This is a genomic window from Acidisoma sp. L85 (assembly GCF_009765865.1).
GTDB lineage: Bacteria > Pseudomonadota > Alphaproteobacteria > Acetobacterales > Acetobacteraceae > Acidisoma.
This window is the reverse complement of record NZ_LMUQ01000026.1, coordinates 1-56,035: the sequence shown is the minus strand read 5'-3', so window position 1 is coordinate 56,035 and position 56,035 is coordinate 1. Positions and strand designations below refer to the sequence as shown.

At 64.8% G+C, this 56,035-nt stretch carries 53 protein-coding genes (1 of these 53 cut by a window edge); 17 read left to right on the top strand and 36 right to left on the bottom strand.

What is annotated here, in order from left to right; all coding sequences use genetic code 11:
- A protein-coding gene (locus GSQ83_RS06160; protein ID WP_256367217.1) for an acyltransferase crosses the window boundary here: on the top strand, window positions 1-169 show its end. 848 nt of this gene lie to the left of the window's left edge; only the last 169 of its 1,017 coding nucleotides appear in the window; its start codon lies beyond the left edge, outside the window; it ends in the stop codon at window positions 167-169.
- On the opposite strand, the gene GSQ83_RS06155 is transcribed toward GSQ83_RS06160, so the two are convergent.
- Genes GSQ83_RS06155 through GSQ83_RS06145 form a run of 3 tightly spaced genes read right to left on the bottom strand, consistent with a single transcriptional unit; the run spans window position 129 to window position 4,724 of the window.
- Complete coding sequence (locus GSQ83_RS06155; RefSeq protein WP_158802014.1) at window positions 129-1,463, bottom strand: hypothetical protein; 1,335 nt, start codon at window positions 1,461-1,463, stop codon at window positions 129-131. The genes GSQ83_RS06160 and GSQ83_RS06155 overlap by 41 nt on opposite strands.
- 43 nt (window positions 1,464-1,506) lie before the next feature.
- Entirely contained in the window at window positions 1,507-2,499 is a 993-nt protein-coding gene (gene galE / locus GSQ83_RS06150) for a UDP-glucose 4-epimerase GalE (RefSeq protein WP_158802013.1), read from the bottom strand.
- A gap of 50 nt (window positions 2,500-2,549) precedes the next feature.
- Complete coding sequence (locus tag GSQ83_RS06145; protein WP_158802012.1) at window positions 2,550-4,724, bottom strand: hypothetical protein; 2,175 nt, start codon at window positions 4,722-4,724, stop codon at window positions 2,550-2,552.
- A gap of 84 nt (window positions 4,725-4,808) precedes the next feature.
- On the opposite strand from GSQ83_RS06145, the gene GSQ83_RS06140 reads away from it, so the two are divergent.
- The 3 genes from GSQ83_RS06140 (at window position 4,809) to GSQ83_RS06130 (ending at window position 7,244) form a co-directional block, all read left to right on the top strand.
- The gene (locus GSQ83_RS06140; protein WP_158802011.1) at window positions 4,809-5,387 is read left to right on the top strand and encodes a polysaccharide biosynthesis/export family protein; all 579 of its coding nucleotides are present in this window, start codon (window positions 4,809-4,811) and stop codon (window positions 5,385-5,387) included.
- Window positions 5,388-5,627: 240 nt separating this feature from the next.
- Window positions 5,628-6,413 (top strand): TIM barrel protein, encoded by a 786-nt coding sequence (locus tag GSQ83_RS06135; RefSeq protein ID WP_158802010.1) that lies wholly within the window; start codon window positions 5,628-5,630, stop codon window positions 6,411-6,413.
- Between the two features lie 3 nt (window positions 6,414-6,416).
- The gene (locus tag GSQ83_RS06130) at window positions 6,417-7,244 is read left to right on the top strand and encodes a penicillin-insensitive murein endopeptidase (RefSeq protein WP_158802009.1); all 828 of its coding nucleotides are present in this window, start codon (window positions 6,417-6,419) and stop codon (window positions 7,242-7,244) included.
- 86 nt (window positions 7,245-7,330) lie between these two features.
- Here the strand turns inward: GSQ83_RS06130 and rpmG are convergent, their stop codons facing one another.
- The 4 genes from rpmG to GSQ83_RS06110 form a co-directional block, all read right to left on the bottom strand.
- On the bottom strand, window positions 7,331-7,498 hold the full coding sequence (gene rpmG / locus GSQ83_RS06125) for a 50S ribosomal protein L33 (protein WP_158802008.1): 168 nt from the start codon (window positions 7,496-7,498) through the stop codon (window positions 7,331-7,333).
- Between the two features lie 176 nt (window positions 7,499-7,674).
- The gene (locus tag GSQ83_RS06120; RefSeq protein WP_158802007.1) at window positions 7,675-9,462 is read right to left on the bottom strand and encodes a chloride channel protein; all 1,788 of its coding nucleotides are present in this window, start codon (window positions 9,460-9,462) and stop codon (window positions 7,675-7,677) included.
- 203 nt (window positions 9,463-9,665) lie between these two features.
- A complete protein-coding gene (locus GSQ83_RS06115) occupies window positions 9,666-9,836 on the bottom strand; it encodes a DUF1328 family protein (protein WP_158802384.1) in 171 nt (56 codons plus the stop codon).
- Between the two features lie 44 nt (window positions 9,837-9,880).
- Window positions 9,881-11,224, bottom strand: a complete 1,344-nt coding sequence (locus GSQ83_RS06110) for an ABC transporter substrate-binding protein (protein ID WP_158802006.1) — start codon at window positions 11,222-11,224, stop codon at window positions 9,881-9,883.
- Between the two features lie 89 nt (window positions 11,225-11,313).
- On the opposite strand from GSQ83_RS06110, the gene GSQ83_RS06105 reads away from it, so the two are divergent.
- Both GSQ83_RS06105 and GSQ83_RS06100 read left to right on the top strand, forming a co-directional pair.
- The gene (locus GSQ83_RS06105) at window positions 11,314-12,315 is read left to right on the top strand and encodes an NAD(P)H-quinone oxidoreductase (RefSeq protein WP_158802005.1); all 1,002 of its coding nucleotides are present in this window, start codon (window positions 11,314-11,316) and stop codon (window positions 12,313-12,315) included.
- 54 nt (window positions 12,316-12,369) lie between these two features.
- Window positions 12,370-13,155, top strand: a complete 786-nt coding sequence (locus GSQ83_RS06100; RefSeq protein ID WP_158802004.1) for an alpha/beta fold hydrolase — start codon at window positions 12,370-12,372, stop codon at window positions 13,153-13,155.
- Here the strand turns inward: GSQ83_RS06100 and GSQ83_RS06095 are convergent.
- Both GSQ83_RS06095 and GSQ83_RS06090 read right to left on the bottom strand, forming a co-directional pair.
- A complete protein-coding gene (locus GSQ83_RS06095; RefSeq protein WP_158802003.1) occupies window positions 13,152-14,252 on the bottom strand; it encodes a murein transglycosylase A in 1,101 nt (366 codons plus the stop codon). The two genes, GSQ83_RS06100 and GSQ83_RS06095, sit on opposite strands and share 4 nt — an antisense overlap.
- A 115-nt stretch (window positions 14,253-14,367) precedes the next feature.
- Window positions 14,368-15,057, bottom strand: a complete 690-nt coding sequence (locus tag GSQ83_RS06090) for a Tim44/TimA family putative adaptor protein (RefSeq protein ID WP_158802002.1) — start codon at window positions 15,055-15,057, stop codon at window positions 14,368-14,370.
- Window positions 15,058-15,230: 173 nt separating this feature from the next.
- On the opposite strand from GSQ83_RS06090, the gene GSQ83_RS06085 reads away from it, so the two are divergent.
- The 5 genes from GSQ83_RS06085 to dnaQ all read left to right on the top strand — a co-directional run bounded on the left by GSQ83_RS06085 (window position 15,231) and on the right by dnaQ (window position 18,531).
- A complete protein-coding gene (locus GSQ83_RS06085; protein WP_158802383.1) occupies window positions 15,231-15,773 on the top strand; it encodes a histidine phosphatase family protein in 543 nt (180 codons plus the stop codon).
- Window positions 15,774-15,847: 74 nt separating this feature from the next.
- Window positions 15,848-16,363, top strand: coding sequence for a protein-export chaperone SecB (gene secB, locus GSQ83_RS06080; RefSeq protein WP_158802001.1), 516 nt, complete (start codon window positions 15,848-15,850; stop codon window positions 16,361-16,363).
- 40 nt (window positions 16,364-16,403) lie between these two features.
- Window positions 16,404-17,258, top strand: coding sequence for a shikimate dehydrogenase (locus tag GSQ83_RS06075; RefSeq protein WP_158802000.1), 855 nt, complete (start codon window positions 16,404-16,406; stop codon window positions 17,256-17,258).
- Window positions 17,255-17,842, top strand: a complete 588-nt coding sequence (coaE, locus tag GSQ83_RS06070) for a dephospho-CoA kinase (RefSeq protein WP_158801999.1) — start codon at window positions 17,255-17,257, stop codon at window positions 17,840-17,842. Before GSQ83_RS06075 ends, coaE begins: the two co-directional genes overlap by 4 nt.
- Complete coding sequence (dnaQ, locus tag GSQ83_RS06065) at window positions 17,839-18,531, top strand: DNA polymerase III subunit epsilon (RefSeq protein ID WP_158801998.1); 693 nt, start codon at window positions 17,839-17,841, stop codon at window positions 18,529-18,531. Before coaE ends, dnaQ begins: the two co-directional genes overlap by 4 nt.
- Window positions 18,532-19,039: 508 nt before the next feature.
- Here the strand turns inward: dnaQ and GSQ83_RS06060 are convergent.
- The 6 genes from GSQ83_RS06060 to ccmE form a co-directional block, all read right to left on the bottom strand.
- The gene (locus tag GSQ83_RS06060; RefSeq protein WP_174246633.1) at window positions 19,040-19,198 is read right to left on the bottom strand and encodes a DUF1674 domain-containing protein; all 159 of its coding nucleotides are present in this window, start codon (window positions 19,196-19,198) and stop codon (window positions 19,040-19,042) included.
- Between the two features lie 83 nt (window positions 19,199-19,281).
- The gene (gene ccmI / locus GSQ83_RS06055) at window positions 19,282-19,914 is read right to left on the bottom strand and encodes a c-type cytochrome biogenesis protein CcmI (protein WP_158801996.1); all 633 of its coding nucleotides are present in this window, start codon (window positions 19,912-19,914) and stop codon (window positions 19,282-19,284) included.
- Window positions 19,911-20,381 (bottom strand): cytochrome c-type biogenesis protein, encoded by a 471-nt coding sequence (locus GSQ83_RS06050; RefSeq protein WP_158801995.1) that lies wholly within the window; start codon window positions 20,379-20,381, stop codon window positions 19,911-19,913. Before GSQ83_RS06050 ends, ccmI begins: the two co-directional genes overlap by 4 nt.
- On the bottom strand, window positions 20,382-20,942 hold the full coding sequence (locus GSQ83_RS06045; protein ID WP_158801994.1) for a DsbE family thiol:disulfide interchange protein: 561 nt from the start codon (window positions 20,940-20,942) through the stop codon (window positions 20,382-20,384).
- Complete coding sequence (locus GSQ83_RS06040) at window positions 20,939-22,921, bottom strand: heme lyase CcmF/NrfE family subunit (protein WP_158801993.1); 1,983 nt, start codon at window positions 22,919-22,921, stop codon at window positions 20,939-20,941. The genes GSQ83_RS06045 and GSQ83_RS06040 overlap by 4 nt, the downstream gene beginning before the upstream one ends.
- A 78-nt stretch (window positions 22,922-22,999) precedes the next feature.
- Window positions 23,000-23,506 carry a cytochrome c maturation protein CcmE gene (gene ccmE / locus GSQ83_RS06035; protein ID WP_158801992.1) on the bottom strand — a complete coding sequence of 169 codons (507 nt, stop codon included), beginning with the start codon at window positions 23,504-23,506 and terminating at the stop codon, window positions 23,000-23,002.
- A gap of 355 nt (window positions 23,507-23,861) precedes the next feature.
- Between ccmE and GSQ83_RS06030 the strand changes: the two genes are divergently transcribed.
- Window positions 23,862-24,212, top strand: coding sequence for a hypothetical protein (locus GSQ83_RS06030; RefSeq protein WP_158801991.1), 351 nt, complete (start codon window positions 23,862-23,864; stop codon window positions 24,210-24,212).
- 62 nt (window positions 24,213-24,274) lie between these two features.
- Here GSQ83_RS06030 and ccmD read toward each other — a convergent pair whose 3' ends face one another.
- Complete coding sequence (ccmD, locus tag GSQ83_RS06025; RefSeq protein WP_158801990.1) at window positions 24,275-24,424, bottom strand: heme exporter protein CcmD; 150 nt, start codon at window positions 24,422-24,424, stop codon at window positions 24,275-24,277.
- Window positions 24,421-25,209, bottom strand: coding sequence for a heme ABC transporter permease (locus tag GSQ83_RS06020; RefSeq protein ID WP_254065521.1), 789 nt, complete (start codon window positions 25,207-25,209; stop codon window positions 24,421-24,423). The genes ccmD and GSQ83_RS06020 overlap by 4 nt, the downstream gene beginning before the upstream one ends.
- A gap of 719 nt (window positions 25,210-25,928) precedes the next feature.
- On the opposite strand from GSQ83_RS06020, the gene GSQ83_RS06015 reads away from it, so the two are divergent.
- Together GSQ83_RS06015 and GSQ83_RS06010 are read left to right on the top strand one after the other, a co-directional pair.
- Window positions 25,929-26,222, top strand: coding sequence for a YciI family protein (locus tag GSQ83_RS06015; protein WP_158801988.1), 294 nt, complete (start codon window positions 25,929-25,931; stop codon window positions 26,220-26,222).
- Window positions 26,223-26,233: 11 nt separating this feature from the next.
- Complete coding sequence (locus tag GSQ83_RS06010) at window positions 26,234-26,653, top strand: EVE domain-containing protein (protein ID WP_158801987.1); 420 nt, start codon at window positions 26,234-26,236, stop codon at window positions 26,651-26,653.
- A 1,173-nt stretch (window positions 26,654-27,826) separates the two neighbouring features.
- Here the strand turns inward: GSQ83_RS06010 and GSQ83_RS06005 are convergent.
- The 19 genes from GSQ83_RS06005 to tpiA all read right to left on the bottom strand — a co-directional run bounded on the left by GSQ83_RS06005 (window position 27,827) and on the right by tpiA (window position 51,376).
- On the bottom strand, window positions 27,827-29,074 hold the full coding sequence (locus GSQ83_RS06005; protein ID WP_371417980.1) for an autotransporter strand-loop-strand O-heptosyltransferase: 1,248 nt from the start codon (window positions 29,072-29,074) through the stop codon (window positions 27,827-27,829).
- Window positions 29,075-29,293: 219 nt separating this feature from the next.
- On the bottom strand, window positions 29,294-30,544 hold the full coding sequence (locus GSQ83_RS06000) for an autotransporter strand-loop-strand O-heptosyltransferase (protein ID WP_158801985.1): 1,251 nt from the start codon (window positions 30,542-30,544) through the stop codon (window positions 29,294-29,296).
- Between the two features lie 149 nt (window positions 30,545-30,693).
- A complete protein-coding gene (locus tag GSQ83_RS05995) occupies window positions 30,694-31,647 on the bottom strand; it encodes a YihY/virulence factor BrkB family protein (RefSeq protein WP_158801984.1) in 954 nt (317 codons plus the stop codon).
- 74 nt (window positions 31,648-31,721) lie between these two features.
- A complete protein-coding gene (locus GSQ83_RS05990) occupies window positions 31,722-33,587 on the bottom strand; it encodes an SRPBCC family protein (RefSeq protein WP_158801983.1) in 1,866 nt (621 codons plus the stop codon).
- 98 nt (window positions 33,588-33,685) lie between these two features.
- Complete coding sequence (locus GSQ83_RS05985) at window positions 33,686-35,272, bottom strand: APC family permease (RefSeq protein ID WP_158801982.1); 1,587 nt, start codon at window positions 35,270-35,272, stop codon at window positions 33,686-33,688.
- 133 nt (window positions 35,273-35,405) lie between these two features.
- Entirely contained in the window at window positions 35,406-39,059 is a 3,654-nt protein-coding gene (locus GSQ83_RS05980; RefSeq protein WP_158801981.1) for a hypothetical protein, read from the bottom strand.
- A 204-nt stretch (window positions 39,060-39,263) separates the two neighbouring features.
- Window positions 39,264-40,082, bottom strand: a complete 819-nt coding sequence (kdsA, locus tag GSQ83_RS05975; protein WP_158801980.1) for a 3-deoxy-8-phosphooctulonate synthase — start codon at window positions 40,080-40,082, stop codon at window positions 39,264-39,266.
- A complete protein-coding gene (locus tag GSQ83_RS05970; RefSeq protein WP_158801979.1) occupies window positions 40,082-41,713 on the bottom strand; it encodes a CTP synthase in 1,632 nt (543 codons plus the stop codon). The genes kdsA and GSQ83_RS05970 overlap by 1 nt, the downstream gene beginning before the upstream one ends.
- Window positions 41,714-41,783: 70 nt before the next feature.
- Window positions 41,784-42,164 (bottom strand): preprotein translocase subunit SecG, encoded by a 381-nt coding sequence (secG, locus tag GSQ83_RS05965; protein ID WP_158801978.1) that lies wholly within the window; start codon window positions 42,162-42,164, stop codon window positions 41,784-41,786.
- Between the two features lie 538 nt (window positions 42,165-42,702).
- Window positions 42,703-43,116 carry an RNA polymerase-binding protein DksA gene (dksA, locus tag GSQ83_RS05960; protein ID WP_158802382.1) on the bottom strand — a complete coding sequence of 138 codons (414 nt, stop codon included), beginning with the start codon at window positions 43,114-43,116 and terminating at the stop codon, window positions 42,703-42,705.
- A gap of 176 nt (window positions 43,117-43,292) precedes the next feature.
- Window positions 43,293-44,243, bottom strand: coding sequence for a carbohydrate kinase (locus GSQ83_RS05955; protein WP_158801977.1), 951 nt, complete (start codon window positions 44,241-44,243; stop codon window positions 43,293-43,295).
- 111 nt (window positions 44,244-44,354) lie between these two features.
- Window positions 44,355-45,275, bottom strand: a complete 921-nt coding sequence (locus GSQ83_RS05950) for a glycosyltransferase family A protein (protein WP_158801976.1) — start codon at window positions 45,273-45,275, stop codon at window positions 44,355-44,357.
- 118 nt (window positions 45,276-45,393) lie between these two features.
- Complete coding sequence (gene grxD / locus GSQ83_RS05945) at window positions 45,394-45,753, bottom strand: Grx4 family monothiol glutaredoxin (RefSeq protein WP_158801975.1); 360 nt, start codon at window positions 45,751-45,753, stop codon at window positions 45,394-45,396.
- A gap of 13 nt (window positions 45,754-45,766) precedes the next feature.
- Window positions 45,767-46,000, bottom strand: a complete 234-nt coding sequence (locus GSQ83_RS05940) for a BolA family protein (protein ID WP_158801974.1) — start codon at window positions 45,998-46,000, stop codon at window positions 45,767-45,769.
- Window positions 46,001-46,015: 15 nt separating this feature from the next.
- The gene (gene purL, locus GSQ83_RS05935) at window positions 46,016-48,205 is read right to left on the bottom strand and encodes a phosphoribosylformylglycinamidine synthase subunit PurL (protein WP_158801973.1); all 2,190 of its coding nucleotides are present in this window, start codon (window positions 48,203-48,205) and stop codon (window positions 46,016-46,018) included.
- Window positions 48,202-48,903, bottom strand: a complete 702-nt coding sequence (gene purQ / locus GSQ83_RS05930) for a phosphoribosylformylglycinamidine synthase subunit PurQ (protein WP_158801972.1) — start codon at window positions 48,901-48,903, stop codon at window positions 48,202-48,204. The genes purL and purQ overlap by 4 nt, the downstream gene beginning before the upstream one ends.
- A 2-nt stretch (window positions 48,904-48,905) precedes the next feature.
- A complete protein-coding gene (gene purS / locus GSQ83_RS05925) occupies window positions 48,906-49,145 on the bottom strand; it encodes a phosphoribosylformylglycinamidine synthase subunit PurS (RefSeq protein ID WP_158801971.1) in 240 nt (79 codons plus the stop codon).
- Between the two features lie 185 nt (window positions 49,146-49,330).
- Window positions 49,331-50,095, bottom strand: coding sequence for a phosphoribosylaminoimidazolesuccinocarboxamide synthase (gene purC / locus GSQ83_RS05920; RefSeq protein WP_158801970.1), 765 nt, complete (start codon window positions 50,093-50,095; stop codon window positions 49,331-49,333).
- A 543-nt stretch (window positions 50,096-50,638) separates the two neighbouring features.
- The gene (tpiA, locus tag GSQ83_RS05915) at window positions 50,639-51,376 is read right to left on the bottom strand and encodes a triose-phosphate isomerase (RefSeq protein ID WP_216849974.1); all 738 of its coding nucleotides are present in this window, start codon (window positions 51,374-51,376) and stop codon (window positions 50,639-50,641) included.
- Between the two features lie 114 nt (window positions 51,377-51,490).
- On the opposite strand from tpiA, the gene GSQ83_RS05910 reads away from it, so the two are divergent.
- The 3 genes from GSQ83_RS05910 to GSQ83_RS05900 all read left to right on the top strand — a co-directional run bounded on the left by GSQ83_RS05910 (window position 51,491) and on the right by GSQ83_RS05900 (window position 55,882).
- Window positions 51,491-53,386 carry a peptidylprolyl isomerase gene (locus GSQ83_RS05910; protein WP_158801968.1) on the top strand — a complete coding sequence of 632 codons (1,896 nt, stop codon included), beginning with the start codon at window positions 51,491-51,493 and terminating at the stop codon, window positions 53,384-53,386.
- A 70-nt stretch (window positions 53,387-53,456) separates the two neighbouring features.
- On the top strand, window positions 53,457-54,971 hold the full coding sequence (gene trpE / locus GSQ83_RS05905; protein WP_158801967.1) for an anthranilate synthase component I: 1,515 nt from the start codon (window positions 53,457-53,459) through the stop codon (window positions 54,969-54,971).
- Between the two features lie 101 nt (window positions 54,972-55,072).
- The gene (locus GSQ83_RS05900; RefSeq protein ID WP_158801966.1) at window positions 55,073-55,882 is read left to right on the top strand and encodes a transglutaminase family protein; all 810 of its coding nucleotides are present in this window, start codon (window positions 55,073-55,075) and stop codon (window positions 55,880-55,882) included.
- Window positions 55,883-56,035 lie beyond the last annotated feature (153 nt).

The window sequence follows — 56,035 nt, the reverse complement described above, 5'->3', positions numbered from 1 at the left end:
GATTTGCATCGGCCTCGCCAAGGGCGTGCTGATGCTCGCTTTGCCCTGGACCACCGCGAATTTCCCGCTCTACGCGATCCTGCTGACAATCGCTGGAATCGCCGGACCTGTGATCGCCAAGCGGCTTCTCATTCGTCCGCTGCCATTGCTCGACCGCATGACCGGCTGATCGCCCGACCGCCCGTGAGGATCATCGCCATCACCGGCAGCCAGACGATGCGGGACTGGTAGCGCGCATGCGGACCGGACAGCGCGCCAAGCAACGCGGCATTCGCGAGCAACGCCAAAAGCACCGTCGCACAGAATCCTGCCGCCAAACGATCACGTCGCCAAAACGCCACCAACGCCAGCATGCAGCCGAGGATACAAGCGACGGCGATCGCTTGCTCCGCCGCGCGCCACCAAGCGGGCAAGCCGAGCATCCCCAACGTCTGGCGCGCGGCAGTGTACGTGACCCGATCGAGCGGCAGGTCGCGCGCCACGGCACGCCCGGCGGTTAGTGGCCAGGGTTCGAGCTCGTCGCGCGTTGCCGTGCCAAAGGTCGCGAATTGGCGAAACGCATTGTTCGCCGCCGCCCGGATCACCATCCCCGGTGCCTCTTTCAGGCTCCTGCGGACGATCTCCCCCGCCTCTCGCGTCAGACGCTTCGGCCCACCCGCCGCATAAAGCGGACTATCCGCCCGCCACAGGAAATCATCGGCTGTTGCCGGTAGTGCGGTCCGAAAACGGCAGAGTTGCCATCCTGCTTCCGGGCAATCGCGCCGCAGAGCTAACCGCGCCGGCCCGTCGCCCAACAGCCGGGCGAGGAGAAACACATCGCCATAAGGCGACAACGCCAGCCGGCCATGGCCGATGAGATTGGCGCCGAGCAGCGCGCCAATACCCAGCGCCGGTCCTACCAGAAGTTGCAGCACCGCGCCGCGCTTGTGCGCGACCCGACCGCCGAACAGCCGCCGAATCAGCCACAAGCCGACGCCCAAAAGCGTTGCGATCGGCCAGTTCGCCTGATGGCAGGCGATGGCGCCAGCAATCAGCAATGCGAGTGCCCAGCTCTCGACGCGCCGAAGCCCCCCCGGCCGCACCAGCAACAACCAGAGCGCCGCCGCCATCAGTGCCGTGAGAAAGTCCGGCATGATCTCGGCCGTGACCCAGGGCAAAGCCGTGACCAAGCTGAGCACCGCCGCCAAAACCGGCAGGCTCCAAGCGTCAATCTCCGGCCATAACATCCGCCGCAGCAGATGCAGAATCCAGCCCGTCAGCAGCCCTTGCGCCAAAACCACCGGCCACAGCGAGAAACGCAGCGAAACGAGCATCACCGCCAGCGCATAAAACGGCGGCCGGTCCCAGCCGAGGTGCCGCTCCACGACCTGAGACACATACGTGCCGCTATCCGAGAAGAGCAGCGGATAGCCGTTCCACAGCGCCGGCCAGAGCAGCCAGGGCTGGCACGCCAAGATGGGCATGAGGCTCCGCCTCACGCCACACCCCGCGCCGAAGACGGAAAGCCTATTCCGCGTAACCTTCCGGATGGTCGAGCCGCCAGCGGTAGGCGGTCGCGACGATCTCGTCGAGATCCGTGAAGCGAGGCGCCCAGCCGGTGTCGCGCTGCAGCGCGGCGGCGCTCGCTACCAAAGCCGGTGGATCGCCAGCTCGCCGGCCACCTTCCACCAACGGAACCGCCCGTCCGCTCACCCGCTCCACCGCCGCGATCACCTCCCGCACCGAATGGCCATGGCCGCTGCCGAGGTTGAAGGTGGCGCTGCGCGTCTCCAGCAGATCGAGCACCGCCGAATGCGCCGTAGCGAGGTCGGAGACATGCACGTAGTCGCGGATGCAGGTGCCGTCCGGCGTGTCGTAATCCGAGCCGAAGACGGTGATCGGTGGCCGCCGCCCCAAAGCCGCGTCGATCAGCAGCGGAATGAGATGGGTTTCCGGGTCGTGATCCTCGCCCAGCCGCCCCTCCGGATCCGCCCCCGCCGCATTGAAGTAGCGGAGCGCCGCCGAGCGCAGGCCGAAAATGCGATCCGCCCAGACCAGCGCCCGCTCGATGATGTATTTGCTCTCCCCATAGGGCGAGCCTGGATCGATCGCCTCGCTCTCGTCGATCGGCAGCCGCTCGGGGGCCGCGAAAAGGTTGGCAGTCGAGGACAGCACGAAGCGCATCACCTGATGGCGGCAGGCGGCCTCGATCAGCCGCAGCGCTTGAAGGCTGTTCTCCTCGAGGTAGCGGAACGGCTGCTGCATGCTCTCGCCCACCAGCGAGAGCGAGGCGAAATGGAACACCGCGTCGAAGCGCGTGCGGCTGAAGACTTCCTCGAGCGTCGAAGGATCGCCCGCCTCCCCCACCACCAGCCGGATACCATGCGGGACAGCGGCTGCATGGCCTTGGCGCAGATTGTCCAGCACCACCACCTCCGCCCCCTGATCGGCGAGATGGGCGACGAGATGGCTGCCGACATAGCCGGCGCCCCCCGTGACCAGAAAGGCGCGGCCGTTCATCGCGGCCGGCTCCTGTGGGCCGCCGCTTGCGGACGAAAATACATCGGGTGCTATTCCCTGAAATAGGCAGCGTAGCGCCGGGAATAAACGTCCGATTCTGCCGAGCCCGTCAACGCGGCATCGTGAATCGCGACCCGCGTCAGCACCGAACCGAGCAGCCGCCCGGCCTTATGCGCCGCCGCCTCGGCGAGCAGCGCCGCCGCGCGGGCCACGACATGGCGCGGCGTATCGTGCCACCGCAGGCAGAGCACCACGCCATCGGCAAGCCCCGCGAGCAGCAGCGCATCCGGACCTGCCAGAGCGGGCGGACCGTCCAGGATCACCAGGTCAAAGTTGAGCCGCCAGGTCGCGGCGATCCGCTGGAGCTCGGGCGAGGCGAGGCCGGCCCCGGCGATCTCGCTGACTTGGCCAGCCGATATCACCACGAGCCCGGTATCGGGCTCCCGCGCCATGGCGGTGCCAGGATGCGCCTCGCCGGTGATGAGTTCTGCGAGCCCGACCTCGCTGGCGCCCATCAGCCGCGCCACGGCGGGACGCACCCAATCGCAATCAACCAGCAGAACACGCTCCCCGGCCGCCGCCGCGAGCCGTGCCAGACCGATAGCGAGTGTCGTCTTGCCCTCCTCCGGCCGCGCCGCCGTGATGAGCAGGATGCGTGAATCCGATGCCGCCGCCAGGCGCACTCGCAGCGCGCGGAGCTGCGCGGCAAACAGTGACTGCGGGTAGACCAGGGCGAAGTCCTCGGGCGCGGCCCGGCGCCGCTGCCGGCGAGTAAGTGCCGGAATCGTGCCGAGACATGGCAGGCCGAGCAGCGCCTCCGCCTCTTCCTGACTGCGCACTGTCGTGACCGTCAGCTCGCGCAACCAGCCAAGACCGAGGCCGAGCACAACGGCTGCCGCTACAGACGCGCTCATGAGCAAACCGCGCTTGGGCGAGGATGGCGACAACGGCGGCACTGCCTCGGACAGCACGCGGGCATCCGGCGCCTGAAGCAGGCTGGGCTGTGCCGATTGCTGCAGACGGGTCAGCACCGACTGCAACAGCGCCCGCGTCGCCACGGCATCCTGCTGCATCGCCGCCAAGGCCACATTGGCATGCGCCTCCACAGCACTTTTGTCCCGCAGCGTCCCGAGTTCGGCGCGGAGGGCGGCCACGCGCGCGGCCGAGGCCCGGGCATCGGCGGTGATGCCGGACAGAACGCGCGCGGTCTCGGCTCCGGCGGCGCCACGCAGCGCGTCCCGCTGGTCCCGCAACCCCCGAAGCAGCGGATGATTAGGGCCAAGCCGGGCGGCGGCCGCGTCATAGGACGCTTCGGCATTCGCCGCTGCCTCCCGCAAAATGGCGGCGCTCTGGGCAAGGCTGGCGGCGGCGGTACCGCCGGAGCCATGGAAGATCGCCTGGCGGCGCGCCTCAGCCGTGGCGAAATCATTCTCGGCCTGGATGAGGTCGGCGCTCAGCCGGCTGACCTCCTCGGTCCCAAGCGTCGCCTGCACGCCTTCCAGCAGGCCATGCCGGGCGCGATAGGTGGCGATCCCGGCGTCCTGAGCCTGTGCCCGCGCACTGAGTTCGGCGGCGCGGGTGGCGAGCCAGCCATCGGCCGCCCGCAACGCCACTTCCTTCTGGGCGAGTCCCAAGGCGATGTAACCGTCCATGGCCGAATTAACGATCGCCGCGGCCAGGGCCGGCTTGCGCGCCGTGAACGAGACCTGAAGCACGCGCGAGGAGTTCAGTGGCACGACTTCGAGGCCGCGAAGCAGCGCAAGCTCGACGACGGTCCGGCGGTGTTCGGGATCGGCGGGAGTGCGTTGTTGCAAACCGGCCGAGCGCGCGAAGTCCTGGTCGTTGGCGAGCCCAAGGGTCCGCGCGACGCCTTGCGCGACCGCAAGGCTGCCCAGGATCTCGGCCTGGCTCGCCATGACAGCATCGGTCGTGGGATCGCTGCGCAGGATGCTCTGCAGCACTTCCGGGGCGTAGCCGGACGGGTCGTAGAAAACAGTGCCCGACGCCGTATACATCGCCGGCATGCGCGACACCGCGACCGCGGCGAGCGCGGGGACGATGACCACCGGCGCCACCACAAGCCACAGATGGCGCCGCAATCCGGCCAGCGCGTTGAGCAGCGGCGACCTCGGCAGAAGCCGTTCCGGCCGGGTGTCGTGCTCGATCTCGACCGCGCCGTCGGGCAAAGGGGCGGAGGGCGGGTAGCGGCCAGCCTCCGCAGACATTCAACGCCCCCGACACCGTGTCATTCCGTTCCGGAGTCATCACGAAATCTAGGCGCGAACAAGGGAATTAGTTACTAGACCATTATGTTTTTCCTTACGCTACCGTGGCGCTACTCCACCCTCGCGGCTGCCCTCGCCGTATCACTCGCCGGCTGCGGCATGGCGGGGTCCGATCTGCCGCCGCTGCCGCCGCCTGCGGTCACGCCTTACCGGCTCGGCGCGGGCGACCGCGTCCGCGTGATGGTCTATGGCGACAAGGAACTCTCGGACAGCTTCGCCATCGCGGACGATGGCTCCGTGTCTCTGCCGCTCGCGGGCACGGTGCAGGCATCCGGGCGCAGCACCGCCGCCGTCGCCGCGGGCATCGCCACCGCGCTGAAGAGCCGCGGGATGATGCTCGACCCTTCGGTTGCAGTGGAGGTCGAGAGTTACCGTCCCATCTTCATTCTCGGCGAGGTCACGAAGCCCGGCCAATACCCTTACGAGCCTGGCATGACCGCGATCGCCGCCGTTTCGATCGCGGGCGGCTACACCTACCGCGCCATCGAGGCCTATGTGGGCATCCTACGCAAGGAGGGAACGACCGCGGTCACCGGCCGCGCGCAGCCGGAGGACAAGGTCGCACCCGGCGATGTCATCACCGTCTATGATCGTCGTTTTTAGCGCGTGCTGATCTACTATTCGACCCCGCCCAAGAGATCCGTCATGGCACGCGCAGGCGTGCCATCCACGCCTTCCCTTCGTCACGCAAGCAAAGGCATGGATGCTCGGCCTTCGCCGAGCATGACGATGGTGGAATAAGTGCGCTTCCAACCAGCAACCTGCCGCTCTAGCGTCCCGCGCATGGTTGCGCCCCGAACCGGGCTGAACGAGAAGGCAAGGACCACCAACCCGGAGCCCGTCATGTTCACCCTCGCCGTCTGCGCCGAGATGGTTTTCCGCGATCTTCCCATCACCGAGCGGGTGCGGCGCATCGCGGATCTCGGTTTCGACGTCGAGATCTGGGACTGGACGCGGCATGACATCGATGCGCTGAGCCGCACCGGCGTCACCTTTTCGTCCATGACCGGCTACGTCACCGGCACGCTCGCCGATGATGCTGGCGCCGATGAGCTGCTACGCACCGCCGAGCAATCCCTGCCGGTCGCCGCGAAGCTCGGTATCCCTCGTCTCAACCTGCACGGCACCGGCCTCGACAACCAAGGACTGCCGGTGGTCGTGGCCCATGAGACGACGCCCGCGATGTGGCTGAAGGCCCGGCACACGCTCGACCGTATCGCTGATCTTGGGGAACGCGCGGGGGTCGTGTTCTGCCTGGAGAATCTGAACAATGCCGTCGATCATCCCGGCGTCCCCTTCGCCCGCGCCGCCGATACGCTGGCGCTGGTGGAATCGGTGGGGCGGCCGGGGCTGCGGCTGATGCTCGACCTGTACCATGCGCAGATCGGCGAGGGGAATCTCATCGAGCTGCTACGCCGGGCGGCGCCCTTCATCGGCGAGATCCAGGTCGCCGATGTGCCCGGCCGCTGCGAACCAGGCACCGGCGAGATCAACTACCCGGCAATCGCCCAGGCGCTGGCGGCGATTGGCTATCGCGGCACGATCGGCCTCGAAGCCTGGGCCTCGGGCGATGACGAATTGGCGCTGCGCCGTTTCCGCGAGGCTTTCACGCTGCCAGTCGGGACCTGAGCGATGCGTCTTGCTGGGCTGGCGCCTCTCCTGTTTCTGACTCTCGCCGCAGCGGGTGGCTCACCCGCGCCCGGCCCCTTGCGGATCATCGGCGCGAGCACCGGCTGCATCGCGGGTGCCCATGCGCTGCCGCCCGAAGGCCCCGGCTATATCGTGATCCGCGCCGGGCAGAGCAGCTTCTGGGGCGCGCCCAATACGCTGCGCGGGATTTCACTGCTCGCGGCGGAGGCCCAAGCCGATGGGCTATCGGAACTCTACATCGGCGACATTTCTGGCCCGCGCGGCGGCCCGCTTGCCGGGGGTCACATCGCGCATCAGCGCGGGCTGGACGTGGACATCTACCTCGACACGGATCCCAAGCCACGCCTCGCGCCGTGGCAGATGGAGAACCTGACCCCGCCAGCCCTCGTGGCACCGGGATCGGCGATGGTCGATCCATCGCGATTCTCCGCCGCAACGGTCGAGCTCATCCGGCTGGCGACGGAGTTGCCGGGGCTCGACCGGCTCCTCGTAAACGCGGCGATCAAGCGCGAACTTTGCGAAACTGTCACGGGGGACCGCAGCTGGTTGCGTCGTGTCCGGCCCTGGTGGGGCCATCGGGCGCATATGCATCTGCATTTCGCCTGCCCGCCGGGCCAACCGCTCTGCGTCGATCAGGCGCCGGTGCCGCCGGGGGACGGATGTGGGGCGAGTCTGGCCTGGTGGTTTCCGCCCTCTGGCGGAATACAGCCGCCGCCGCCCGGCGGTGGGGTTCCACCGGCAATGCCGGTCGCCTGTGACGCCATCATCGGGCGAAGCGCGGCGCCCCCGCCGGGTGCGGAAGCAAACTGAAACGCAAAACAAACGTCGACAGCCACGAGGCGCTTCCGCGCAGCGTGGCTGGTATTTCGGGCTCAGTGAGGCGGGTTAGGCGAAGCTTACTTAATTTTAGCTTCGCGGAACTCGACATGCTTGCGGGCGACCGGGTCGTATTTCTTCATCGCCAGCTTGCCGGTCTGGGCGCGTGTGTTCTTTTTCGTGACGTAGAAATAACCCGTATCCGCTGAGGAGACGAGTTTGATCTGAACGGTATTCGACTTGGCCATGATTCCACTTTCCGCCGCCCGGCCTCATCCCGCCGCGATAGGGCGGCGAAGAACCGGACATGATATGCCCATAACAAGGGCGCCACATGGGGCATCACCCCCTGTCAGGTCAAGCTGGATCGGCGCAGAGCCGCCTCCAATCGCCGGCATCGCGTCCGCCAGTGTCTAGGACGGGCTTACTCCCCAGCCAATTCGCGTCGTCTGCGGTCAAGTTCCTCAGTGTAGCGGCGCAAAGCATGCTGCTCGGTGAGGAGCCCGATGACGTGGCGCGACTCCTTCGAATCGACCACCACCAGCGCGTCGCTCTCCGCCTCCTCGAAGATCACGATGGCGGTCTTCACTGTCATCTGCGGAGTCAGCATCTCCTTCTCGAAATGCAGGATATCGCCCACCCGGTCCACGGCGAGGTCGGGGCTATAGGCCTCCGCGGTCTGCACGATCCCGGCATAGCGATCGGCGTCATCCACCACGACCACGCGATGGGTCGAGCCGAGCGGAAAGTCCCGCCGGAAGGCGGCGAGCGTCATATCCGCGTGGATCGTCCGTATATCCCGCCGCATCATCCGCCCGACGCTCAGCGTATTGACCCAGCCGATATCGACGGCGCTGCGGATCGCCTCGCCCCGCAGATGGAAGCGCCAGGTGGCGAAGGAGTAGCCGAAGGTGCGCCGCGCCGTGACCGAGGACACGATGACCGCCGCCAGCACCGCGATGGTCAGCGGAAAGCTGCCGGTGGTTTCCAACGACAGGAAACACATGGTGAGCGGCCCGCCAATGACGGCGACCGCCATGGCGCTCATGCCGATGAGGCCATAGACCACCGGCGGCAGCACCGGTCCCACCGAGAGTAGCGTGAGGACATCCGCGAAACACTTCCCCACCAGCGAGCCCAGGAACAGCGACGCAAAGAACAACCCGCCGCGAAAACCCGAGCCAATCGACACCGCCGAAGCGAGCGACTTCAGCACCAGCGCCGTGCCGACCAGCAAAAAGGGATAGTCGATATCGAGCCCGTCCCGCAGAGCGCCATGGCCCGAGGACAGCACCATCGGCGTCACCATCCCGCAAAGACCGACGATGAGCCCCCCCACCATCGGCCGGGACCACACTGGCAGCGGACTGCGGCGGAACAGATCCTCGGCGATGGTCACGCCGCGCATGATGGCGATGCCGATCAGGGCGCAGATGATGCCGAGCGCCAGGATCGGAATGAACTGCGTCAGCGGAATATCCGTCGGCAGCGGCAGGTCAAAAGGCTGCACGCCCCCCAGCAACCAGCGCTGCACGAAGACCGCCGTCAGCGAGGCAACGACCACGGGGGCGAGGATGCCGACCGAATAGGTGCCGATGACCAGCTCAATGCCATAGAAGGCGCCGGTCAGCGGCGCGTTGAAGGCGGCGCCGATCGCCGCGGCCGCGCCGCATCCCACCATCAGCCGCAGGTCGCTTCGCCGCAGGCGGAAGCTGCGCCCGATGCGGGACGCCAGCGCCGATCCCATCTGCGTGTAGCCCGCTTCCAGACCGACGGAAGCGCCCACGCCGCAGGAAATCAGCGTCTGCCCGCAAACGACCAGGCTGTCGAGCATCGACATGCGCCCGCCATAAAGTGCATTCGCCTCGATCGGATCGATCGCCCGGCGGGGGCGCCAGCGCGCGAGCGCCAAGGCCAGCAGACCCATCACCAGCCCGCCGATTGTCGGCACTAAGAGCAGCCGAGACAGCGGAACAGAGGCCGCCGAACTCAGCCGGCCGCCGCTGGGCAGCTCGAACAAGTTTTCGTGCATCACCTGGATGATACCGTTCATCGCAACGACAACACTGCCGGCGCACACGCCAACGATCGCCGCGAGCACGGTGAGCCAGAGCTCGTCCGCGCGGACGAGGGCCCTGAGAGTTTGCGGCGCATGCAGCACCCAGTCGCCGAAGGGCCGGCGCTGGCGGTTGCTTAGGGTTCGGGTGGACATCGGCAGGCTCTCATCGCCGCGCCGGTTCTATCGCGCGTCGCGGATCCAATAGCGCAAATCTCTGTGGAGAGAATAAGGAGCGGCTGCCCGATCACCGCCTTAGAGTAAAATAATCGCCTTCCAGGTCTCGCCAGACGAAAAAGGGCCCCGCGAAACCGCGGGGCCCTTTCATCTCAGGTCGAATCCTCAGCGGAGTCGCGTCGTCACAAGTTTCGTGCGGCTGTGAACGACATGACCAGGAACACCACAAAAACGACCAGGAAGATGAAGAACAGAATCTTCGCGATGGACGCCGCGCCCGCCGCTATCCCGGTAAACCCGAAGACACCTGCGATGATGGCGATGACCGCGAAGATGAGCGCCCATTTCAGCATGACGAACACCCCATGTTTTCAATGCGGCTCACGTGGGGCGGCCCCTAGCTTTTGTCCAGGTCGCCGAACATCGTTTGGAAGCGCGGCGAATAGGTCCCCGCAGCGGCACCGCGCGGCAGCAGAGCCACCGGCGCGCCGCCCTGCCACTGGCTCGCACAAGCGAAAGCGCGCGTGTTCTGGCCCCCGGTGCCGAACACCGCGCCCCAGCCATCGGCCAGCGTGCCCTCGGGAAGGTCGAGCTTGCGCACCACGGCAATGAGCTTGTCCCGATCAGGGGAACCCGCCAGAGCCAGCGCCTCCAGGCAAAGCCGCGTGCCGGCGTAATGCGCGAGGCTCTCACCCGATCGCGGCGGACCGCCATAAGCCGCCGCATAGGCCTGGGCGACAGCAGCCGCCTGCGGCGCGAAACGCTGATCGACCCGATAGGGCGTGGCACCGATGGTGACCGTGCCATCGAAGGTGCCTCCGACCATCGTCGCGGTTTCACTCGATTGATAGGCGTCACTGGTGCCGATCAGCATGCGCGGCTTCCAATGGATGGTCTCGAGCGCGTTGTAGAACAACACCACCTGATCGACGTCGCCGTGATGGATGACGACATCGGGACGCAATGTTTGCAGGCGCCGCGCGATGCCGCTGAAATCGGCGGTGTCGGCCTGATAGGCGATCGCCTCCGGCGCGGGCATCTTGCGCGCCAGGGCCCCCGCGTTGATGAGCTGCGCCATCGTGCTGCCGTTGGTGTCGTTGCCAAAAACTACCGCTATGCCGATCGGTGTTCTCTGTGGTGGGCCGAAGCTCGGCTGAAACTCGGTCGCGACCTGCAGCGCCCGATCGGCGATCGCATTCGCCGTCTCGCAAACGCGCACCAGATAGCGAAAGCCCCGCGTGGTGATGCCGGGAGCCGTCGCGCTCAGCTCCCAATACGGAATGCCGGAACCCTCGCCGACCTCGGTGGCGCCAAGGCTGAGCGTGCTCGCTCCGGTGCCGAGGATGAGAACCGGCGGACCCTCGGTGATGAGCCGCCGCGCTTCCGCCACCGCGCGATCCGGATCCGCGGCGTTGCCAGTGACCAGTTGCACCGGCCGTCCCAAAACACCGCCAGCCTGGTTGCTGAGGGCTACCGCGAGCCGGACCCCGCGCAGGCATTCGTCACCTTGCGCCGCGAGCGGGCCGGTTGCCGGAAACAGGGCGCCGATCCGCAGCGGCTGCACCCTGCCAGCGGCATTGCGCGGCACCGTCTCGCCAGCGTGAGCCAGCAACGGCGCGGCCACGCCCGGCAGCAGGCCGAGACCCGCCAGGCCAAGACCGGCCAGCACGTCGCGCCGTGGCCTGGACATCGGGTTTCCCTTCGCGTTGAGCGCGGCGACCGAGCCGTCAAACCCGTTCATGCACGACGCCGCTCTTGACGCAACCGGCGCGCTCCGAAATCAAGGTAATGGGCGCGTGGCGAGCCGCGTCACCCGCTGGAGGACGAAGCATGACACTCCCAACCGAAATGCAATTCATTGTGGTCGAACAGCCCGGCGGGCCGGAGGCGATGCTGCTGCGGACCGCGCCCGTTCCGGTTCCCCAGGACGGCGAAGTTCTCATCCGTGTCGAGGCGGCGGGGGTCAACCGGCCGGATATCTCGCAGCGCCAGGGCCATTACCCGCCGCCGCCGGGCGCCAATCCCAATCTCGGCCTCGAAGTCGCGGGCACGGTCGCGGCTATCGGCGCCGCGGTGACGGGCTGGGCCGAGGGCGATCGGGTTTGCGCCCTCGTCAACGGCGGTGGCTATGCCGAATACTGCGTGGCGCCGGTCGGCCAATGCTTGCCCTGGCCGCGCGGGTATGACGCTTTACAGGCCGCCGCATTGCCGGAAAACTATTTCACCGTCTGGGCAAATCTGTTTCAGGCCGGTCCGTTCGGCGCCGGTGACAGCGTGCTCATCCATGGCGGCACAGGCGGCATCGGCATCACCGCCATCCAACTCGCCCAGGCTTTCGGCGCCGTGGTCTTCACTACCGTCGGCAGCGCCGACAAGGCGCGCGCCTGCGAGCGCCTCGGCGCCCATGCCGCGATCAACTACAACGAAGCCGACTTCGCCGAGGAGATCACGCGCCTGACCATGCATCGCGGCGTCGATGTCATTCTCGACATGGTCGGCGCCCCCTATTTCGCACGCAACATCGCGAGCCTCAAGAAGGATGGACGGCTCCAGATCATCGCCTTCATGCAGGGCAGCACGATCGAACGTGTCGATCTGCTGCATATCATGACAAAGCGTCTGGTCGTCACCGGCTCGACGATGCGGCCCCGCAGCGCCGCGGAAAAGGCGGCGGTGGCGCAAGGTCTGCGCGAAAAAGTTTGGCCGCTGCTGGATGAAGGCCGCTGCGCGCCAGTGATCGAAACGAGCTTTCCCTTGGCCGAGGTCGCGGCGGCGCATCGCCTGATGGAGACGCGCGGACATATCGGCAAGATCATGCTGCGCGTCCCATGAGAAGCCGGCAGGGACGGTCGCGCACCCTCGCGTCCTGGTCGCGATGAGGTCCCGATGCGCCTGAACGCCGTAACGCTCGGCGGAGACGGGCCGCCGATTGTCCTGCTGCATGGCCTGTTCGGTGCCTCGCGCAATCTTCATTCGCTGCAAAAAGCTCTCGCCACCGATGGCCATCGCGTCGTGGCGCTCGATCTCCGCAACCACGGCGACAGCCCGCATGCGAAGGGCATGAGCTACGACGAGATGGCCGCCGATGTGCGCGAGACGCTGGGCGCCATGAGCGCCCTGCCCTGCGCGCTGCTGGGACACTCGATGGGCGGCAAGGTCGCGATGCGCCTCGCATTGGACCAGCCGACATTGGTGTCGCGTCTGGTCGTCGCCGATATCGCGCCGCGTGGCTATCGGCACGGCAACCGAGAGATCGCGGCCGCCATGCTCGCTCTGCCGCTGCATCCGGGGATGACTCGCGCCGAAGCCAATAAGGCGCTCGCCGATGGTGTGGCCGATCCGGCTACCCGGTCGTTTCTATTGCTCAGCCTGCGCCTCGGCGGTGAGGCGATGCCCGCATGGCGTATCGGTTTGTCCGAGATCGCTGGCGGTATGGCGACCATCGAGGGGTGGGAGAATGGCGAGACATCGCCTTACGGCGGCCCGAGCCTCTTCATTTCCGGTGCTCGCTCCACCTATGTCGCGGAAACCGACCAAGGCGCGATCCGCGACCTCTTTCCCGCGGCGCAATTCGTGGTGTTGCCGAATGCCGGGCATTGGCTGCATGCGGAGGATCCGGCGGGTTTCCTCGCAGCAGTGGCGCCCTTTCTGAAGGCGCAGCCGGTTAGCTAGGGCGCCGCCGGCTTCGGTAGGAGCACGTAAACCTTTCCGCCCGCGTTCATCGCACCCGCGGGGATCGCGGCGGCCGCACCCGTGCCGAAAAAGATATCGACATGCAGCGGACCCTGGATCGCCGCTCCGAGATCCTGCGCGACCATCAGTCGCTGATACGGCGCGTGCGTCGTCGGGTCGGTCGTATCCACCCAGACCGGCGCGCCCAGGGGTAGGTATTTGCGGTCCACCGCGATAGAGCGCCCCGGCGTCAGGCTGACGCCAAGCGCACCCGGCGGTCCGGCGTCGCTCTGCAATTCCGGCGCCGTCTTGAAGAACACATAGGAGGGGTTGCGCTCCATGATGGCACGCGCGCGGTCCGGATGGGCTTCCAGCCAGGCGCGGATGCTCTGCTCCGACACGCCATCGGGGGGCAACAGCTTCTGCTCCACCATCACCCGGCCGATGGGCACATAGGGGCGGCCGTTCTTCCCCGCATAGACCACTCGCATTGTATCGCCGTTCGGCAAGTCGATGCGGCCGGAGCCTTCAATCTGCAGGAAAAAGGCATCGACCGGATCGGCTACCCAGGCAATCGCCAGTTGCTGGCCGTCCAGCGCGCCGTTGTCGATCTGAAATCGGTCGTAGTAGGGCACCACAGTGTCACCAGCGATGCGTCCGACCGCCGTTTTCCCGGCGAGCGACGGCTCGAAGCCGCCAAGGTCGAAGCTGACCAGGTCGGGCGGCAGCCCAAAGAGCGGCGTCTGAAACGAGTCAGTTTGCGTGGTGCTCCCCGCCACTTCAGGCTCGTAGTAGCCGGTGAACCGGGCGGCTGAACTGCCGGTCTCCGCGACTTCATAGGGCTGGAACTGGGCCAGGAAGAAGGCCCGCGCCGCGGCGTCATCCGAGAGCGGCGTGCCACGCGCCGCCGCGCAGACATTGCTCCAGGCCGCCGCATTGCCCCCGAGCGTCGCGGCGGTGCCGCTGCCCCCCAAACTCTGGTCCGGCGGGAAATACTGAATTCGCTGGCAGCTCGTCACGAAGGCCGCCAAAGCGCCGGACGGCTGGGTGGCATTCCAGCCGGGCAGCGCGGCGAAAGCCACGGGCGTCAGGGTCATGCCTGCGCCACTCACCGCGACCGTGCCTTTGGGCGGAACGACGCATCCCGCGAGCGCAAGGGCTACCGACGCGGCTCCCGCCAGGCGTCTCCAAAGAGCGAACGGCAAGCGGAGTTTATGCGCTGCGCGCGGCGGCGAGGCGCCAGACGGGGTCACGCAGCGCGAGGTCACGCTCGAAGGTCCAGAGATCGGCGATCTCGGTCACCGCGTCGGTGCCGGCCTTGGGCTGATTGTCGCGCCCAAGCGTCAGGTTGATTTGATCCGACACGAAGCGAACCGTGATTTCCCCGATCTTCTCGTGCAGCTCGGCATCCTGGATCGACGCGACGGTGACTTCCTTGATCTCGGTGCGCTGCGTCTCGCTCGCCGTCTCGCGCGCCGCGATCGCGGTTTCGAAGGCCCGATAGGTCTCGTCCGTCAGCATGCCGCGCAATGTCACCCGGTCGCCCGCCGCAAAAGCCGAGACGATGGTGCGGAAGGACGTCTCGGCGGTGTCCAGAAATCGCGTTGGATCGAAGCCGCGATCGATGTCCCGCATCATGCGAAGGGTGGTGCCGATAGGGCCAGCGGGATCCGGCATCGGCCGCGCGGGTCGAGCGGGCGGCGGTTCCGCACGCCCTTCGATGACCGGCGCCTCGGGGCGTCCCGCATTGGCACGCCCGGCGGGACGGACAGGAGACGCGGTTTGGCCGCGACCCTCGAAGCCGATTCGCCGGCCGAGGATGCTGCGCAAGCGCAAGATCAGAAAGGCCGCGATCAACCCGAAGAGTATGAGGTCGATCGGAAAGCCGCCGGGGAAGTTCATGAGAGAGGTCCGCTGGGAGCGACGATTCTGGCCGCCACACCCTTCCTTCCAGGCCAGACATAAGGCCATGGCCACTACGCCGCAACAACAGCCGACACGCACCCCTTAACGTGATCACCGCAAACGACGCCCGCACGGGTGTTTTCGTTCCTCACCGTCTTTATACTCGGCGGATGATTCTTCTCCGCCACGGCCAGAGCGAGTTCAACCTGCATTTCAGCGCAACCCGAATCGACCCAGGGATTCCCGACCCCAAGCTCACGCCGCTAGGGCACGAGCAGGCCGCCGCCGCTGCGGAAGCGCTGTCCGGCGTTCCCATCAAACGCATCATCGCCTCGCCCTATACCCGGGCGATGGAGACCGCCGCGCCCTTCGCTAAGCGCCTCGGCCTGCCGGTGACGATCACCCCCCTCATCCGCGAGCGCTACAAATTCGCCTGCGATATCGGCTCGCCGCCCGATGTCCTCGCCGGAGCCTGGCCGCAGCACGACTTCAGCGATCTCGCCGAGACCTGGTGGCCGGCCCATACCGAAACCGAGGAAGCCGTGCTGGAACGCGCGGGGCATTTCCGCCAGGAAATGGCCGGCCGCCCGGATCACGCGGAAACCCTGGTGGTGACGCATTGGGCCTTCATCCTGGCCGTAACAGGAGAGAGCCTGGGCAACTGTGAATGGATCGTGGTCGATCCCGAGGCAGGCGATCCGCCGCTCGAATGAAGACGCGCGGCGCGCTGGCGTGGCCCCGGCCGTAATGCTAACGCAGCGCCGAAGCAGTCCGGAGTTACCCTAGGATGTCCGACCAAGCCCCGCAGACCCCGCCGGAAGCCGCGGCTCCGAGCCAGGGTCCGCTCGTGATCAACGCGCAATACGTGAAGGATTTGTCCTTCGAGGTTCCCGGCGCGCCGCAGATCTACGCGACCCTCCGCACCGCGCCGCAGGTCGCCGTCAACCTAGACGTCCAGGTCAAGCGGTTGCAGGAGGATCAGCTGGTCTTCGAGGTGGCGCTGGTCTGCCGGGTCGAGGCGACCCAGGTGCCCGAGGGGAATAATGGCGCCCAGCAATCCGGTATCGTCTTCCTCGCTGAGCTTACCTATGCCGGCATCTTCACCCTCTCCGGCATCCCCGAGAACCAGATCGAGCCAGTCCTTGTGGTCGAGGGTCCGCGCCTGCTCTTCCCCTTCGCCCGCAATATCCTGGCCGATGTGACGCGCGACGGTGGCTTCCCGCCGGTCATGCTCGGACCGATCGACTTCCTCGCCTTGTGGCAGGCGCGCCGCGCCCAGGCCACGGTGCAGCCCGTCAACTGAGACGGCGGCGGCGTAGCACAGCAACCCGGCACATCGCTCGATGCCAATCCTCACGGGGCATACGCGGCTTGCCGGCGTGCTGGGCTGGCCGGTCAGCCACTCCCGCTCGCCGCGCCTGCACGGCTTTTGGCTCGAACGCTACGGCATCGACGGCGTTTACCTGCCCCTCCCCGTTCGCCCCGAGGATTTTTCGGTGGCCGTGCGCGGGTTGATGGCCGCAGGCTTCGCGGGCGCCAATGTGACACTTCCGCATAAGCAGGCGGCTTTCGCCTGTTGCGATGCGCTGGAAGACGCCGCGCGCGCGACGGGCGCCGTCAATACGCTGAAATTCGAGGGCGGCCGCGTGATCGGCGACAACACGGATGGCGCCGGATTCATCGCCAATCTGGCGGCACACAAGGTTGAGCCGAAGTCCGGCCCCGCGCTGATCCTCGGCGCGGGCGGCGCGGCGAGCGCGATCGGCGCGGCACTTCGTGATAAAGATATAAACATATCGATATGTAATCGAAGCGAGGACCGGGCGGAGGCCTTGGCCAGGCGCATTCCCGGTGCTCGGGTAATTGACTGGGAAGCGCGGCATGATGCGCTCGCCGATCACGCATTGCTGGTGAACACGACCTCTCTGGGCATGACAGGGCAGCCGCCGCTCGATCTCGACTTGTCTCATGCCGCGCCCGGCATGGCCGTCGCCGATATCGTCTATGCGCCACTCGAGACGCCGCTGCTGGCCGCCGCCCGCGCAGCCGGTCTGCTGGCGGTCGGGGGCCTTGGCATGCTGCTGCACCAGGCGGCGCCAGGCTTCGCCGCCTGGTTCGGCATGACGCCGGTGGTGGATGAGGCGCTGTATCGCTTCGTCGCCGCCGATCTTCTGCCCGCGGCACCACTGGCGGGGTGAAGGTCATCGGCCTCACCGGCGGGATTGCCATGGGCAAATCCACCGTCGCCGCCGCCTTCCGCCGCGCCCGCATCCCCGTTTTCGACGCCGACGCCGAAGTCCACCACCTCCAAGCACGCGGAGGCGCCGCGGTCCCGGCCATCGCGGCCGCCTTTCCCGGCACGGTCCGGGAAGGCGCGGTCGATCGCGCCAGGTTACGTGCGTCGCTGCTGGCGGATCCCGCCGGCTGGCCGGTGCTGGAGGCGATCATCCATCCGCGCATCAATACCGCGCGCAAAGCCTTCCTCGCCCGCAATCGCCGGCGTGGTGCGCGTCTCGTTGTCCTGGATATTCCGCTGTTACTGGAAACCGAGCCTCGCCCTGCCGTCGACATGATCGTGGTCGTCTCGGCGCCTCGCGCGGTGCAGCGCGCACGCCTTAAGCGCCGGAGGCGAATGACACCGCCCGAGGCCGCCGCGATCGTCGCGCGGCAGATGCCCGACCGGGAGAAACGACGCCGCGCCGATCGCGTGATTGAAACCGGCCTCTCCCGCCGCTATTCCCAGGCCGCGATCCGCCGGCTGATCCAGGAGATTCGCGGATGACCCGCTCCGTTCTATTCGACACCGAGACCACCGGCCTGGAGCATGGTGACGGCCACCGCATCATCGAGATCGCGGCCCTCGAACTCTTCAACGAATTGCCGACCGGCCGCCAGTTCCACCACCTCATCCATCCCGAACGCGATGTTCCCGAGGACTCCACGCGGATCCACGGCATCACGCTGCTGCACCTCAAGGAAAAGCCGATCTTCCGGATCATCGCCGAGGAACTGATCGCCTTCTTCGGCGCCGACGAGATGCTGGTCGCCCACAACGCGCCATTCGACTTCGGCTTCGTCAATGCGGAGCTCAAGCGGCTCGGCATGCCGCATCTGCCGCCGCATCGCATGGTCGATACGCTGGCGCTCGCCAAGACGCGGTTCCCCGGCATGCCTAATAGCCTGGACGCCCTCTGCCGCCGCTACGGCATCGACCTCTCCGAACGCACCTCGCACAACGCGTTGCTCGACTGCCGTTTGCTGGCCGAGGTCTATATCGAGCTGACCGGCGGCCGTCAGCGCGGCCTATCCTTGGCTGTGGAGGCGGCGGCCGCATCGGTCGCCCGTTACGAGATGCGCGCCGACCGTGCCGTACGGCCAATCCTGGTGTCGGAGGAGGAGGAGGCCCGCCACGCTGCGTTCGTCGCGCAGATCAAGAACCCGATCTGGCAAGCCACGGCCACGGCCAACTAGTTCCTGGCCGCAATGGATAAGATCACACGCCGGGCAGCGATCTTCGTTAAAGATTTGTAGTTGAAGGCCACCTGATCACCGTTGGTCCGGGGCCGAAGCCTTGTGACAGCAGAACCTGCCCGGTTCGACCGGCGGTCATACTTGGGGCCATCGACACGGGCGGCTCAACAACGCCCTGAGCCTTCGGCGCCACGCTTGTCGGAAGAAGCTGTCCGAGCGGCAATTGCGCCGTCGTTCCATGAGCACATTGGATTGGGCACACCTGCTTCGCCGGCCGGCCCGGCCTCCGTGTCCCAACGGTCGAAGGAGTCGCCGCAGGTGCCCCAGAACCGCCCAGAGTTTTGATTGCTCTTTTAACCTGGCGAGGGGTCAACGTCGGGTACGGCACTTCGCTCCCAGAGACCAGCGGCCACTGCAGATCTAATCGAGTTGTTCCGGTGATCTTCGGCAAGGCTTCCTCCAACGAGACAAGCGCTTGCCTTATCATCCGTGTCTAAACAAGAGGTTATCAGAAATCCGTGCAGCGACCCTTCTGCTCCCAGTCGCCATAGCGCGTCGGCTCGGGCCCAGCGGGGCCACCTATCTCCTTCGGCATTGGCTTAGTCGCCGGAGTTTCGATCGGCTTCTCGCCAGCTGAGGGTTCGGGCTTCGCGGTAGACTCGCTCATTGGTAATTCCTTCACACGCCGCCAACAATATCTGGCGTCGCCGGGCATAAATCACCCACGCAACCGCGCCGCTGCCATGAGTTTCACGGCGCGGGCGCGCCCCCCTTTGCCGTCTGCGCGATGAAAGCATCCGCCTGCGCCTTGAGCGCTGCAAGCTTGGGGTCCGAACGGATCGCTAGGGCGCGGCCCCAGGCAGCGGAGGCCGCCGGGGCATCGCCGATGCCCGCCTCCGCATTGCCCAGGAGAACGAATCCCTGGCGCGCCTGCTCGCTCTGTGGATCGAGCGTGGCGATCTTGGCGCGTAGTATGTCGAGCATCGCGGCATCCTGGCGGGCCTGTTCCTCCGCCGCCGCGATGCGCGGGGCGAGCGGCGCCCCCGGCAAATTCGGCGCACCCTGCGGCAAATAGAGCGCGATCGCCGCCAGCGGCACCAGCAGGATCATCGCAGGCAGCAGCCAGCCGCCTCGCGCGGCGGGGAGAGCCTCGTCCGGGGAGTCCGCCATGGCCAGCAGCCGGCGCTCGATCTCGAGCTTCGCCTGCGCCTGCTCAGCGGGCAGGATGCGGCCGCGCGCGCCCTCCTGCTCCAGCTCAGCGAGCTGGGCGCGGTAAAGTGTCAGCGCCGCCTCGCGCCGGCCGCGCAGACGGATGCGGCGTTGCGCGAACCATAGCGGCGCCAGCACCACCAGGCAGAGGCCAAGGATCGCCAGCCAGATCATGGGTGGAGGATCGTCTCCAGCCGCTTGCGTTCAGCCGCCGTCAAGGGCGGCGAGGTCTCGGCGCGCTTGCCGTGGCGGCGCCAAGCGGCTCCCACAGCGATGATAAGTCCGAGCGCGATCGCCAGGAACGGCGTTGCCCAAAGCGCGAAGGTCATCGCGTTGAAGGGCGGCTTCAGCAGGATGAAGTTGCCGTAGCGCTGGACCATGTAGCCAACGATCTCGCGGTTACTCCGCCCCGCCACGACCTGCTGGCGGATTATGGTGCGGATGTCGCGGGCCAGGTCGGCGTTGCTGTCCTCGATGCTCTCATTTTGGCAGACGAGGCAGCGCAGCCGGGCGCCGATGGCCTCGGCCCGCGCCTCCTGCGCAGGATTCGACAGCAACTCGGCGGGATCGCTGACGGCCCAGGCCGGAGCGGCTGCGAGCGCCACGAGGACAGCGGCGACGAGGGGCGCGCGGCGCGACATTTATGAAGCGGTCCGCAGCAGCGGCACGAGGTCGCGGTCGATCACCGTGTTCGTGAGCGCCCCAGCGAAACGCCAGCGCACGATGCCCGCCGCGTCGATGAGATAGGTCTCCGGCACGCCATAAACGCCCCAATCGATCGCGACCCGGCCCGGGCGATCGACAGCTATACGAGCGTAAGGATTGCCATGACTGGCGAGATACGCCGCGGTGGCGTCGGGCGCGTCCTTATAGGTTATGCCCCAGAGCGGCAGCCCCTGATGCGCCAGCTGCGCGAGTACCGGCGCTTCCTCGACACAGGGCACGCACCAGGAGGCGAAGAAGTTCACCAGCATCGGGCGGCCGGGTTTCTGGAGTTCGGTGCCAGTGATGCCGCTGGCGAACGACCCGCCGCCAAGGCCGGGAAGCGAGAAGTCGGGGACGTGGCGGCCGATGAGCGGGCTCGGCAGCGTATGCGGGTCGAACTCTCCTTCGCGCATGCGGGCCAGCATGACGCCCCAGCCGGTTGCGGCGACCGCGACGACGCCGAGCGGTAATCCAAGCAGGAGGCGGCGGCGGTTCATTCGGCGGGAACGACAGGCCCGCGCCGGGCCGTGGCGACGCGACGCAGCGGCGCGCCGATCCGCAGGCGGCGGTCGGACAGCGAGAGCCAGCCGCCGATCGCCATGATCAGCGCGCCGAACCAGATCCATGGCGCCAGCGGATTGACGTGTAGCCGCAGCACGACGCCTCCGCCCCGCTCGTCGCCCATCGCCACATAGAGATCGCGCAGGCCGTTGGTCTTGATCGAGACATCGGTGGTCGTCGTTTGCTGCAGCGGGAAGGATCGCTTGCCCGGATGCATGATCGCGACCAGCCGCCCGCTGGCGGCGTCGTTGACCTGGAGGGTCGCGACCCGCCCCATCCAGTTCGGCCCCGGCTGGTCATGCAGCGAGACAAGCATCCAGCGATAGCCGCCCAAAGCCACCGTCTGGCCCGGCTTGACCAGCTGAATCGAATGCACCGCCAGCGACATGCCGACCATGCCGGCAACGGTCACGCCAAGACCTGCGTGGCCGATGGCGGCGCCATAGCTCGCACGCGGCAATTGCCGCAGCCGCGCCCAGCTCACCGAGAGCGGCACGCGGAACAACCGCCCGCGCTCGACCAGCTCGGCGGCGGCGGAGAGCACCATCCAGAGGGCGAAGCCGAAGCCCAATGCCGGAATGGCACCCAAGCCGTGCGCCGCGATCAGGCCGACGACGAGCGCCGCCAAGGCCGCCCACCAAAGCCGGATGAGCGCGGGAGCCAATGCCGCGCGCTTCCAGGACAAGACGGGACCCAGCCCCATCGCTGCCATCACGGGAGCGGCGAGCGGAATCACGGTGGAGTCGAAGAAGGGCTTGCCCACGCTGATTTGCTGGCCGAACAGCAACTGCACGAAGGGCGGATACATCGTGCCCACCAGCACCACCGCCGCGATGGCGCAGAGCAGGATGTTGTTGAGCACCAGCGCGCCCTCGCGCGAGATCGGAGCGAAGATACCCGCCGGCACCAATACCGGCGCACGAAGGGCAAAGAGCAGCAGCGAACCGCCGATCACGATGCCGAGCAACGCGAGAATGAAAATCCCGCGCGTCGGGTCATTGGCGAAGGCATGCACACTGTTCAGCAGCCCCGAGCGCACCAGGAAGGTGCCGGAGAGGCTCAGCGAGAAGGTGATGATCGCGAGCAGCACGGACCAGATCTTCAGCGCCTCCCGCTTCTCCACCACGATGGCGGAATGCAGCAGCGCCGTGCCGGTCAGCCACGGGAGAAGAGACGCGTTCTCGACCGGGTCCCAGAACCAGTAGCCGCCCCAGCCAAGCTCGTAATAGCTCCACCAGGACCCGAGGGCGATGCCGCAGGTCAGGAAACACCAGGCGGCCAGGGTCCATGGCCGGACCCAGCGCCCCCAGGCGGCATCGACCCGGCCCTCGATCAGCGAGGCGACGGCGAAGGCGAAGGCGATCGAGAAGCCGACATAGCCGGCATAGAGAATCGGCGGATGGAAGGCGAGACCGGGATCCTGCAGCAGCGGATTGACCCCCTGCCCGTCCGGCGGCGGCGGCCAGATGCGGTTGAAGGGGTCGGATGCGGTCAGGGTGAAGAGCAGAAACCCGCAGGACACTGCGCCGAGCACGCCGATCACCCGCGCCCGCAAGGCCGAAGGTAGGCCGCGGCCGAACACCGCGATGGTCGCGCCGCAGAGCGACAGGATGAGGCACCAGAGGAGGATGGAACCCTCGTGGTTTCCCCAGGTGCCGGTGATTTTGTAGAGCAGAGGCGTCAGCGCGCTCGAATACTCGGCGACGTTCATCACCGAGAAATCGGAAACGACACCGCTCCAGACCAGCGCCAAGAAGGACAGCCCGACGGCAATGAACTGGCCGAGCGCCAGCGCGGGCGCCGCCGCGATCAGCCGCGCATCGCCGCGATGCGCGCCCCAGATCGACAGCACCGCCTGCGCGGCAGCGATGACGCAGGCGAGCGCGATCGCGAAGTGGCCGAGTTCTGGGATCATGGTGAGGCGCCGCCGCGAGAGGAACCCACCCCCGGCCCCTCCCTTGCAGGGAGAGGAGAAACCTCGGTCGTGTCCATTCTATCCACCGGCCAGCTTCGCCCCAGTGCCATTCCATGCCGCGGCGGGCGGAGGCGCACCGGTCGCCGGGTTCCACATGTGGTTTTTCTTGAGCGCTGCCTCGACCTCGGGCGGCATGTAATCGGCGCTGTGCTTGGCCAGCACCTCAGTGGCGCGGAAGTCGCCATCCGGCGTCATCGCGCCCATGGCGACGACTCCCTGGCCCTCGCGGAACAGATCCGGCAGCACGCCCTGATACTCAGCCGGCACGACATGGCCATGGCCATCGGTCACGCCGAAGACCGCTCCGGGCGCGCCGTCCACCATGGTCTGCTTCAAGGTGCCCTCGGCCACCATGCCGCCCAGGCGGAAAGCGCGGCCGGGTGCCGGGTGCTTCGTCAGCACGTCACCGGGGAGCATGAAGAAGACGATATCGCTAGTGAAGGCCGACAGGGTAAGCGCCGTGGCGCTCCCGAAACCCAGTCCGCACGCCACCAATACCCAGAGCCGGCGCCGCTTGCGGGTCATCGGTCGCCGCCTCGGCCGCCGGTCTCGGCTGCCGGTCGGCGAGATCGGAGGCGGCGAAGTGGCCGGGATGATGGATGGGTTTGCACCTGCCCTCTCTACCGAAAAGCGGACGGTGTTAGAAGTCAGCCTGTGATCGCCGCCAAGAGCGTGACTTACACTTAATGAACACCCCACTGCGGGCTTCGTTTTTGGCGAGAATTTACGTTTCGGAAACATTCTCGCGCTACGAAGAACCGTCGCATTTCCGTAGCTCGATATCCGTTTTCAACAAGTGCTGTCAGCGAGACGGTTCCTTGGGCGATCGGTCAAAAGTCGAGTGACGCGGCACCGCTCACCCAATGATGGAGGAACCGCTATGCCCAATGGCTTCCACTCCGGCGGCTGGCCCGCAAGAGACAGCATCCAGGGCCACACATACGACCCAGTCATACCTTTCACCACCACCCAGCCGACGTTCCTTCAGCATGTGGTCGAGAGCGTCCCTCCCGCTGGAGTGGCCAGCTTCCTCGGCGTCAGCGCTCTCGCATTGTACGCAATTGCCTATCGTAGGCAAATCGCGAACGCCGCCCTTACCTATGTCGCGGGAGGCACCCGAGTATTGGAGCCGCCTGCCCAAGAAATGCAGCAGCAGCAATTGCTTCACGAGATTCTGGTCCCGGCGGACAACAGACAAGCCTTTCTGCCAGCCAGGCCCCTTACCCCTTGATACGGCACACTCTGGCAGCATCGCTGTAACTGCTCTGGAAGTCCCGCTGCGTCTTGCCAGAGTTAGCCACGGCGGCGGCGGCCCGAGGTCGCTTCCAGCACTGCGAGTCGGCGGCGCGCGAGGCGGTGACGACGCCATGCATCCCCTGCCAGACCGAGCACCGCGATTGCCGCCAGACCGTAAGATGCCGCGATATAGGCGAGGTTGGTCACGCCGACACCTCCGCCTGCCGCGCCCTGGCGCTGAGCAGTGAGCGTATCCGCCGCTCCATCACTGCCGACCGCAGACGCGCCAGCACCAAAGCCGCGAAGACAAGCGTGAAACCCAGCGCCGAGACGAGCAAAGGGTCAAGCATCGAGGCGGACATGGTGGTCCGGCCGAAGAGATGGATGGTGTCGGGCTGGTGCAGCGTGTTCCACCAATCGACGCTGAACTTGATGATCGGCAGGTTCACCGCGCCGACCAGAGCCAGGATGGCGGCCGCGCGATAGCCGCGTTCGGGATTGTCGAAGGCGCGGATCAGCGCGATCTGGCCGAGATAGAGGAAGAACAGCACAAGAACGGAAGTCAGCCGTGCGTCCCAGACCCACCAGGCACCCCACATAGGCTTGCCCCAAAGACTGCCGGTGGCGAGGCAAAGCGCGGTGAAGGCGGCGCCCACCGGCCCGATCTCCAGCGCCGCGAGATCCGCCAAAGGATGGCGCCAGACGATCGAGATGACGGCGCAGACGGCGAGCGCCGCATAGCCCATCGAAGCGAGCCAGGCGGCGGGGACATGGACATACATGATCCGCACCGCGTCGCCCTGCTGCCAGTCCGGTGGCGCGACGAACAGGCCCCAGGCGAGACCGGCCAGGGTGAAGACCGCGCCGCAGATCGCGAGCCAAGGCAACACGCGGCCCGACAGCCGCAGAAACCGCCCCGGATTGGCGAAGCGGTGCAGGTTGCGGCCCCGTTTAGGCGCGACCGACGGAAGGGCTGGGCTGGTGGCGTCCACACGTCTCCTTAGCGAAGGATGGGCCCGGTTTGAAGTCGCCCGCGCGCAAAGCGGGGTTAGAATTGTTGGTTGGCTATCTCGGCCATCGCTGAATTGGATCGGGTTGCGGCAATCGCCGCGCGAGCCGGTTTGGCCGGCGGAAATCGGGGCACGGAGGCCTGAGGAAAGATCAAGGAAAGGCATGTGGGTCAGGCGTGGTGTGGCTGTTGTTAATATTGTGGATACCGATGGCTCGATAAGGTCCCGACATTCACGAGGATGCTTTCTATGCCGTTGTGTCCATTTGGGCCATTTTACATCGTGGGCAGTTGGTCCAACTGCGGAATATCCGGCCCAAAACCATTCGTGGCCCCAATCGGTTCAGGCTCGCCCGGTCGAGCAGGCTACGGGGACGGCTTCCTCGATGGTATGCCGAGTGTCTACTTGGGAGCTGGCCTAACACTAGCGGCGTTTAGTGCTGCGGCGGTCATCGCCGGGTATCGCTACGTTTATCCGCCGCGAGCCGCTACCGCGGTTCCGGTCCCTTCTGCGAATCAACCCTTCCTGCCGGCAGTGCCTCAGGTGGAGGCCGTCTAATCCACCACGTGGAACTGGCCCGCTCAGCTTGACCCTGACCTTAGCCCCTCCGCCCGGCTTGGGTTTGAAGCCCCGGCGGCCTGCGGTAGGGTCCGCGACCTTCGCGTCGCGGGCTGGCGACGCAGGGTCAAGGAGTTGCCGCGATGCTCTTCGCCATCACCCATACCGACAAGCCCGAGAGCCAGGCGCTGCGAGCGAGCACGCGCGAGGCGCATCTCGCCTATCTCGAGGGTGTCGTCGCGAATATCCGCCTCGCCGGGCCGGTGCTGAACGACGCGGGACAACCGACCGGCAGCCTGCTGATTGTGGAGGCGGCGGACCGCGCGGCGGCGGAGGCCTTCGCGGTGGCCGACCCCTATACCAAAAGCGGGCTCTTCGCGCGCACGACCATCCAGCCCTACCGCGAAGTCTTCGCGGATGGCGCGCGCGTCGGCTGAGGGCGCCGCCAATGACCGCCTATTGGCTCGTGAAGAGCGAGCCGGATGCTTTCTCCTGGGACCAGCAGGTCGCGCACGAAGTCGAGCCCTGGACCGGCGTGCGCAATCACATGGCGAAGAACAATCTGGCGGCGATGCGCAAGGGCGATCTCGCTTTCTTTTACCATTCGAATATCGGCAAGGAGATCGTCGGCATCGTGCGCGTAAAGCGCGAGGCTTATCCCGATCCGACGGCGGAAAGCGGCGGCTGGGTCTGTGTCGATATGGAGGCGGTGAAACCGGTACCCAAACCGGTCACGCTCGCTGCCATGAAAGCGGATCCCAAGCTCGAGGGATTGTCGTTGCTGCGGCTCTCGCGGCTTTCCGTGGCACCCATCAGTGCCGAACATTGGCGCTACATCTGCAAGCTGGGTGGTGTCCGCAGCGTTTAAGATTTCGGCTCTGCGGACGGCGCGCGGTCAATACTGGTGATTGGCGCTGAGTTTTCGACGAGGCCGCCGGTTTCGCGGACGGAACAGAACGTGCGACGTTTCATTTAGTCAAAGTTAACGACGTCATGCTTAGCTTGCCTCGTCAACGGAGCGGAGGCGTTTATGGGTAACGTGTACGGGCCTTTCGGCGACTTTGGTCCTACGAATCGGTATCCCGGAGGCAGCGACGATATAACCTGGTGGCAGTACCTTTTCGGGTCCACGCAGGAGCGCCTTGGAGAGACTTTGGCGCACCCGACCATGCGTGGTACCCTCCCGTATGTAGCTGTAGTAACGGCCGGCCTGGGCCTGGCAGGCTACGTGACATACTCTCTGGCGTCACATGGTCGACGAAGCTATTTGCCGGTCGTCAATGCTTCCCAGCAAGTTCAGCTTGAGAGCGGGCCCGAGGCACTCGGCCTTTCCGAGACTTCAGTTTAGCCAAAGATCCACTAACGATCGATATCCTGACACCGCATCGAAACAGATTGTTAGTCGTTGATTAATGGTACTCCGCTAAGCTCCCAATTCAATAACAGCGGGAGAACTCCATGTCCGGTGGGAGTAGTTAATATGTGCGTGGGAGCATGCGCTAGAGCCGTCGTGGAGTGGTCGGCCAACAATAATGGTGTAGGGCCCGCTGGCACGGGAACGAGGTTCACCCCAGGCGCGGTCACAGCGGCGGCCGTCCCATTGGCTCTCGTCCTGTCAGCGTGGAGCCTATGGCGTCTCAATCGCGCGCCAGGCCCTCGGTCAGGGACCCAGCAGCCAAGCTATCTGCCGATAGCCAATCAGCCCTCGAATGCTACCACCGACTCGTTCGGAGTTTTCGTTACGCGGGTCTAACCCTGCCAGGATTGTCATCTATCGAACGACTCAAGGGCTGACTCGCCGAGATCTCGACCGACCCGAGGTCTCGGCCGGGATCCTTCGAGCTTGACGATACCGACCGCCGGGAAGGCCTTCAGTCAAAGCTATCGGGATTCACAGCGAAAACGGCTTGCCGCGGCTTCCACTCCTCAATGACGTCCGCCTCGCGAACCAAAGTGACGTGGCTAAAACTCCACGTCACCGCGGTATCTGCAAGCTGCCTGCACCACTACGCTTCGAGCCAAAGCGCGGCCGCCATCCGCCTCATTCTTTGCCGAGCACCGCGATCACGGCGCGTTTGACTTGCTCCGCGGTGATCAGCCGTGTGCATTCGAATTGCCGGTCTGTATCCTTGTGGCGCGGACACCACAGGAAATCCTTGTGGTCGAAGCGATGACGCGGGTCGTTCCAGCAGCTATTGCAAGCGTGCCAATTGATGACGCGGCCGTCGGTCGCGAATTCATTCGTCGGATGGGTGAAGCCCGAGATCATCACAGTGGGGCATTGAGCCGCCCAGGCGAGCCAGACGAGGCCCGAGGAGGGGCCGATGAAACATTTGGCGTGACGTAGCCAGCGTGCGCGTTCGGCGAGCGGACGGTCCCCCGTCTGATCCTCGGCGCCATGCGGAATATGGGTCCAGGCAAGCCCTTGGCCGTGAGTCGATTCCTTGTCGATGCAGATGACACGGTAGCCGCGATCCTTGAGAAACCGGATAACCTCCGCCCAGCCGTGCGGATTGTTCCACTTCTTCGCCTGGGTGCTCGCTTGCACCGCGATGCAGACATAGGGTTCGGCGATCGGCGGCCTGTCATCGGGAAGAGCGAGCTTCGGCGGCAGTTCCTCGGGATCGACGCCGAGGATATAGGCCGCCGTGCGATGCAATCCAACAAGCCGGAAATCCGTCGGTTGATAGACAAAGCCGGAATCATCGAAGAACAGCCCGATATTGTAGGTGGCGTAGTAGAGCGCCGGATTGATGTCATCCATCGGCACGAAGGTAATCTCGGGGTATGCGGGCTGTAGCAGCGGAATGATGACTGGGTTCATGCCGCAGCTCATGCGGCAACCAAGTTTTACGCGCATCTTCTCCACATAGGGGAACCAGCCGAGCGTGTCGCCCAAGGTTCCGACCGGCAGATTGACCAGCACCTCCTTTCCGCGCGCATCGTATTCGTGACGAAAGACACTGACCTCATTCTGCCAAACCTCGACCCCGAAGCGTACATAAAAGCGTTTCGAGCTGACGACGAAGGACGCCTTGGTGGGGGAGTTGAAGAGGATGTTGTTGGTATCCAGATCGCGGAGCTGGATACGCCAATCGCCATCGGGCACCTTGACCCGAACGCCTTGGTTGAAGTCGAAACGGATGCCGAGCGGCCCCTCCTGAGTCGGCACCGGAGGCGGCTCGGGGAAGCTGCCTTTGACTTTCGCGGGAACCGCAGCCACCGGCTCGACAGCCGGCGGCGTTACGGATTTCGTTACTTGACTGGTCTCGCTGTTCGGGATGGTAATACTGATAGTGCCGTCCACGGCCTCCACCTTTCGATCTGCTCTGGCCCCGCGGAATTGTCGACGCGACGGCCTCATGAGGGTCATTCTGTTACGATTTGGTATCGTCATGGCTAAGGTTCCACCTGGCGGAGACCTCCCCACCTCGCCCGCACAATCTGCGGGATGAAGCCTTATCGTTTAGTAAACGACAGCCTTATAATGATCTTTCGCACAACAGCATCATTGATTGCCGAGAAAACCAGGGATCTGGCGAATACGCCCTTTCACTTGCTCGGCCGTGATGAGGCGCGAGCATTCGAACATCCGCGGCGTGTCTTTTTGCCGCGGGCACCACAAGAAATCGGTACGGCTGAAATGGCAGCGCACATCGTTCCAGCAGGAATTGCAGCTATGCCAGTTAATGACACGGTAGGGCGTGTGGAACTCGTTGTGAGGATGGGTAAAGCCGCTGATCAGCACGACAGGCGTCCCGACTGCCCAGCCTAGCCAGGAAAGCCCGGAGGAGACACAGACGAAGAACTCAGCATGTTTCAGCCAACGGGCTCGTTCAGGAAAGGGCTTGTCACCGGTCTGGTCCTCGGCGCCACGGGGCATGGACGTGAGGACATGCTCCCGCCCATCGACCGCATTGCGATCAATGCAGATCACGCGATAGCCAGAAGCCTTGAGGAAGCCGACGACGTCGTCCCAACCCGTCGGATTGTTCCACTTCTTAAGCTGCGCGGAACCCTGTACCGCGATGCAAACATAAGGCTCCAAAAGCGGCCGGCCGGGATCGTCATAGGCGAGACGCGGACGCGCTTCCCGCCTTGGGAGGCCGAGGATGGCGCCCGCCATGTGATGCAGTGCGTCCGCCCGATAGTCATAGGGCTGCCAATCATTCTTCACGTCGTTGAAGAAGACCATCACCTTGTACGTCGCATAGAATTGGTCAGGATCCGGGGTGCCGAGCGGAACCAAGGTGATATGCGGATAGGCCCCCTGGAATAGCGGAATGAGACTTGGGACCATTTCGCAGGTCATCCGGCATCCATGCCGTTCCTGAAACTGCACGGCATAGGAGAACCAGGCGATGGTATCGCCTATCGCCCGGTCGAAGCGCAGCAGAACGGGCTTGTCCCGCGCGTCATATTCATGGCGGAAGATGCTGACGCCGTGCTCCCACACTTCCATTTCGAACCGAATGAACCAGTGCTTCGTGCTGGCGACGACGCCGCCCTCCGATGGTCCGTCGAAAAGGACATTGGCCGTATCGAGGTCCCGCAGCCGCACACGCCATTGCCCTGGTGGCAAAGCGATGCGGGCGCCGTCGTTGAAGTCGAAGCGGATGCCGCGCGGTCCCTCCTGCGTCAGGATTTGCGGAACCTCCGGCCCCACGGTCGCTGGGACCTTCGGATGTGGCGAGGCCGCGGGGTCGAGAGCGGGGCTCGCATTATCGGCGATACGCGGTAGCGGAAAGCTTCCATCCATGGCGGCGTCTCCGGATGCGAGGGGTTATGCTTGGCTCCCCACTCTTCGCCGCTCTCGCCGTCACCTGTCCACAACGAAACGATACCAGATCGTTCTCTATTCGTTCCTAACTCGCCGCTCCTGTGTTAAGCCTGAATAAGAGTTTCGACTCAGCGTGGCTGCGGTGCGGATGGCGGAACCGGCGGCTTAGCGGGAGAAGACCGATGCCAGAACTGCCAGTTCATCCACCGCTGCGCCTGGCTACCGTGCCGATGCGCATAGACCTTGGTGAACTCCGCCCCCAACAGAAAGATCTGCGCCGAGTAATAGACCCATAGAAGCAAGATCACCAACGCACTGGCAGCGCCATAGGAAGAAGCGACGTGGCTGCTGCCGATGTAGAGAGCGATGCCCGTCTTGCCAATGACGTAGAGCACAGCGGTGAACAGCGAGCCGATGATGACGTCTCGCCATTCGAGTTTCTTGTCCGGCAAGACCTTATAGACCGCGGCGAAGAGCACCGCGGTGATCGCGAAGGAAATGCCGATATTAATGAAGCGCAACAGAAAACTTACGCCGGGAACGACTTGGTTGACGCGGTTCCAGGCCGCGGTGAGGGCGGCGCTGATCGCGAGCGACACCAGTAACAGGAAGCCCAGGCTCGCGACCAGGCCCAGGCTCTGCGCGCGCGCCTTGACCAGCCGCGTCACGGTCGAGTGTTCCGCCGAGGGATCGGCTTTCCAGATCGCGTTCAGGGAGGACTGCAGCTCCCCAAAGACGCCGCTCGCCGATATCAGCAAGATGACAACGGAGGAGACCGTCGCGATAACGCCGGACTTCTTGTTCGACGCGCTCTGGATCATCGACTGGATGAGGCCGGCGGCGTCCGGACCCAGCATGCCCTTGAGCTTGCCGAATAGCACGCCGCGTGCGGCATCCTCGCCGAACACAAAGCCGGCGATGGCGATCATCACCAGCAAGATAGGAGCCAGCGAGAACACGGTGAAATAGGCGATCGACGCGCCACGGCTGAGGCAATTGTCCTCGATATAGCCGCTGATCGTGTCTTTCGTCATGGCCCAGACTGCCCAAGGCTTTTTCTCGGTGGCGGCCGGCGCATCCATCCGATGTCCTCCTTACTCCCGTGTCTTCGAGAGAAGGGGGCCGCCGCCGTTGGGTCAAGGCGCAGATGGGCTCTTCAGTTCATACGCTGCGCCATCAAATCGCGGTTGATGGCGGCCATTGTTCCAGGCTCCGGACGCCGGAGGACTGTCGCAATGGGCAGGCGATCCCTCACCCAATTCTGAAAGTTGTGGACGATGACTTCTTTCTCTGAAAGCACGCCGACGCTGTAGGCGCTCGAACTAAGGCCGCCTTGAACCGAAGTCACAAGCGCGTCATCCTCGCCTTGCACGCGATTGTTGATGCGCGCGTTGAGCCAGCGCTCCGCCCGCGCCTGCCGCCCCTCGAGTTGCTCGGGCAGACAGAAATTCTGGTAACGAAGCTGAGAGGTTCCAGGGCCGGTCGGCAGAACCTGAAAATGGCCGATCATCTCAGGATAGACGTCGAAGGAAAGCAGCGGGAAGAAGAAGAGATAGGTCCAGTTTTCCCGCATATGCTCCGGCAGATGCTCCGGCCTGCGCCTCAGCGACTGATACATCCGGCCCGACCAGCTCGTGCCCGCCTTTTGCCGCAGCGAGTGGCCCAGCCTCGCTACCCGGCGCGCGGGATCGGCTGCGAGATCGTAGCGGTTGCCCATGAGGCTGAAGAGTTCCGGGTGGCCTTTGGCGAAGTGATAGCCCTCCAGGTAATTGTCCCAGACGGTCTTCCAGTCCGCGTGATTCTCCTGAACGGTGAGTTCGCTCGCTGGAACCAGTTCGTCGAAACGATACGCCTTCATCTCCTCCGCATAGGGCGCCAGGCGTTCGGCAACCGAGGGGCCGTCGCCGCCGAAGCGGATGAAGACGAAGCCCATGAAGACTTCGGTCTCGACGCCGAAGAGGCCGTAATCCAGGCGTTCGAACTCCGCGAAGCTATGAGGCGCCGCCACGGTGTTCAGCGCGCCATCCAGCTTGAAGGACCAGCCATGATACGGGCAGACAATGGCGCCGGGGCAATTGCCGCCCTCTCCCGTCACCACCGCATGCGCGCGATGACGGCAGACGTTGTTGAAGCCGCGCACCACGCCATCCTTGCCGCGAATGACAAAGGCGCGCTCCCCGAGCAAGGAGAAGCTGCGGTAGTCGCCGGGATTCTGGAGCTGGCTGATGTGGCAGACGATGTGCCACTCCTTGAGGAAGATCTCCTGCCGCTCGAGGGCGAAGAACTCCTCGCTCACATAGGTCCAGCTCGGCAGCGTCTCGGGCGGGCCTGCCGGTTTTTCCGGGGCACCGTCGGTTGTCTCGCCGCCTGGGAAGGCGATGATGGTCGCGGGGGATTTGGCGGCTGGAGGGTCGGCGGGGAAGCCGGGCAGGATCACCGCGAGGAAACGCAGGCAGCCCGCCACAGCCGCCTGCCGGTCAAAGGCCGGCTCGTCGAAGAGGATATCCTGCCAATAGCTATCCAGCAGGCCGATCAGCGACCGCGCCAGCACATCCGAATCACATTTCGGGCCCCCCACGGCGCCGATCAGATCGCGGATCGCGGCCATTTGGAAACGGTCATGCTCGCCGCAGAGGGTCGTGTAGGAGGCTCGCCAGCGCGCCTCGGACTGAAACGCGTACCAGACAGCGACATGCCGGGCGCTTGCAAGGTCACGGTCGAAATGCAGCAGGACCAGACCCCGCAACCCATCCACCGCATTATCACCCGCCTCGGACAGCACCGTCTCCACCCGCCGTCCAAATTCCTCGGACAGGGTTCGCAGGGTTTCGAGCAGCAAGGTGTCCTTGGTCGCGAAATGATGGTTGACGATGCCTGCCGACAGACCCGCCTCGGCCGCGACGCGCGCCAGCGTCGTGCCGGCAAGCCCATGTTCGGCGATCACCCCGGTTGCCGCCTCGATGAGCTCGCGGCGCCGTCCCTCTCGTGTGCCCCGATCGACCCGCACCAAACCATCCGACATCGGCTTCTCCTGCCTCGCCCTGACCGTGTTATACGGCCATTCAACAATATGGGCAAGATTGTTGAATGGCCGTATTATTCGGCGAGAGGATGTGGCGGCTAATCCCAGAAACCGCCATTGGCTCGTGTTTCAACGATGTCCGGTGTTTGCCAGGCGCTCCGGATGCCCCACCAGAAGAAGCCCAGCGCCACCACGATGACCAAGACCATGTCCCAGCCAAAAGGCACGTAATTTGCGCCGCCGAAGCGTTTGCTGCCGCCCCAGGACACCAGGCACATCACCAGAAAATACCCGACGAACCACCAGCCGGCACGCAACTGGGGGCGGAAGCTACTCCAGCCGACGCGGCTCTGGTAGAAGGCGTAGATTGGTACGGCGGCCAATAGAAGCAGGATGATCTTCCCGGTCAGCGGCCAGCGCGCCCAGTAGAGCAACAGGGACGCGAAGACAAAGCCCGTCGGTGCGAGAATCTCCATGGCCGGCAGCTTGATCGGGCGCCGTAGATCGGGCGCGATACGGCGCAAGCTGAGAGCGCAGACCGGCATCATGAGGAAGCTGATGACGGTGGCGACCGAAATGACCGCCGCCAGCGCGCTCCAGCCGCGAAAGAAACAAAGGAAAACGATGGACACGACGAAGTTGAACCAAAGCGCCGGGCGCGGCGCGCCGGTAATGGGATGAAGCCGGGAGAACATCGCGGGCAATATGCCGCCTCGGCTCGTCGCGTAAACCATGCGGCTCGTTGCCGCGACATAGGCGATACCCGTGCCGCTGGGGCTCAAGAAAGCGTCGAAATAGAGCAGCATCGCGAGCCAGGAGAGTCCGAAGGACATCGCGAGTTGCGCGAAGGGTGAGCTGAACTTTATCCCACTCCAGCCATGAATCACCAAACGCGGATCGACGGCGCCGAGATAGGCGATCTGCAGAAGCAGATAGATCACACCCGAGATAAGCACCGAGCCGACGACCGAGAACAGAATATCGCGTGCGGGGTTTTGCGCTTCTCCTGCCAAATTAAGCGGACTTTGGAAGCCGTTAAAAGCGAAGATGATGCCGGACGTCGCGACGGCGGTCAGCACGCTGGCGGCGCCATAGGGCATGAAACCGCCGCCCGTCGCTCCCGTCACATTGCCCGGATGGAAGCCTGTGGAGAGCAATGCGACCGCCGTCATCGCCGGCACCAGCAGCTTGAAGATGGTGATGAGCGTGTTGACCCGGGCAAAGAGCCGGACGCCCCAATAGTTCAGCAGGAAATAGCCAATGATGAGGAAACCTGAGAGCACGATCGCGAGAAACGTCAGGTGTCCATTCTGAAACAGCCGGTGGCACCACGCGAAAGGCCAGGAGCTCATATATTGGATCGAGGCTTCCGCCTCGATTGGAATGACGGTGACGATCGCCAGCCAATTAGCCCAGGCCGAAAGAAAACCGACAAGCGAGCCGTGGGTGTAATAGGCGTAGCGCACCGTACCGCCGGTCTCCGGAAACATGCCGCCCAACTCGGAAGCGACGCCCGCAATGGTCAGGACGACGAGACCGCCGACGATCCATGCCAGAATGGCGGCGGGTCCGGCGATCGCGGCCGCGCGTCCCGCGCCGAAGAGCCAACCCGAACCAATAATCGATCCGATGCCTGTAAACAGCAGCGGCCAGGCGCCGACCTCGCGCCTTAAGTGACCCTTCATCAATTACCCCTCGGTTAATCGTGTCGTCGCCGTAGCGACTTTTCGAGAGGGAAGCTAAAGACTTGTGATTACCGAAGCATTTAATCCAAGCGTCTCGTTTCGCGTATATCCTCGCGGTTAGGCGTGGACCGCCTTAGTGGGCGGCCACGGGTGCCCGAGAGTAGGTGGTAGGGAAAGAGTCAAGGAATGGTTCGTTCAACAATAGCGGATAGCCACGCGCGTTGAGCAAGTCGACACGCGCTTCGGCAAGCTTCGACATAAGGCTATAGAAGGTTTTGAAAAGGTGCCGGCCCTCCTTAGTCTTCGTGAAAAAGTCGAACTGCTCCTTCGGCGTCCAATCCGCCTGCTGTACGAAAAGTTCCCTGATGCGTGCGAGAAGCTCAGGTTCGTCCCGCCTCAGGCGCCGGCACTGCTTGAAGAGTTCAAGTACCGCGGACTCCTTACCCGGACCCGCGCTCGCGATCTTACCGGAACCCGGCGAGAAGTGGTTCGCCGCGGCGCTCGACCTGAACACGCGCATCCGATCCTCATCCACATAGAACGCCATCGGATTGAAACTGTTGCGTGTCTTCCAGTCGATATCGACGAAGGGCGCGAACGGACGCTTTGGATCGAACTGGATAATCTGATTCAAGACATCGAGAATAGCACCCTCATCGGAGAACAATGCCTCCAGAAGCATAGGATCTTTCGCGAAGGCTTGTGCGGTGGCGGCGATATCGAGTTCGCCATTGGGATCGGCAATAAAGAGCTTGGAGAATTGCCCAGTGAAGTGAAGCAAGGCGTTCTGCAGATCGCCGCCGAGTTTGAAGCTGCTCACCTTCTGGGTTCCGGAGGACATACCCCCGGTGATGTTGAGCACCGCTGGGATACCATGGGCCATAGCCGCCGACGCCAGGTTTGGTGTGGGAAAGCTGGTGCTGTTGGTGTGGCCCCGGTAGACGGTCCTGGTCTCGAGCTTCTCCACAAGCGAATGACGGGCGACGTCAGGCAGACGATGATAGACTTTGGTTACATTGAAAAACCAATTATTGTTGATCAAGCTTTGAAATCCATGGAGCTTGATCTCTTTTAGAAGATCTTCATCCACATCTTCTGGCGGGATTTCATTGCGCCCTTTCCCGAATAGTTTCTGAAAAAATCGCTTCGCCACACCAAGTCCATGCAGCGTTTGCGCCGACATGCCATGCGTCCAGTAGGTTCCGACACGACCCGGATCCGAGTGAAGTTTGACCACGTCCCTCTCGAAAAAGAGCGTGACCTCGGCTTGGCCCTGGGGCTGGAAAGGCAGGACTGGGAGAACCGCGCTGTTGACGTTAGCGAGCATCTGGCCGAGGTTTAAGAAGTTTAGCGCGAAATCGAATTCCCCATAGGTTGTCAGTTTCGTCGAAGCAGCCGCGGTCCGAAAGACAGCCCGGCGGCGGGAATCGCGGCGCGGCATCGCAAATGACTCGCTACTCAATAACTTGGCGACGTCCTTGTACCGCGCGTCGAGCGCCTGTCCAAGCTTATCCGCCTCAGGATTGGGTTCGCGGAGAGACCCCTCGTGCTTCGCGGCAGCAATCGATAACGCCAGGTCCGACAGCGCCAGAGAAAAGCTGTTGACGCCATCGGCCTGGATCTTGAGCGTTGCCTCCGGCGTTCCATCCAGCGGATAGTCGCCCCCAAAAATGTTCTGGTTGATCCGGTCCAGCGCTGGCTCGGGCGAAAAGAAGTTGCCCGGCATCGCATCGTCGACGTCGGACATGAAGCCCTTGTACGTCTCGACGAGACGATCCAGATTGCGATCGATCTGTTTCATGAGCTCGACCGGATCGCCGCCATCCCTGAGCTCGGCCGCCACGTGGAAATGATGGTCCGCCATCGCTGCCGGATCGCCGTAAAATCTGCGTCGCGCGTCGTCAAAATACCGAGCATGAGGTTTGTTCTGTCCGAACATTGGCCAGAATTTCTTGGAAAGGCGCAAAGCCGGATGCGTGGCGCGCGGCCCGGAGGGGGCGGTGCCGGCCTCGCCATAATCATGCCAAAGACGTCCCAAGAATTTAAAGCCCTCGTCGCTCTCTTTCAGGTAGCCAATGTTCATCATCTCGGCGATGGGCCTGTTAGTTCGTGAGAGCCGGACACTTCGTTTTTTGATGTAAAGCTGCCCGAGCAGATCGGCATTCCCGGCGATCCGAGTATTAAAAACATTCTTGAGCGTTCCGCCGGTGACTGCCTCCGCCGAGAGGGGTGTAAATCGGAGATCGGCATTGACGGCTGCGGTGAACTGCTGCCAGGCGCGCGGGTCTCCCTTCAATTTCGCATCTGTCACATTGTCCGGCCCGGAAATCCTCTGGTTGTAATTGTCGAGGTAAAGCGCTGCGAGCGCGTTCTCAGGATTCTCCTGTCGTTCAGCAATCCGCTCGAAATCTTTATTACGCGGGAGGTATTTGCGCAGCATGCGATCGATTGCATTTGTATGATGATGCCCACCTCTCGCTGCATCGAGATAAGCGCCCACCTGGCTGCCGGCCTGATGAATGCCGACCCTGCTCACCCCTTTTCCCATTTTTTCGGCGTTCATGAAGTATGGCAGCTTGTTTGGCAGCGGATCACGATGACCGCTAAAAAAGAGCCTCCAGAAACTCTTGAAGCTTCGTGTCGCCTCATGCCTTTCGCGCGCGCCGCGATTTGCTCGGTGGGAGAAGAGATTGCCGATGGGCCCTTGGAAAACACTATATTGCGAGGCCGCGACTGCCATGCCCGGCGCATCCATGCTTGATTCGAGATAACGGCCCCATTCAGCCAAAACGGAAAAGCCCAGACTAGCTGAGACCGCCGCAAAAACGCCGAAGCTTGCCTTCAACCCGGCCTTGAAGCCCGTTAGCTTGTAGCGGTTGAGGTCGCCGTCCTTGTCGCGTGACCAACTGATGGTTCGCTGCAGGCCCACCGGAAGGAGGGCGCTAATATTGAAGATGCCACTATTTCCTTTGGTAAGGCCAACACCGCCCTGCACGCCGACATTGTCGCCATAAGTAACGGAATGCCCGGATCTGGGAATTCCATGCTGATGAGCCGTTTTCTTGAGTGCTGCGAAGCCCTCCACCCCCGCAAGTTCGATCAGTGGAATGATCGAGTTGGTGCGCGCCATCCGCTTAGATGCCAGCATCATGGCGGCAAGCCAGCCGATAAGCGCCTTGCCGTCCTCCGTCGACGCGTTCTTCTTGGCTTGATTACAGGCCAACAGCATGTCGTCAAACAGGTCGGCGAGGTGTTCGATCGCCAGCGCCGGATCGAGAGGCTCGCCCGGCGTTTTGGCGGCAAGCCCGACGCAATCCTGGTAGAGACGGCCCGGCAGTCCTTCGAGTTTCGCGATAAGTGGTGCAAGGGCGTCCCTATCCGCGCCGGGCGGCAGTGACTTTAACTCCTTGGCGAAGTCCCGCGTAAAACCCTCGAGCGCACGAGGGTTGATGATCCCGTTTCGGAAGATTTCGTTGGCAACCGCTGTTTTGGGTTCCTTATTGTGGAGCTCGATCAGGAAGTGACGAACCGCCTCTGGATCGCTCCAATCGATCGTTGAAACAGGTTCGCCTTCAACCTTGGCTGGGGAGGGCTCATGCGCTTTCCGCGCGACGCGTGGTCTTAAGGATGGTGGCGGACCGCGAAGCTTCGGTTCAGAGATATCCTTCGGCACCGAACGAGCCTCTTTGAGGCCGGCATCAAAGGCAGCCGAATTTCTTGTGTCCTCGGGCCTATGCTGGCGTGTGAACGGGGCAGGATCATGCCCCCAGAGATGCGCGGTAACCATTTTTGCTTTCCTCCGCACCGACAGTGGAGCAGCAAAAAGCTTTTGGTTTCGTGAAGATCTTTCCTCAAATTTTCGACATCGTATTGATTTAAGTGTTGTAAACCTGCGCGTCAAATTATGGGTTTGGTAATCGCCGCTTCATAAAAACTCGGTGCCACTCGAGCAATCCGCCCGGATCGTACGACCGTCATGATCGCGGCCAGCCTATCCTTTAATGACGCGATCGATGGCCTTCAGCCGCGCCAGCACCGCCGGCATCTCGCGTAGCGGGATCATGTTCGGTCCGTCGGACGGCGCATGATCCGGATCGGGATGCGTTTCCATGAAGATCGCGGCGCAACCCACCGCCAAAGCCGCGCGTGCGAGCACCGGCGCATATTCGCGCTGCCCGCCGGAGGCACCGCCCTGCCCGCCCGGCTGCTGCACCGAATGCGTGGCATCGAAGACCACGGGGTAGCCGGTGCGCGCCATCTCGGGCAGGCCGCGGAAGTCCGTCACCAATGTGTTGTAGCCGAAGCTCGCACCACGTTCCGTCAGCAGAATGCGCTCGTTGCCGGTGGAAGCGATCTTGGCGGCGACATGCTTCATGTCCCAGGGCGCCAGGAACTGGCCTTTCTTGACGTTGACGGCGGCACCCGTCTCGCCAGCCGCCAGCAGCAGATCCGTCTGGCGGCAGAGAAACGCCGGGATCTGCAACACGTCCACGGCTTCGGCGACGGGGCGGCACTGCGCCGCATCATGCACGTCGGTCAGAACCGGCACACCGAAACGCTCGCGCACGCCAGCGAGGATGGCGAGGCCCTTGGACAAACCCACGCCACGCTCCGCGCCGCCGGAGGTGCGGTTCGCCTTGTCGAAGCTGCTCTTATAGATGAGCGGAATGCCGGCGGCCGCGCAGATCGCCACTAGCGCCTCGGCCACTTCCAGCGCATGTGCCTCGGATTCGATCTGGCAGGGACCGGCGATGAGGACGAAGGGAAGGTCGTTGCCGACCGCCACGTTACGGATGCGCACGACCGCCATCAGACGAGCCGCGCCTGGCGCACGCAGGCCGCGACGAAGCCCTCGAACAACGGATGCGGATCGAAGGGTTTCGACTTGAGTTCCGGGTGATACTGGACGCCGATGAACCAGGGGTGATCGGGATACTCGATGATCTCAGGGAGGATGCCGTCCGGCGACAGCCCTGAGAACCTCAAGCCCGCCGCTTCGAGCTGTTCGCGGAAATGGATATTGACCTCGTAGCGATGGCGATGCCGTTCCTCGATCGAGGCCGCGCCGTCATAGACCTCGCGCACCAGCGATCCGGCCGCCAGCGTCGCCGGATAGGCCCCGAGTCGCATCGTGCCGCCCAGATCGCCGCCGGCCTCGCGCCGCACCAACTCATTGCCCTGCGCCCATTCGGTGAGCAGCCCCACCACCGCCGTCTCGCAAGGGCCGAATTCGGTGGAAGAGGCACCCGGCAGGCCGGCGAGGTTTCGCGCCGCCTCGATCACCGCCATCTGCATGCCGAAGCAGATGCCGAGGAAGGGCAGCTTGCGTTCGCGGGCAAATCGAACCGCCTCGATCTTGCCCTCGGTGCCACGCTCGCCGAAGCCGCCGGGCACCAGGATGCCGTGGACATCTTCCAGCCGGTGCACGGCGTCGGGCTGCTCGAAGACCTGGCTATCGACCCATTCCAGCCGCACCTTCACGCGGTTGCTGATGCCGCCATGGGCCAAAGCCTCGGCGAGCGACTTATAGCTGTCGAGCAGGTTGGTGTACTTTCCAACGATGGCGACCCGCACCTCGCCTTCCGGCGCGCGAATGGCGTCGAGGATGCCGTGCCAGCGCGAGAGGTCGGGCGCGGGCTCGGTCGGCAGGTGGAAGTGCCGCAGCACCTCCCGGTCCATGCCTTCCTCATGATAGCGCAGCGGCACGGCATAGATCGTATCCACATCCAGCGCCGCGATGACCGCGGAGGGCCGCACGTTGCAGAACAATGCGATCTTGCGCCGCTCGGTTTCGGGAATCGGACGGTCGCAGCGGCATAGCAGCATCTGCGGCTGGATGCCGACATTCAGCAGCTCTTTGACGGAATGCTGCGTCGGCTTGGTCTTCAGCTCTCCGGCCGAGGGGATATAGGGCACCAGCGTGAGGTGAACGAACATGACCTGCTCGGGCCCCAGTTCGTTGCCGAGCTGGCGGATGGCTTCCAGGAAGGGCAGGCTCTCGATGTCGCCGACCGTGCCACCGATCTCGATAAGCACGAAATCCAGCCCCTCGGTGCCCTTCAGGATGGTTTCCTTGATGGCATCCGTGATGTGGGGAATGACCTGGACAGTACCGCCCAAATAGTCGCCGCGACGCTCCTTCGCGATGACTTCGGAATAAATCCGGCCGGTGGTGGCGTTGTCGAGCTTGCCGGCATGGACGCCAGTAAAACGCTCGTAATGGCCGAGGTCGAGGTCGGTTTCGGCCCCATCATCGGTGACGAAGACCTCGCCATGCTGATAGGGGCTCATGGTCCCCGGATCGACGTTGAGGTAGGGGTCGAGCTTGCGCAGCCGCACGGAATAGCCGCGCGTTTGCAGGAGCGCTGCGAGCGCTGCCGCCGCGATGCCTTTGCCGAGAGAGGAAACCACGCCGCCGGTCACAAAGATGAAACGCGTCATGGACGGTCCTCATACACGTCCGCCGCCGGCCGAGGAAACCCCGGCCGGGCGTGACGCAGCCACGCGGCGGTTAAGGTGTTGAGGGCGCTGCGGGAGTCGTGGGAACGGACGGCGCGGCCGGCGCGGCTTTCGCCGCCTTGGAGGCGGGCGCCGCGGGAATAGCCGGAGTCGCGGCCGTTGAGATCGGCGGCGGCGCGCTGAAGATCGAGTTCGCGCCGCCGGAATTGCCGCGGCTCATCAGCGCCAGCACCAGCGATAGCGCGAGAAAGACGGTGGCGAGCGCCGCCGTGGTGCGGGTGAGCAGATTCGCCGTGCCGCGCCCGGTCATGAAGCTGCCCATGCCTTGAGCGCCGCCGATGCCCAATCCGCCGCCCTCACTGCGCTGGATGAGCACGGAGCCGATCAGCGCCAGGGTGACGAGGACATGCACGACCAGCAGGACGGTAAACATAGGAGGCCTTTCGGGGTAGACGGGCGCCTTCTAGAGCATCGGCGCCCGCTTGCAAAACCCGGGCTTCATTATCGTCTTTGGTTTGCCCCTGGTGCCGGCTGGCCACCTGGCTGCGCCGGCCAGAGCCGGTGCCTGATCCAATTCATAGCGGCGGCGCCCATAGCCAAACCAAGGAAGGTATCGCCAACGTTCAAACCGAAATCCGGTAGATACGAGTAGCCCGTATTTTGCTGATTCCCACTTCCGCCCGTTTGCCTAGGCACTAAGCCGGTCTGCCCGGCCACATTCGCGGGAAGTCGCGAGCTGGGGGGCGGGTTCGCCGAAATTCCAAACCTCTCGGCGTTCTGTAGTCCAGCATTGATGACCCCGCGGTTCGGGTCGAAGCGATTTACTTGAGGCAAGTGTCGTCTCCTTCTTCGAAGAAGTTCGACATTGCGAGACAAAAGGTTAACTTAGCGTAGCTTGCCCGGGCGATGCGACAGAGCGGAGTAGTGCCGCATCGCCCAGTACAGTTCCAGTGCCGACGAAGAATTCGCGCCTAGTCGTCGCGGTGCACACGCTCCATGCGCTCATGGCGCTCTTGTGCCTCGATCGAGAGCGTAGCGATCGGCCGCGCCTCCAACCGTCGGAGGCCGATCGGCTCGCCGGTATCCTCGCAATAGCCGTAGGATCCGTTTTCGATCCGCTGCAGCGCCTGGTCGATCTTGGCGATGAGCTTGCGCGCGCGGTCCCGCGTGCGGAGTTCCAGGGCGCGGTCTGTCTCCACACTCGCGCGGTCGGTTATATCGGCCTCGTGGATTCCTCCTTCGGACAGGCTAGCCAGGGTGCCATTTGCCTCTTTGAGGAGGTCGGAACGCCAGCGCAGCAGCTTGCGGCGGAAATACTCGGTATGGAGGGGGTTCATGAACTCCTCCTCCTCGAGCGGCTGGTAGTCTTGTGGCAGCGTCACCATCATGCGGGCTTGATCTCCGCTATCGCACGGCAACCGTTTACGGAATGTATCCGGCCGAGCGAGGCGGCTTATAGCTGCGCCCTCCGGCGCCGCCAAGCAGATTGGCGTAAGTTCAACGTTCTGCAATCTCCCGCCCCCGCGTCATCTCAGAGACCGGGCGGAAGGCGGCGTCCGATCTAGCTCCTGTCGCCTAGAAAACTCTCCAATTTGTCGCGGTCCGGCATGGCGTCCATGCCGCCGGCGGCGGTGGTGGTGATGGCGCCGAAAGCACAGGCCTCGATGCCGATCTTCTCCAGCGAGACCCGCGAGAGATCGAAGCCTGAGTCGAGCAGCCCGGCCAGGAAGGCGGCCATGAAGGCATCACCGGCCCCGGTGGTATCGACGACGCGGACCGGCATGCCCTGCACCGTCACTCGCTCATCAGGCGTCACGATGGTCGCACCCCGCGCGCCGGCCGTGATGGCGGCGACCTGAAGGCCGGGGTGCCACAGGGACCTCAGAGCCTCATGCGGGTCGCTGATCCCGGTGATGGTCGCAAGTTCGTCCTCGCCGATCTTGAGGATATTGGCGGTTCCCACCACTTCCCGCGCCGCCGCGACCATCGCCGCGCGATCGGCCCAGAGGAGCGGGCGAAGATTGGGGTCGGCCGAGATCAGAATCCCCGCCTTGTGCGCGACGGAGATCGCGTGCCGCTGCGCGTCGGCGGAGATCGGGCTGGCCAGCACCAGGCTGTTCACATGGAGAATTCCGGCGGCTCGGATGAGATCCTCCCGCACCTCCTCGACCGAGAAGTTCACGTCGGCGCAGTTCTCCCGATAGAACAGGAAGTCCCGGTCACCGCCGGCATCCAGAGTCACCACTGCCAAGCCGGTGCGATGGACCGGCGAGACGGCGATGCCAGCGATGGAGACGCCCGCCGCCTCGACGGTCGAGGTCAGCAAGCGGCCGAAGGCGTCGGCACCGACCTTGCTCAGCATCGCGACCGAGCGGCCGAGCTTGGCGAGACCGACGGCGGCATTGCCCGGCGCGCCACCGGGCTTCGCGACAAAGCTCAGCCCCTGGCCTTCGTCGGGCAGCGGCACGAGGTCGATCAGCAATTCTCCCAACGAGACAACGTCATGGGCCATGTGCGGTCCCCTCCCATCCACCGCCGCTTAAGTTGCGCCGGTGGGACAGGTAACATGAGCGACCTCGTGCCAGACGCCAAGCCGCCCGACCCTGCGCCATGGCCGCGCGGATCAAACTCTCCGGCGGCTGAGGAGCCCACAGGCGACCAGCGCCAGAAGCGCAGCGCGGCGCGGTCCGGGCTTGGCGCGCAGACCTCGGCGCAAGCTGGAAACGCCTGCCCGGCGGCGGCCCCGCCGCAGCAGTTCCCATCCAACGGTCCAGCTCACCTCCGCCGCCGCGACGCGAACGAGACGCTCGAGCCTGGCCGGGCCTAGCCGGATCGCGAGCTGGCGGTTGGTGGCGATCGCCGCCAAAGCCGGACGATAGGCGGCGGGATCAGCCGCGAAGCGTCGCATGGCGCTGCCGTCGCGGCGACGCACGAAGAGGACGGGCGGACCGCTGACCGCGACGAAACGTCCGCGCAGCGCCAGTCTCGTCCAGAATTCCCAGTCCTCGCCAAAGCTCAGCTCCCGGCGGAAGTGGCCTGCCTTCATCCAGGCCGAGCTGCGGATGAGCACATGGCCGCCATTCACGAATATATTGCCGCGTATGAGCCTGGGCAGCAGATCGGCCGGAGCGGCCGGCGCATGCCGCTCCACTTTCCCCGGCCGCCGAGGTGTCGCGCCTTCCGCGACAAAGGCATAGGGCGCGTGGGCGGCGACAGCGGACGGATCCGCCATCAGGGCAGCAGCGAGCCGCGCCAGAGCGTTTGGCGCGAGCCAGTCATCCGCATCCAGAAACAGCAGCGCATCGGGCGCCCCCGCCCCCGCTGAAGCCGCGTTGCGGGCCGCGGAGACACCCTGGGCCGCCTGTCTTAGCTGAAGGATACGGGGATCGTTGTAGCGCGCTGTGACCTCTCCGGTGCGATCGGTCGAGCCGTCATCGACAACGACAAGCGTCCAGTTGCGATGAGTTTGAGCCATGACCGACTCGATCGCATAAGCCACATAGGCGGCGACGTTCCGCGCAGCGATGAGGACGGCGATGTGCACTGCCATATCGATACGATATAGCAACGTAACGTCACAGCAAAGGTTTCCGGAGGGTCGCCTAGCTGCCGGGGATCATGGAGCAGCCTGGGCGGACCACACGTTCCGCCCAGTGCGAATGTCAGGCGCTGACGGCTTGAGGGGCGGCCTCGGGCTCGACCAGACCCTTCTCGGCGAAAAGGGTCGCCAGCTCGCCGGCCTGGAACATCTCGGTAATAATGTCGCAGCCCCCGATGAATTCGCCCTGGACGTAGAGCTGCGGCACGGTCGGCCAGTTCGAGAACTGCTTGATGCCGTCGCGCAGAGCAGGGTCTTCGAGCACATTCGCGGTCTTGAACGGCACGTTCATGTGGCTGAGGATCTGCACTACGCGGGCGGAGAATCCGCATTGCGGAAACATCGCGGTGCCCTTCATGAACAGCATGACGGGGTTCTCGGCGATATCCTTTTGGATCCGCTCCGTAACGAGGCTCTGGGACATTGTCTGATCTTCCTTATTCGGGCGCCGAGGTCTGCAAGGCCAAGGCATGCAATTCGCCGCCCATGCGTCCTTGCAAGGCGGCGTAAATCAGCTGGTGCTGCTTCAGGCGGGATAAGCCACGAAACTGCTCACTGACCACTGTAGCAGCGTAGTGGTCACCATCCCCCGCCAAATCCTCGACGGTCACCCGCGCGTCGGGAATAGCCGCCAGAATGAGGCTCTCGATCGCGCCGGCCGACATCGCCATCGTGTTTTCCTCGGTTCACGCCATCCATTCGGCAAAGAAGCGCCCATGCGCCTCCCGTAGTGTAGCCAAGGATATCGAAACGCCGCCAGGCAAAGTCAAATCCCGGCCGCCGGATCGGCCGATGAGCCGGGCGGAAATACCGGCCGTATGCGCCGCCGAGAGTAGCGGTGTGCCATCGGCGAGCGCCACCACATACCGGGCCTGATCCTCGCCGAACCAAAAGCCATGCGCCGTGACGGCGTCCGGCTGGTCGAGCAGCGCCACGCCCGTATCGCCCGCCAGCGCCATCTCGGCGACCGCGATCAGCAGGCCGCCATCCGAGACGTCGTGGCAGGCAGCCACATCGCCCGCCGCGATCTGGTGGCGCACGAAGTCACCATGCCGACGTTCCCGCACCAGATCGACAGGCGGCGGCGCGCCTTCCTCCCGCCCGGCGATCTCGCGCAGCCAAAGAGATTGGCCGAGCCAGCCGCCATCCTCGCCGACCACGACCAGGTCGAGCCCCGGCGTCAGCGCGATGCCCCGCGCCCGGGCCGCATCCTCGATCACGCCCAGGCCGCCGATGGCCGGTGTCGGCAAAATGCCGCGGCCCTCAGTTTCGTTGTAAAGGCTTACGTTTCCGGAAACGACGGGGAAGTCGAGCGCGGTGCAGGCCGCCGCCATGCCCTGGATGGCCGCCGCGAACTGGCCCATGATCTCGGGCTTCTCGGGATTGCCGAAGTTCATGTTGTCGGTCACGGCCAGCGGGCGAGCACCCGTCGCGGTGATGTTGCGCCAGGCCTCAGCCACCGCCTGAGCGCCGCCGGTGCGGGGATCCGCCTGGCAATAGCGCGGCGTACAGTCGGTGGTGAGCGCCAGCGCGCGGCGGGAACCCTCGATCCGGACGATGGCGGCATCGGCGGCGCCCGGCCGCTTCACCGTCTGGCCGCCCACCGCCGCGTCATACTGGTTCCAGATCCAGGCGCGCGAGCACAGGTCCGGGCAGGCGATGAGCGTCAGCAGCGCGTCCTTCAATGAGACAGGGCTTTCGATCGCCGCGTGATCGAGTACTGCTGGTGCCACTGGCAGGATGAAGGGCCGCCGGTACAGCGGCGCCTCATCGGCCAGCGGCTGTAGCGGGATATCGGCCTCGATCTGGCCCTTATGGGAGACCACGATGTGGCCGGTATCCGTGATACGGCCGATCACCGCGAAGTCGAGATCCCATTTCTCGAAAATCGCCCGCGCCACGCCTTCCCGCGCCGGGTCCAGCACCATGAGCATGCGTTCCTGGCTCTCGGACAGCATCATCTCATAGGCCGTCATGGCGGTCTCGCGCTGCGGCACCGCATCGAGGTCGAGCGAAATGCCGACGCCACCCTTGCCTGCCATCTCGACCGCCGAACTGGTGAGGCCGGCAGCGCCCATGTCCTGGATGGCGATGATCGCATCGGTCGCCATGAGTTCGAGGCAAGCCTCGATGAGCAGCTTCTCGGTGAAAGGATCGCCGACCTGCACGGTCGGGCGCTTCTCCTCCGAATCGGCGGCGAATTCGGCCGAGGCCATGGTCGCGCCGTGGATGCCGTCCCGCCCGGTCTTGGAGCCGACATAGACCACGGGGTTGCCCTGGCCTGCGGCGGCCGAGAGGAAGATGCGGTCGCGCGGGGCGATGCCAACGGTCATCGCATTGACCAGCGGATTGCCGTCATAGGCGGCGTGGAAATTCACCTCGCCGCCCACGGTGGGCACGCCGACGCAATTGCCGTAGCCGCCGATACCGCGCACGACGCCATCGACCACGCGCTTGGTGCGGGGATTCTCGGGGCGCCCAAAACGCAACGCGTTGAGATTGGCGATCGGCCGCGCGCCCATCGTGAAGACATCGCGCAGGATGCCGCCGACGCCGGTGGCGGCGCCCTGGTAGGGTTCGATGAAGCTCGGGTGGTTGTGGCTCTCCATCTTGAAGATGGCGGTGAGGTTGTCACCGATATCGACCACGCCCGCGTTCTCTCCAGGGCCGTGGACGACCCAGGCGGCCTTGGTCGGCAATTCCTTCAGCCAGACGCGGGACGATTTGTAGGAGCAATGCTCCGACCACATCACACTGAAGATGCCGAGTTCCGTCAGACTGGGCGTGCGGCCCATGATGGTAAGGACGCGAGCATATTCCTCGGCGTTCAGGCCGAAGGAGCGGGCGAGGTCAGCATCGATTGGGCGGCTGCTCATGCGGCCAGCGCCTCCGCGAGACCGGCGAACATCGGCTTACCGTCCTCGCCGCCGATCAGCGCTTCCACCGCATCCTCGGGATGCGGCATGAGGCCGAGCACGCGGCGGTTCTCGGAACAAATGCCGGCGATGGCGCGGGCGCTGCCGTTCGGGTTGGCGTCCGGCGCTACCGTGCCGTCCCGGCGGCTGTAGCGGAAGACCACCCGCCCCTCGCCTTCCAGCCGGTCGAGAGTCTCCTCGTCGGCGGCGTAGTTGCCGTCGCCGTGGGCGAGGATGACGCGGATCGATTGGCCCTGGACGTAGCCGCGGCTGTAGATGGTGTCGGTGCTCTCGACGCGGATGTGGTGGTCCTGCGCGAGGAAGCGGAGGCCGGCGTTGCGCAGTAGCGCGCCTGGCAGCAGCCCGGCCTCGGTCAGGATCTGGAAGCCGTTGCAGACGCCGAGAACATGGCCGCCGGCCGACGCGAAATCGCGCACCGCGCGCATGACCGGAGACTGCGCGGCCATCGCGCCGCAGCGCAGATAGTCGCCATGGCTGAAGCCGCCGGGCAGGACCACGAGGTCGAGCGGCGGAAGTGTCGTGTCCTTGTGCCAGATGATCACCGGCTCTCGCCCGCCATTGGCGGCGGCTAGTGCGATGGCGATGTCACGCTCGCGATTGGTGCCGGGGAAAAGGACGATGCCGGCGCGGAAGGCCATGGTCAGGCGATCTCCACCTTGAAGCTTTCGATGACAGTGTTCGCGAGCAGTTTCCGCGACATTTCCTCGGCTGCCGCTTGGGCCTTCGCGGCGTCGGTTTCGGCTAGTTCGATCTCGATGACCTTGCCGGCGCGGACCTCGCCGATTCCGGAAAACCCCAGAGTTCCAAGCGCATGGCCGATGGCCTTGCCTTGCGGGTCGAGGACGCCGGTCTTCAGCATGACGGTAACGATGGCTTTCATTTGGCTCTCCGGCGAAGCGTAGAATCTCTACAACCCGTCATGCTCGGGGAAGGCCGAGCATCCACGTCTGGCTTGCTTTGCGAATGCAAGGCGTGGATGGCACGCATTCGCGTGCCATGACGAGGAAGTGGGGTGCCTTCGCGTGCCAAGACGGGAGGGTCGCATGCCATGACGGGGCGAGCCCCTCACTGCATCATCTCCGGCCCCTTCATGTCGCGCATGCCGGCCTCGGGCAGGATGCCGAGGCGGCGGGCAACTTCCTGATAGGCTTCCTCGACCTTGCCGAGGTCGCGGCGGAACCGGTCCTTGTCCATCTTCTCGTTGGTCTTGCTGTCCCAGAGACGGCAGTTATCCGGACTGATCTCGTCGGCAAGGACGATGCGCATATCCTCGTTTTCCCAGAGCCGGCCGAATTCCAGCTTGAAGTCTACAAGGGTGATGCCGACGCCGAGGAACAGGCCAGTCAGGAAGTCGTTCACGCGCAGCGTCAGCGAGACGATGTCGTCCATATCCGGTGGGGCGGCCCAGCCGAAGGCGGTGATATGCTCCTCAGCGACCATCGGATCGTTGAGCGCGTCGTTCTTGTAGTAGAATTCGATGATGCTGCGCGGCAAGCGGGTGCCCTCCGGAATGCCAAGCCGGGTCGATAGGCTGCCCGCCGCGACATTGCGCACGACGACTTCGAGGGGGATTATCTCAACCTCGCGAATGAGTTGCTCGCGCATGTTGAGACGGCGAATGAAGTGCGTGGGAACGCCGATCTCGCCCAGGCGCGTCATCAGAAACTCGCTAATGCGGTTATTCAGCACGCCCTTGCCGGTGATGACGCCCTTCTTCTGGGCGTTGAAGGCGGTGGCGTCATCCTTAAAGTATTGTACGAGCGTGCCGGGCTCCGGTCCTTCGAACAGGATCTTCGCTTTGCCCTCATAGAGCTGTCGGCGACGGGCCATTGGCGGGATCCTCAGGGCTTGCCGGCACACGGGGAGGCGCCGCCGGATCATGGGTATCTCGCGCGCTATAGCAGTGGGCCAGGACAGCGACCAGAGAGGCACGACATGACAGCCTCGCACGAGCGAGGCTCTCATAAACATATAAGCAAGTTATTATGTTAGTAAGCTAGACATGGGTTAGTGGCCCGCTAACAAATTGCACCTATCCTGGCAGCGCAGCATCAACGTGATGTAACGCACTGCTTCACGAGGAGACACTGTGGGAAATCATTTTGCGTGCGGCGGGCGAGCATCGGAAGCCGGAGGGACTCACAGCTCTCTCAGTGAACGCTACTGGGAGCATTCTGCCGTCGACGACGCGGTATGGCGAGCCGCCCAAAACGCGGCGAAAGCGTCGGAAGTCGTGCGCGGAGCCAATCGGTCGGACTCGCCTTATCCACATAACAGAAGCTTCACGCGGGCGCCGAACTAGCCTGTCACCGCCCACATATCCTCTCGCCGTCCCGTCACTCCAAGCCTCTGCGCGGCCGTATAACGCGATCCTTATATAACGCCCGGCGCCGCCGCAGCGATCGCCAGGAAATCTGCGGCGACCAGGCTGGCGCCGCCGACCAGGGCGCCGCCGACTTCCGGTAGTTTCAGGATCTCGGCGGCGTTGCCCGGCTTGACCGAACCGCCATACAGAATCCGAACCGCGGCGCCCTGCTCATGCGCGCCGAGCAGGTGGTCGCGGATGACGCGATGCATGCAGACGATATCGTCGAGGGTCGGGACGCGGCCGGTGCCGATCGCCCAGATCGGCTCATAGGCGATGACGCCCGCGAAATCCTCGCAGAGGCTGCCAGCGAGCTGGCGCTCCACTACAGCCTCAGCCTGGCCGGCGGCCCGCTCGGCACCCGATTCGCCCACGCAGATGATGGCAACAAGCCCGGCCGCGACGGCCGCGCGCGCCTTGGCGGCAACCAACTCGTCGGTTTCACCCTGGTCGGCCCGGCGCTCGGAATGGCCGAGGATCACGAAGCTCGCCCCTACATCGCGCAGCATGGCGGCGGAAATTTCGCCTGTGTGGGCGCCCTGCGTCTCGGCATGGCAATCCTGGCCGCCGATCGCGATGCCGGAATGCTCCAGAATGGCCGCGACCGCCGCGATCTGCGTCGCTGGCGGGCAAACCAGCATCTCGGGAGCCAGAGCGCCGACACCCTTTCGTAGTGCCTGCGCAAGCTCCGCCGACTCCGCGGTTAGCCCATGCATTTTCCAGTTGCCGGCGATCAAGGGGCGCATCGTCATTCTCTCCGTGCAGGCCCCGGCAGATAGGACGGCCGGAGGGAACTGGCAAACACTGGCTCGCATGCCTATGGTGCGCGCCCCTCATCACAGCCAGGTTCGTGACCACCTATGCTCGCCCTCCTCCGCCGCTCCCTCAATACCTGGCCCGCCCGGATCCTCTTCATCGTCCTCGTCGCGTCCTTCGCGGTCTGGGGGGTGGGCGACGTGGTGCGCAACCTCGGCAATGACGGTTCGGCGGCGCGGGTCGGCAGCACGCGGATAAGCCCGCAAGCCGCCGATCAGGCGTTTCGCCAGCAGATACAGCAGACCGCCCAGCAACTGGGCGGCCCCGACCAGATCACGCCGCCGATGCGCATGATGATCGCCGAGCAGGCGACGGCGCGGCTGGTTGCCCAGGCGGCGATCGACCAGATGGCCCAGCGCCTCGGCCTCGCCGCGCCCGACGCCGCTCTGAGGACGGAAGTCTACGGCATGGACGTGTTCCAGGACGCGCAGCACCAGTTCAACCGCGCGCGGTTTGACCAGGTGTTGCAGCAGAACGGCATGACCGAGGGCGAGTTCCTCGACCTTATGCGCGCGCAGCTCATGCGCAACCAATTACTCAACACCGTCCGCGCTTCGGCAACGGCGCCGGCGACGATGGTGCGCACCGCCTATGCGATCCAGAACGAGGCGCGGATCGTGCGCTTCGTCACCCTGCCCTTCTCCGCCGCTCCGCCGCCCCCGACGCCGACACCGGCGGAATTGCAGCGTTGGTATCGCAACCACCCGCAGGATTTCAGCGCGCCGGAATATCGCCACATCGCGGTGGCGGTGCTGTCGCCGGACGCGGTCGCGCGCGGCATCACGGTGTCCGACGCCGATATCCGGCCGCTCTACCAGCAGGCGAGCGCTGCCCAGACCAAGGTCGAGACCCGCAGCATCAACGCGGTGGTGGCCTCCGACGAGGCGACGGCGAAACGCCTCGCCGCCACCTGGTCGGCCGGCGCCGACTGGGACGCGATGCAGAAGGCCGCGAGCGCTGCTGGCGCCAATGCGATCCAACTGCCCGACACCACCGCCGCCCAGGTACCAAGCCCCGAGATCGCCGACGCGGCCTTCGAGGCGGCGGCGAATGTGGTGAGCGCGCCGATCCATACCGGCAGCGGCTGGGCGGTGATCGAGGTCACCGGCATCAAGCCTGGCGGCGCACCAGGCTTCGAATCGATGGCGCCCGCCTTGCGCCAGCAGGTGGCGCGCGAGCGCGCCGTCGCGCTGGTCGAGCAGCGGGTAAATGCGTTCCAGGACGCGCTGGCAGGCGGTACGCCGCTGGACAAGCTTCCGGGCGATCTCGGACTCGTCGGATTGCAGGGGTCGGTTGATACCAACGGCATCTCGCCCGAGGGCCAGCCTGTGCCGATCCCCGGCGCCGCTGCCTTGCGCGCGGCGGTGGTGGCGCAGGCATTCAAGCAGGGCGTGAACCAGAAGGCGGCGCTCATCAACGGCCCCGATCACAGCTATTTCGCCCTGGTCGTGGACGGCATCACCCCCGCCGCGCAGCGCGACTTCTTGGCGGTGCAGCCGCAGGTCCTCGCCGCTTGGACGCATGCCGCGATCCGCCGCGAGCAGGAAACCGTCGCGGCCGGTCTGCTCGGCGCCATGCAATCGGGCCGGACCCTGCAAGGCGCGGCTTCGCCGTTGAATCTCACCGTGCAGACGAGCGGGCCGATCACCCATAACGGCGCGCTACCGCCGGGTATTCCGCAAAACCTCGTCACGCCGCTCTTCGGGCTGACGGTGGGCGAAAGCTCAATGGTTGAGACGCCCGATGGCTTCGTGGTCGCGGTGCTCGACAGCATCCAGAGGCCCGATCCGAGCAAGGACCCGGTGGGTTACGACCAGTTGAAGACGCAGCTATCCGGCACCGTCTCCAGCGATATGCAGGCGATTTTCGCGGGCGCGGTGACGGCACGGGCCAATCCGCACGTCAATCAAGCCGTCATCCAGCAGATCGCCCAGCCGTGACCGAGCCCTCGAACGCGACGGGCGCACGAGGCGCCGCGCACAACACCCCTAAACCAAGGACCCCGCTCGCATGACCGCCGAGACCATGGCCGCCGCCTTCCGTGCCGCGTATCAGGCAGGACGGGGCGCGCTGGTGTGGCGGGACAGCCCGGCGGATCTCGAAACGCCCGTCGGTGCTTTTCTCAAGCTGGCCCATGGCCGGCCCTATTCCTTCCTGCTTGAAAGCATTGAGGGCGGCGCCTCGCGTGGCCGCTATTCCATCATCGGCATGGCGCCCGATCTGGTGTGGCGCTGCCGCGACGGGCGGGCCGAGCTGAACGCCAATGCGCTCGGCACGCCCGAGACCTATGCCGTGGATGACGCCGCACCGCTCGATAGCCTGCGGGCGCTGGTGGCGCGCACAAGGCTCGACCTGCCGCCCGGATTGCCGCCGATGGCGGGCGGGCTGGTCGGCTACCTCGCCTACGACATGGTGCGGCTGATGGAGCGGCTGCCGGAGAAGAATGCCGATGCGCTCGGCGTGCCCGACGCGATCCTGACGCGCCCGACCCTCTTTGCCATATTCGACAATGTGCGGGACGTGCTGACCCTCGCCGCGCCGATCTATCCCCGGCCCGGCATCGATGCCGAGGCCGCTTTGAGGCTGGCCGAGGGGCGGCTCGATGAGGCGGAGACGGCGCTGCAACAGCCGTTGCCACCCTCGGCGCCGGCGAAACCCATCGATCCGCTGCCCGAGCCGCGCTCGAATATGAGCAAAGACGAGTTCATGGGCATCGTCGAGCGAATGAAGGAATACATCGTCGCCGGCGATATCTTCCAGGCGGTGCCGAGCCAGCGCTACTCGGTGCCCTTTCCGCTGCCCTCTCTCGCCCTTTACCGGGCGTTGCGCCGCATCAACCCGGCGCCGTTCCTGTTCCATCTCGACTTTCCGGGCTTCGCGGTGGTCGGCAGCAGCCCCGAGATCCTGGTGCGCTACCGAGACGGCGACGTGACCATCCGGCCCCTCGCCGGCACCCGGCCGCGCAACGCATCGCCTGAAGAGGATGCGCGGCTGGAGGCCGAGTTGCTCGCCGATCCGAAGGAGCGCGCGGAGCATCTCATGCTTCTCGACCTGGGGCGGAACGATGTCGGGCGGGTCGCCGAGCCAGGCTCGGTCGAGGTGACGCAGAGCTTCGTGATCGAGCGGTTCAGCCATGTCATGCACATCTCCTCCAACGTGCGCGGCAAGCTCAAGGCGGGGCTGACGGCGCTGGACGCCCTGGTCGCCGGTTTTCCGGCTGGCACACTAACGGGTGCGCCGAAGGTGCGGGCGATGGAGATCATCGAGGAGCTGGAGCCCACGCGGCGCGGCATCTATGGCGGCTGCATCGGCTATTTCGCGGCCGACGGCACGATGGATACCTGCATCGGCCTGCGGACCGCCGTGGTGAAGGATGGCGTCATGCATGTGCAGGCCGGGGGCGGCGTGGTGGCGGATAGCGTGCCCGAACTCGAATACGAGGAAAGCCGGCACAAGGCGCGCGCCCTGTTCCGCGCGGCCGAGGAAGCGGTGCGCTTCGCGGTCAAGGCCCGCGGCACAGGTTAACGCCGCCGCGGCCCGTTTCCTGCATAGCGAAAAAGGGAGACACCTTCTAAAGTCCGCGCCGGCTCCCGATATGCCCACTAACGCTCTCAGGAGACCGCAAGATGCAGATCCGGCTTGGCTACGAAATCGCCTTCCAGGTTCCGCAGCCGACGCCGATGGTGCTCATGCTGAATGTCCGGCCCGAACGGGCCATGGATCTCCATGCGCCGGACATCATCAAATGCGAACCCGAGCTGCCGGTTTTCCAATATTACGACAGCTTCGGGAACCTTTGCAGCCGGGTCTTTGTGCCGCCGGGTGAAATACGTTTCAGCACCGATACGGTGATCAACGATCCTGGCGTGTTGGATGATTACGAGCCTGACGCCGTGCAGAACGCGGTCGAAGACCTGCCGCCGGAAACACTCCAATTCCTGCTCGGCAGCCGCTATTGCGAGACCGAGAAGCTCTCCGACCTTGCCTGGCGGGAGTTCGGCCATATTCCGCCCGGCTGGGGACGCGTCGCGGCGATTGTCGAATACGCGAACAACCGTATCACCTTTAACTATAACGACGCGCGCAACACGCGGACCGCCTATGAGGGCTGGCAGGAGCAGAAGGGCGTCTGCCGCGATTTCGCGCATCTGGCACTTACGCTGTGCCGCTGCATGAATATTCCGGCGCGTTACTGCACCGGCTATCTCGGCGATATCGGCGTGCCCAAGGATACCGCGCCGATGGATTTCAGCGGCTGGTTCGAGGCTTATCTCGGCAACCGCTGGTATACCTTCGATGCACGGCACAACCGGCGCCGCATCGGCCGCGTGCTGATCGGCATCGGGCGTGATGCGGCCGACGTCGCGATCTCCACGATCTTCGGGCCGAGTTTGTTGACGACGTTCCTCGTCACGACGGATGAGGTTCCAGGCTAGGAGTTCCGCGTGGGGCGGAATTCGTTCCGGCCCTTCCGCCGTCTAGTGTGTGATGACCCTAGTGTCCTGATTCCGAAGTTTCTATCCACATCTCTGCTGGACGTCGACGGTTCTTTGGCAGAAGCGCTGGATTGACGCCAAGATGTCGTCTGC

Excerpts from the sequence above, each read along its gene's own strand:
- GSQ83_RS06010 (WP_158801987.1), top strand. The coding sequence starts at position 26,234 with ATGACCGCCTATTGGCTCGTGAAGAGCGAGCCGGATGCTTTCTCCTGG.
- GSQ83_RS06130 (WP_158802009.1), top strand. The coding sequence starts at position 6,417 with ATGCGTCTTGCTGGGCTGGCGCCTCTCCTGTTTCTGACTCTCGCCGCA.
- GSQ83_RS05940 (WP_158801974.1), bottom strand. The coding sequence starts at position 46,000 with ATGGCGATGTCGGCCGGCGCGATCGAGAGCCTCATTCTGGCGGCTATT.
- GSQ83_RS06120 (WP_158802007.1), bottom strand. The coding sequence starts at position 9,462 with ATGTCCACCCGAACCCTAAGCAACCGCCAGCGCCGGCCCTTCGGCGAC.
- GSQ83_RS06140 (WP_158802011.1), top strand. The coding sequence starts at position 4,809 with ATGTTTTTCCTTACGCTACCGTGGCGCTACTCCACCCTCGCGGCTGCC.
- GSQ83_RS06050 (WP_158801995.1), bottom strand. The coding sequence starts at position 20,381 with ATGTCGCGCCGCGCGCCCCTCGTCGCCGCTGTCCTCGTGGCGCTCGCA.
- GSQ83_RS05990 (WP_158801983.1), bottom strand. The coding sequence starts at position 33,587 with ATGTCGGATGGTTTGGTGCGGGTCGATCGGGGCACACGAGAGGGACGG.
- grxD (WP_158801975.1), bottom strand. The coding sequence starts at position 45,753 with ATGTCCCAGAGCCTCGTTACGGAGCGGATCCAAAAGGATATCGCCGAG.
- ccmI (WP_158801996.1), bottom strand. The coding sequence starts at position 19,914 with ATGATCTGGCTGGCGATCCTTGGCCTCTGCCTGGTGGTGCTGGCGCCG.
- GSQ83_RS05970 (WP_158801979.1), bottom strand. The coding sequence starts at position 41,713 with ATGACGCGTTTCATCTTTGTGACCGGCGGCGTGGTTTCCTCTCTCGGC.
- tpiA (WP_216849974.1), bottom strand. The coding sequence starts at position 51,376 with ATGCGCCCCTTGATCGCCGGCAACTGGAAAATGCATGGGCTAACCGCG.
- dnaQ (WP_158801998.1), top strand. The coding sequence starts at position 17,839 with ATGACCCGCTCCGTTCTATTCGACACCGAGACCACCGGCCTGGAGCAT.
- GSQ83_RS05955 (WP_158801977.1), bottom strand. The coding sequence starts at position 44,243 with ATGGCCCATGACGTTGTCTCGTTGGGAGAATTGCTGATCGACCTCGTG.
- trpE (WP_158801967.1), top strand. The coding sequence starts at position 53,457 with ATGACCGCCGAGACCATGGCCGCCGCCTTCCGTGCCGCGTATCAGGCA.
- GSQ83_RS06030 (WP_158801991.1), top strand. The coding sequence starts at position 23,862 with ATGCCCAATGGCTTCCACTCCGGCGGCTGGCCCGCAAGAGACAGCATC.
- GSQ83_RS05900 (WP_158801966.1), top strand. The coding sequence starts at position 55,073 with ATGCAGATCCGGCTTGGCTACGAAATCGCCTTCCAGGTTCCGCAGCCG.
- purC (WP_158801970.1), bottom strand. The coding sequence starts at position 50,095 with ATGGCCCGTCGCCGACAGCTCTATGAGGGCAAAGCGAAGATCCTGTTC.
- GSQ83_RS06115 (WP_158802384.1), bottom strand. The coding sequence starts at position 9,836 with ATGCTGAAATGGGCGCTCATCTTCGCGGTCATCGCCATCATCGCAGGT.
- purQ (WP_158801972.1), bottom strand. The coding sequence starts at position 48,903 with ATGGCCTTCCGCGCCGGCATCGTCCTTTTCCCCGGCACCAATCGCGAG.
- GSQ83_RS06045 (WP_158801994.1), bottom strand. The coding sequence starts at position 20,942 with ATGAACCGCCGCCGCCTCCTGCTTGGATTACCGCTCGGCGTCGTCGCG.
- GSQ83_RS05985 (WP_158801982.1), bottom strand. The coding sequence starts at position 35,272 with ATGAAGGGTCACTTAAGGCGCGAGGTCGGCGCCTGGCCGCTGCTGTTT.
- secB (WP_158802001.1), top strand. The coding sequence starts at position 15,848 with ATGTCCGACCAAGCCCCGCAGACCCCGCCGGAAGCCGCGGCTCCGAGC.
- purS (WP_158801971.1), bottom strand. The coding sequence starts at position 49,145 with ATGAAAGCCATCGTTACCGTCATGCTGAAGACCGGCGTCCTCGACCCG.
- galE (WP_158802013.1), bottom strand. The coding sequence starts at position 2,499 with ATGAACGGCCGCGCCTTTCTGGTCACGGGGGGCGCCGGCTATGTCGGC.
- rpmG (WP_158802008.1), bottom strand. The coding sequence starts at position 7,498 with ATGGCCAAGTCGAATACCGTTCAGATCAAACTCGTCTCCTCAGCGGAT.
- GSQ83_RS05980 (WP_158801981.1), bottom strand. The coding sequence starts at position 39,059 with ATGGTTACCGCGCATCTCTGGGGGCATGATCCTGCCCCGTTCACACGC.
- GSQ83_RS06155 (WP_158802014.1), bottom strand. The coding sequence starts at position 1,463 with ATGCCCATCTTGGCGTGCCAGCCCTGGCTGCTCTGGCCGGCGCTGTGG.
- purL (WP_158801973.1), bottom strand. The coding sequence starts at position 48,205 with ATGAGCAGCCGCCCAATCGATGCTGACCTCGCCCGCTCCTTCGGCCTG.
- GSQ83_RS06135 (WP_158802010.1), top strand. The coding sequence starts at position 5,628 with ATGTTCACCCTCGCCGTCTGCGCCGAGATGGTTTTCCGCGATCTTCCC.
- GSQ83_RS05910 (WP_158801968.1), top strand. The coding sequence starts at position 51,491 with ATGCTCGCCCTCCTCCGCCGCTCCCTCAATACCTGGCCCGCCCGGATC.
- GSQ83_RS06090 (WP_158802002.1), bottom strand. The coding sequence starts at position 15,057 with ATGAACTTCCCCGGCGGCTTTCCGATCGACCTCATACTCTTCGGGTTG.
- ccmE (WP_158801992.1), bottom strand. The coding sequence starts at position 23,506 with ATGACCCGCAAGCGGCGCCGGCTCTGGGTATTGGTGGCGTGCGGACTG.
- dksA (WP_158802382.1), bottom strand. The coding sequence starts at position 43,116 with ATGGTGACGCTGCCACAAGACTACCAGCCGCTCGAGGAGGAGGAGTTC.
- GSQ83_RS06145 (WP_158802012.1), bottom strand. The coding sequence starts at position 4,724 with ATGTCTGCGGAGGCTGGCCGCTACCCGCCCTCCGCCCCTTTGCCCGAC.
- GSQ83_RS06015 (WP_158801988.1), top strand. The coding sequence starts at position 25,929 with ATGCTCTTCGCCATCACCCATACCGACAAGCCCGAGAGCCAGGCGCTG.
- GSQ83_RS05995 (WP_158801984.1), bottom strand. The coding sequence starts at position 31,647 with ATGGATGCGCCGGCCGCCACCGAGAAAAAGCCTTGGGCAGTCTGGGCC.
- GSQ83_RS06000 (WP_158801985.1), bottom strand. The coding sequence starts at position 30,544 with ATGGATGGAAGCTTTCCGCTACCGCGTATCGCCGATAATGCGAGCCCC.
- GSQ83_RS06110 (WP_158802006.1), bottom strand. The coding sequence starts at position 11,224 with ATGAACGGGTTTGACGGCTCGGTCGCCGCGCTCAACGCGAAGGGAAAC.
- GSQ83_RS06095 (WP_158802003.1), bottom strand. The coding sequence starts at position 14,252 with ATGACCCTGACGCCCGTGGCTTTCGCCGCGCTGCCCGGCTGGAATGCC.
- GSQ83_RS06105 (WP_158802005.1), top strand. The coding sequence starts at position 11,314 with ATGACACTCCCAACCGAAATGCAATTCATTGTGGTCGAACAGCCCGGC.
- kdsA (WP_158801980.1), bottom strand. The coding sequence starts at position 40,082 with ATGGCGGTCGTGCGCATCCGTAACGTGGCGGTCGGCAACGACCTTCCC.
- GSQ83_RS06040 (WP_158801993.1), bottom strand. The coding sequence starts at position 22,921 with ATGATCCCAGAACTCGGCCACTTCGCGATCGCGCTCGCCTGCGTCATC.
- GSQ83_RS06075 (WP_158802000.1), top strand. The coding sequence starts at position 16,404 with ATGCCAATCCTCACGGGGCATACGCGGCTTGCCGGCGTGCTGGGCTGG.
- secG (WP_158801978.1), bottom strand. The coding sequence starts at position 42,164 with ATGTTTACCGTCCTGCTGGTCGTGCATGTCCTCGTCACCCTGGCGCTG.
- GSQ83_RS06060 (WP_174246633.1), bottom strand. The coding sequence starts at position 19,198 with ATGAGCGAGTCTACCGCGAAGCCCGAACCCTCAGCTGGCGAGAAGCCG.
- GSQ83_RS06100 (WP_158802004.1), top strand. The coding sequence starts at position 12,370 with ATGCGCCTGAACGCCGTAACGCTCGGCGGAGACGGGCCGCCGATTGTC.
- GSQ83_RS06085 (WP_158802383.1), top strand. The coding sequence starts at position 15,231 with ATGATTCTTCTCCGCCACGGCCAGAGCGAGTTCAACCTGCATTTCAGC.